This is a genomic window from Stutzerimonas stutzeri KOS6, assembly GCF_000307775.2.
Lineage (GTDB): Bacteria > Pseudomonadota > Gammaproteobacteria > Pseudomonadales > Pseudomonadaceae > Stutzerimonas > Stutzerimonas stutzeri_B.
Window position 1 is genome coordinate 1,400,576 of sequence record NZ_KK020676.1, and the last position, 57,671, is coordinate 1,458,246.

The window sequence follows — 57,671 nt, forward strand, 5'->3', positions numbered from 1 at the left end:
CCCTGAACCATGAGCTGGCCTACCTGCGCGCTGTGTTCAACGAACTCGAGCGGCTTGGGGAGTGGGTGGGTGACAACCGGCTCGCGAAGGCGCGGGCGTTGAAGTTCGACGAGACGGAGATGGCGTACCTGGAGCGCGATCAGATCCAGCCGTTGCTCGCTGCCCTGGACGAGATCTCGCCGAAAGCCGGGCTGGTGGCGCGGATCTGCTTGGCCACTGGCGCCAGGTGGTCAGAGGCGGAAGGGTTGACTGCTCGCCAGGTGCGCGACTGCCGGATCCACTACACCAGGACGAAGTCCTCGAAGAACCGAGCGGTTCCGATCACCGAGGACCTGCAGACGAAGATCAAAGCCGCGCTGCCGTTCGGCGATTGCTACAAGCGATTCGGCGAGGCGGTCGACGCGATAGGCCTTGACCTGCCAGCCGGCCAGCTGACCCACGTGCTGCGCCACACCTTTGCCAGCCATTACATGATGAACGGCGGCGATATCCTCACCCTGCAGCGAGTGCTCGGCCACGCCTCGCTGGCGATGACCATGAAGTACGCCCACTTCAGCCCGGGGCACTTGGCTGAGGTGGTCACACTGAACCCGCTGGCGACGGCAGATGTAAATGGAGTGCTCAATGGCGACAATGATGGAGATAGCAGGCAAGGTTGATTGGACAACTGTCCTCGTCGCCTTAGCTACGGGCTTAAGCGCTGCATACGGCAATGTGTGGTTGTCGATAAAACAGGCGAAACGCGAGCGCACCTCTGTTCGCGCCGCTCTGCTAGCTGAGGTGGGAGCGCTAGTTGAGCTGTGCGATCGTCGTGAATATTTGCCATACATTCGGGAGGTGGCTGAGTACCTCGAGGCGCTCACAGACGAGCAACTTGAGGAATTCGCTGAGGATGCTTTCTTTCTGAAGGTGCCGATTTCTGAACACTACAACAGGGTGTATCAAGAAAACGTCGGGCGTCTCGGTACGTTGTCAGTCGACGAGGCGCGGCAAATCGTGAGGTTCTATCAGCTGGTGGATAGCGTGAGGTCTGACGTCACCGAAAACGGTGTTCTGTACGAAGGTTGCAAACAAGAAATCGTCTGGCGAGAAACAGCCGGGGTACTCGAATCTGCATTAGAAATTGGTCGCCGTTTAACCTCGGAGAGAGTGCCAATGTGGCGCCGATGGATCCAGCGTGGACGTAATGTGGACGCGTCGCTGAATTGAAATGGAATCTTTCAGGGGACTAGAAACGCGAAAGCCCCGCATTGAGGGGCTTTGAAAGGTGGTGCCGGCACCAGGAGTCGAACCCGGGACCTACTGATTACAAGTCGTAGCCTAACGCACCGAGGCCCGCAAATAGTAGGTTAAGTTAGATTCAGATTCAACATATCTAAGTAGCTGAATACATGGAGTTTTCGTTAGATTTGGCTAGAGGGGGGCAGCTGGGCGCTGTACCTCTGCTGTACCTTTCTTTGTGCAGACTATGGCAATCTGAGATCGCCGCTAGTGGTTGATCATGGTGCCAGGCTGCCCTCGCCTGATCGCCAATTATTGTGCACAGCCATGAGATCCCGGCGCGGCCAATCTGCCGCCCCCTCAACCGGCACGCCGACGGCTATTTCACCCATTATAAATATCAAGCCCTGGACTATAGCTCCATGCACTACACACATATTGAGTCTGCCTCAGTTCTCGAGGACCTAACCCACGATTGCTCTGACCATCTAGAGCTGCGACTGAGAAATAAAGGAGCCGGTACGGCATATGCAAATCAGTGTCAGTTCTGCGGCGAGTTCAGGGGCGGAGAAATTAGCAAGGCAAAAGTCAAGATACAACCTCCGCTTAGCGACATATATCTGGAAGATGCATTTTCAAAGAAGAGATCAGAGATTCTGTTGGCCATGGAAACTGTTCGGAGTTTTCCTCTGGAACCAAGAAATATTAAAACTTTCGATCAAAAACTAGCAGAATTGGAAGGCGTCATTGAGAGTTATTGTTCGGATAACGAGATTGATAAGTCGGCATTGCTGCCTATATATCTTGTACGCCAGCGTGAGCGCTATATAAACGAGGGGTACTCATCGAAATGGCAGAGCGAAGGTGAGCTTCACGAATGGTTCATAAAAAACTTTTCGAAGTGGTTTCATATTCATCACGAGGTCAGTGGGACAGGGTTCGTAAATAGAGAGCCAGAGCGCATCAGAATAGATTTTATAATAAAAGCGAAGGATAGCCTCGTTAAACATGGATTCACTGATAAATACATCGGCGTCGAAGTAAAATATTTAAGTCCAATAACGGGGAAAGGATTTCACGGGAAGAGCTCAAGAGGCATTTTTCAAGCCTTAAGCTATTGGTACAGCGGGGCTAGATGGGATTTGGAAAATGAAACAGGGGTTGAGCTTGCCACGGTATTGATCTTTAGCAATTTGTCTTTTCAAGACGAATTGGATTATATATTTGGAAGCTTGGACTGGCATTACCGAAAAATATGGAAGTCATATCTGAGCATTGCGAATCATGCCAATGTCGGTCAGCTTATAGTTAGGACCTGGAATGACGATCTCGCGTATTGGGCTATGGAGTACGATGGTGCTAAATATTACTCAATGAGTCGTGATCGCGGCCTTTCAAAAGGAAACCCTAACGTAATAAGCAAGAGGAGAATAGGAAATAGTCAAAGATAGCAATATCGAAATGCATCTATATCGCCACCCTCAACACAATGATCGGCATTCAGGTGCCCGCAAAAGCACATACATTGATAGATAAATAGAAACATCTAGATCTAGCTGTACCTAGCGAAGGGAGTAGAGGTGCGTCTTCCTAGCTGCGAAAAGCGAGTCTTAATCGCCTTTGTTCTTGATGCCTTGAGCGCTAGTCGTGCTCTTTATCCTGTTGGGGGGAGGATCCCCAACGGCTTGCTTTGCGCTGCGGGAGTTTTTCAAGCTCGCTGCTCCACTGGTCCCGCATGGGATTATTCTCGATTACGCTTCCTAACCGCTGGCCGCAGTGCTTGCAGACTACTGCCTGCATTTTTACTGTCTCAGCGCAGTAAGGGCAGGTTTTCTGCGGATCCGCTGGCAAAGCTGGCATGCAAAGTTGCCTCGGAGCTGCAGACATAGCCGCCGCGAATAGCAGGGCCAGTGGGCCGAAGAGGCACCCGAGCAGGAACCATCCCAGGCCGCTCCGGCGCTTTGCGAGCGCAATGAGTGCGCATAGAGCACCCATCACGATCCAGCAGATGATTATGAAACCCATGTCACGTCCTTATTTGGTTGGGTTAAAGGGCTGCCACGAGACTGGTAGGTCATCGCCACAGTTCAAGCACTCGATGCCTCTATCATCAACGGCGCGCACGAAGGCGTAGGTGATGTCATCCAGACTTGTGAGCAGAAGCTTTTCGCCGCCCTTGTCTTCGGCGCGCCAGGTCTCCTCGCGTGTGATCCGCTGTTGAAGCTGATCTATCTGCACGATGTCCGCCTTACTTCCGTCGATTTTTATAGTGATTAAGGGCCCTAAAAAGCCAGCCTCGGCTGCGTACATGCCGTCATAGCTATTTCCACAACCGGCCAGTGCTATGGCTGCGGCGGCAATAAAGCAGGTGTTCAGATATTTCGGATTCATACATGAGTTCCATATGGGCTACGCACCACATCCTCACTGCTCGGTATGCGTGGCAGAAGCCGAAGCTGGCAGAATATGGACCACGAACTTCGCCAGACCCGCTCGCTCAAGCATCTGAGCCAGCTTGTCGAGGCTTTTGAATATACGGGGGCCCCCACGCTGCCTTTGAAGGGTTGCCAGTTCGTCTTGCAGCTGAAGTTGCAGCAGCCAGCCATCAGCGGCTTTTATGGCCTGCGCTTCCTGGACTATGCCAGCGGCGATATAGCGCCGCAGATCGGCCTCTTTGATTGACACGAGCCACCTGCGCAATTGAAAAGTGTAGGGCCGTGGGAGGAGTGTTTTTACGCTCCTCCTCCCAGCTCGCCCAACGGCAGGGTCCCTCTACATAACCCACTGCGCCGCTGATGCCATTATATTGCTATCTATCGTCTACCCGTCAATAGTTTAATAATGAAAAATCAATAATTGTTTATTGATTAGATCCAAGCTCGAGCGCCAGCCGGTGCCGCTCGTACTTTGGATCAGCAACAGCGTCGGCCCAGCAGCTGTTCTCCAGCTCGGTACGCGCCTGGAGCTCACTTTCGCCCAGGATCTGCAGTAGCGCTGCACGAGTCGGCGCATCGTTAGTCATCAGCGCCATGGCGCGAATTTGGTAGCGTGCAGGCGAGCCGTCCGGGATCAGCGGCGGGCAGACCATCAGCGCCATTTCTAGCCCTAGCAGTCCGAGCCCCATGTTCACGCTAGCCCCCCAGGGCGAGCCTGCCAACGCAGTAGCGGCCTCCGCTTGTGTCTCACCTAGAAATGCGAACAGTGCCTGGCTGGCGGCGCCGTCGCCGGTTAGGAGCGCGACGGCCTGTAGTGGCGCGCGGGCTAGATTCATGTCCATATCGTTTCTCCTATAGCAACGCTGAAAGCAGGGCAGCTGAGAGCCCCATGAAAATGCAGCAGAATTTCTGCATCTGTTCTGCTTGGCCATGTCGATGCAATGCACTCATTGCTGCAGCAGTAGCTATCAGCAGCATCGACAGGTAGGTCAGGTGTGGAGTGAGGAATGCTATTTGGCCAGCGAGGAGTGCGGCGACAGGGATCAGCAGCACTACTGCGAGGAGCCAAGCCAAGCGGATCTTCTCGGCCATCAGGCCCTCCCGCCGTATGGCACGTTCACTTTGGGCAATTGGCTAAGCAGCTCCTCGTACCATTGCTCGTGTCGTTCCTCACTGCGTGCATCGATGCCGCTGCGTCTATTGATCTCGGTGACTAGCAGGTAGGCGCCCACTGAATCGATATCTGGGGTTTTGATCGGGCGCAGCTCGACCGGTATATCGTTGCTGCTCCGATCAAACGAGAGGACTGCGCTGAGCTGCGGATGGAGGTGATGGGGATCGCCGCGCAATAGCCAGCACAGATCCCTGTGCTTGGCCGCGCAGTCCAAGATGTGGCGTAGATTGACTGGGGTATCCCGAATCATAGTGAAATCAGCCGTTAACCAGGCCGGGAAACTGAGCATGACAGGCGACTCCAAAGTTTTGTGGGGTTGCCTATTTTCCCGATCTGCAGATGTGCCAGAAGCCACTCCCCAGGTCCGTCCGGGACTCTGAAATATGGGAGCCTAATCATTCGTCATCCTTTGGCCGACGCTTTTTTTTGCTGCGTGGAGTGCGGCCTAGGGCGAAGCCATCGCTATTGCTTGCGGGCTGACTTGCATCGATATTCGGCTTTCGAGAAGGTATGAGCTGAGCACCGAACCGTGCACTGTATCTAGCCTCGGATCTGCCACTTGGCTGTACGCCATTTGAAGATATTGATTGGGAGAACTGCATTTTCGCCCCAACACTCCCACCGCCACCGCCACCGCCACCGCCACCGCCACCGCCACCGCCACCGCCACCGCCACCGCCACCGCCACCGCCACCGCCACCGCCACCGCCACCGCCACTTTTGGGGCTAGCCGCCGCTTTACTGGCGAGCGCGGCGCCCCTGGCTGTGATCGTTGCTGTGGCTGCAGCTGCCTTAGCGACATCGGCCCCAGTTACAACTTGCTGTCGTGCCGCTCCGCCAAGGCCGCCCAGGCTGACGCCGGTGATCGTTGTGGCTAACCAGGTGCCTGCTGCAAGCAGCAGGCCGAACAACATTTGGATGCTGCCGTATATCAGGTCGAGATCGGTTCCACCGCCCTGCCAGCCGGCTGATAGTGCGGCCTGGGCCAACGCAACCGAACTCATTGCGACTGATGCTGAGACGGCAATTAAATGGCAAAAAATGATCGCGAAGACTGGAAACGCGAGCATCGCGAGCCATTGCGGGATGGTTTGCCAGCCTCTGAGGGGTGACATGGCGATGGCAATGGGACCGATGATCAGCACGAGCCAAAAGACACCCGCCATCGCGGCCACATAGGCGGGTAGCAACGTCTGCAGCTCGATCCACTTCAGATAGTTTTTACCGGCTTGCCAAGTCGATATGGTGCCGGCCACCACGGTGGAAACCGTACCAGCCTGTTTATTCGCACCGCCCGCGTACACAGCTTCCTGAACTTTTTTCCAGCTGCGGCCCGCGGCAAGCGCGCCCACATCGATGTCGGTTCTTTGACCGACGGACGTCCGGCCACCGCTCTCTACCAGGGCCCGGTATGCCTGCTCGGCGGCAAACTGTGCGACGTGGTACGCCTCCACACAGTTTTTTATCGTGAAACCCTGAGACGCTTCTTCACCACCCTGATCCGCCTGCCAGGCCACCGCGTTTTTGACGAGGGCATCGCGAACCTGTGTTGGCGCGTCGCCAATCGTGAGGTAGCTGGGTGTCACATCCGCCTTGCCGGCCTGTATCGCCGACCAATGTTCCTGCGTTGGGAGAACGTACGGGCGGTTAGTCACGAAGATGGTATCGGCTTTTGCAAGCGCGGCCAGGCCCTCGGCGCGGCGTTCTCTGACTGCGCCGGCGTCCAGAATTTCACTGAGCGTATTTGCTGTAACGACCTGCCCTGACCATGACCCGACCGACTTTACTATTTCGCCCACGCCTCGCCCGGCGATTTTCATCTGCGCCCAGACGCCACGTTGCTCGTCGGGGATCCCCAGGCCGGCTCCGCCCAACAGGCCGACGGCGTGATAAGCCTGGACCAGTGTTCTATTGGTGGAGTTTGAAAAAATCGAACTTGGTGGGGAGCACTGCTCGTTGTAATCGCGGATCAGGCGCCCGAGCTCGCTGTTTGCATACTGGCCAGCTGTGCGCTGCACGCTGTAATTCAAAAGGGCATCAGCCGGGATGAAATTCCCATCCACGCTCATGCCTTGCATGGTTTTAGCGATCGCAGAATTCAGCGATTTGTTGATCGTCATGATCACGGTGTACGCAATCTTTTGCGCGTTCGTTGCGTCGACCGTAGCCCCGCTCGTCAGCTGCAGAGGTGTTGGCTGAAGGCCATAGACAAGCGCGAGGAGGATGGCGGGACCGCTGAATGCAGCGCGAAGCGGGCCGTCCGCAGGTAGCCGAATCGCCATGATGATCAGGGATATGAATCCGAGCGTGACTATCCACTCGTTGATCTGCTGGCCAATCATCGACAAAAAAGGCGAGGTGGCAACGATTAGAAAATCGACTACGCCATCGAACAATGCGAAGAGCCAACCGAGCTTTGCAGAGTCCATTACTCGCTTCCTTTCTCGCCCGGCTGGGGCGGCTCGGGCGGCAGGCAATAGATGATCCCAGCCCCTCCCAACACGATACCTGGCCACGCGGCGAAGCCCCCCAGCGCCGGGAATAGGTCTGGGCCGAACGACGCAAGGGTTGCGCCGCAAAGGTATGAAAAGAGGGTGCCGACCAGTCGGGTGACTGTGGTTTCGTTACCATAGATCTTCATATTGTTTACTCGCCGCTTCGTTATGGTTTGGTCGATCCAAGATAGGTACTGGTGATCGCGATTCTCTCGTGGCCAAGCTCGTGCGAAATGAGGAGGCGCGCTTCTCGGTCGTTCAGCGGCGGACTAATTGAGGTCTGTGCGGTAGGAACGGCGACCTGGCCTAGCCAGCCGCGTTCGCGGCCGCCGATTAGCTGCGCATTGATTGAGGCGGTGACGGCAGGGGCTTGCTTACCGGTCAGCTCGAGGTAGCGCTGCTGCGCATACAGGTGGCGTAGGCCGTGCATTTTGCTCAGGCCCGCGGCGGCAATCTGATGCTCGTATCGCTTGAGCTGTTGTTTATATGAGAGATGGGAAGGGATCAGGCTGCCGCCTTTTGTGAATGCATGAACCTCGGTCAGCAGGTCTTCTTGGGACCGTGTCCGGATCGGAACTTCGCGGGGCTTGCCGCCTTTTGTCCAAGAACTTTTTAAAGCGATGTGGCCGCCCTGATCGGCCACTGCTGAGATGAATTTGATCGACTCTTCCCGCCGAAGCCCGAACTCGGCCTGCAAACGCAGGCTAAAGCGGACGTACGGATCGGTGATTGCATTGAGATTTGTTTGAGGGAGCTCGCGGGCGCGGCTCTCTTTGGCGATATATGAACGACGTGCTATGCCCAATTCGTCGTTACTGATTTTAGCAACGCCGCTGCGACCGGCCTTTTCGCAGGACCAGCGCAGGTGGGCCATCCGGTTTTTGATGGTCGCCGGCGATACACCAGTTACCTGCCAGTGCTGAACCAAGGCGCGCAGATGGCGCTGGCCAACGGTGTTGACTCGGAGGTTGCGGTAGCCCAGCTCGCGCAGCTGGCGGGCGCTCAGGCTCAGCGTTGCAGATCGAGCTGCTTGCGTTGCGTACGAGCCATCGCGATTGTGTTTCTGCTGCTGAATAAAATCCCAGCCCAACTTATCCATTTTCTTCGCCGATCCGTAAGTTACAAACGAGGTTCGAAACGCCAAAATTTCGAGGTAAGTGTTTGTTCCTGTCCCTTCGCAAAACTGCGGGGGAGTGAGCTTTCGCTCAGAGCGGAACGGCGTTTCACACAGCCAGCCCAACAGGGCGACGCACGACCTGCCCGGCAGCGGGCGGTGGCGCGACAGCAGGCGCTCAATCAAACGATGAGCAGCAGCTGCTTCAGCGGTGGGCATGCAAGGCATGCCGACTCGTCGAGCGTGGATCGACAAAAAAGCCGACTTTTTAGTCGGCGGGAAACCAGGGCGTCACGCTGCGCCTGGGGCTCAAGAGCCGTGCTTTATTACGAACTGTTCCCATTCAGTTCATGCCGTTTTCGCGGGGCACGACTCGGTTTTTGAGGTCTAGAGCTGGACCTTTACTCATTTGTGAAAACCCCCGGCTCAGCTGAGTGGGCTAAGCCGGGAGGGCGTGTTGCTGAACAGATTGGTTGCCAAATCAACCTGCCTTTGCCGCCGCTGACAAAGCACTAGCTACTGTCAGTGGCGGGCTGGTATGCACCAAGAAATACCTTGGGTGCATACCCCACACCAGCCGATTTCAATCCAGTTTGGAATGCCGAACAGGATGCAAAATCGTTTTTGCTGGTGATGAGGATTCTGTTAAATCACCTGACGGTCACTCAAACTAACAGGCAGAGAAATTCGTGCAACTCAAAAGCATGTCACTTTTTCCGTATTTAAAATCCGCTTAAGATTCAATGCTTTATACCTTCCAAGCCTGCTTTTTCCCAGGCTCGCAAAGCGAGCCTGGTGGGCGCTCTGCGCGCCCATACGCTGTGCGTCACTACCCAGGTGTAGTGACGCACAGCTAAAAGCAAAAGCTGCGTCGGCTGAGGTTAGGTTTTCCCTGCCACACAGCAGCTGACGCAACAGCGTCCTGCTGCGCAGTAGAAGCTACCTAGAAAGGTATTAGAGGGGATTCCCTGCCAGGCGCTGTGATCCCCTGGCGTCGGGGCTTTGAGACTGATTGTCAGAGTTACAATGTCATCACCTAGGGCTATGCCTGTCATCGGTTCGGGCTATATTTGTCAACGGTTCGGGCTATAGCTCGAGGCCGTGAAATCATCATGATTTCACTATGCGACAGATCGATTTGCCATCCGGCCTGACTGGAGCTTTCGTTTGTTTTTTGTGCAAGCTCAGCAAGGGCATCCCGGATCAAGCCTCGGCGCTTTCCTCTCTGCTGCCTGCTTGAACCAGACCAGGTTGGGCCCCAGACTCGTGCGCCGAGAGTTTCTAAATGTGCACCGTTGCCGTTCCCCAGTGACTGCCCTGGACGGATGTTAGATGACAGCCAGCAATGCAATATTTTGCCGACATCTGTTTCAAGCAGGTTTCTTTCCAGAAGAGAGACAGGCACATATTGGGCGCCGAACAGGGCGGCTGTAAGCCGCGGGTTCGCTGCTACATAAATTTGGCGCTCAGTTCGATTTATCGAGACCGAGACGAGGTTACATACACGGTCCCATCCTGTTTCCCTATCGATTTCCCTAATCTGAGTAGCCCGCAACCTGTTGAGGCTCTCCCATGCCCTGTTGGTGCTGCTGCTCGGGTGATAACCGGCATCTACCAATAGGCTTCTCAGGCTGACCGCCTTCGTCGCCACGGGACGGACTTCGTCGAGGTTAAGATCCAGCGAGCGACGTAGCTCCGCACCAATTTGGCCGGCCGGAGAAGCCTCGATGACTCGTTTTTCAATCCCCAACTGGGCGGTCAGCGCTAGCAAAAAACTCTGATCGTCCGCGCCTAATTGCTCGTAACCCTGGAACCCTATTTCCAGCCTGCCAAACCGGCGTGGTGAGACTAGAAGTCGGCCCCGTGACCTACCTTGAGTTGGAACAAACAGGCCGTCAAAAACGTGGCCAGGATCAAGTAGCGCAAAGCTAGTACGCTGCTTGCTCATAAGCCCGCCCCCTTTTCTCTTGCTTATTGGCCGCAGCAAAAAGCTCGACTGGCATCAACACACCCCCTTCGCGCCGCTCATACCAGCGGTCGTGAGGGGTCGATCCATAGTTGTTTTTGCTCACGCCGAACCGCAAAAACATACCGCGCCTGTCACAGATCGGTCCCCGATCAAGGCGATCACTGAGCCGTGCGGCCTCGGCCTCGCTCATCCTGCTCACATACCCACACCATCTCGCATTGTCGATAATCGCAGAGGCGCCTCTGGAGGCTTGCTGCTGATCCAACTGGCCATCACGAGCACTAGCTTTGCTGACGTGATGCAGGAACAGCACGGACGAGCCGGTTGCCACTGCCAATTGCTCAAGTCTGCTGATTAGCCGCGACATATCACTGTTACTGTTTTCATCGAGCTGATGAATTCGACTAAGCGTGTCGAGCACGATCAGGCGCGCCCCGGCGCTTAACGCGACGACACGATCAAGTCCCTCCTTGCTCATAACATCTAGGCGCTGCCCCATGATCGCCTCAAGCCGCAAATTCGCTGCGATGCTTTCGCGAGACTGATTGCAGAGATGCTTTCCAATCGCATGCACGCGCTGAACTAGAGCCGATGCTGGATCTTCGCCGGCGAGATACAGCACTGGCCCGTTGCGATGAGGCTCAAGCTGAACCAGGTCGCCGCCTGCCACGCCGCATGAGATAGCCATCGCTGCCTCAAGCGCCCAGAAGCTTTTCCCTACGCCGCCGGGCGATACCAACGCTCCAACTGTGCCGGCAAGGAAGCCCGGCCAGATTAGATCGAGCGCAGGCGGTTCGTTTGTGAATGCCGAGCGCAGGTCAATCATCGCCGCCACCGAGCACCGCAGCGATCTCCGATGAGCGAAAATAAACTGATCGACCGAGCCTGACCTTTGCTGAGTTAAACGCGTGTGCCTGCTCGTTCGTGCCCGGGTGAGACAGCATGTAGTTGAGGCCGCCCTCGCTCCGATGCAGTAGCTCCGCGAGCTGCCGCCGCGTCATCAATGGGCCGTAACGCTCGATCAACAGCTGTTCGAATTTTTCACTGTGCATGAGGAGATCCTTTTTGGTTCTGGATTTCCTATAACAGTGGGAAGGGAGTGCCCCTTTTTCGGCGTTTTCAACCGAACTAGCAATAATGGATTAAAACAGGCGAGATTCGGCTAGCCTCGTGGACAAAGCCCAACGTTTCTATCAGCCAGCCAATAATTCCAAATAATTCCGCATGCAGAATCGGATTCGGCTAGTTTCGGCCAATCCTGTCCAGCTGCTCGACCAGATCCTCCGCCCTGAGGTGTGTATAGCGCCTGAGCATCTGCATCGATTTATGTCCGCTGATGGCCGAGACTTGCTGATCGGATAGGCCGCCCTCGACCAGCCTGCTGACCGCTTCATGCCGCAGGTCATGGAAGCGCAAATCGGGCATGCCGAGACTCTTCTTCAACAATCCCCAGGTTTTGGTGAAGGCATAGGGACGGCGTTTCTTGTCCTTCCCTGGTTCGCCAAAGAACACTAGGTTGCAGTCTTTGGGGCGGGCGGGGTGGGCGAGAGCTGCCTTGAAAGTCTCGGTGGCCACATTTGTGAGGGGGACGGTTCGGGCGCTGTCGTTCTTGGTATCTGTAAGGCGCACTACGCGCTTTTGCAGGTCGACCTGCTGGCAGCGTAGACCGGTGATCTCTGACGAGCGCATACCCGTTTCGATGGCTATGCGGACGATCCAGCCGAGCATAGGGTTGCTGTGCGCATTCACAGCTAGCACCAGGCGGCGTTCTTCGTCGGCAGAGAGACGGCGATCACGGCCTTGGCCGGGGCTAGGTTTACGAATGTTGAGAACCGGGTTCGCCGGAAGCCCAATCCGCCACTCCTGGATCGCCACGGTAAAGAGGTGACTTAGAAGGGCTAGCTCCAGTCGGACTGTGTTGGGGCTGACTAGAGTTTTACGCCGGCTGCGCTCAGCTAGCCGGGAGTCTCGGTAGTCAGCCAGGATGTCCGCAGACAGAGCGGCCAGCGAGTATTTGCCAAGGCGAGCTATCAGTATCTTTGCGCTACCGGCTTCAGATTTGGCGGTCTTGGGGGCTTTGGTCGGTGAGACCTCCGCTAGGTAGCGGTTGAGAGCCTTCTCAAGCGTCGTGCGCTCCGAGCTGCTGCGTTCGATATAGACACCACGCACCATCTCGTCTTCGGTGCGGCGTGCCCAGTCTTCGGCATCACGCTTGGTTCGAAAGGACTTGGAGCTGGTTGGCCAGCCAGTCTTGCGGATGACTGCTTTCCATGTACCAGAGGGGGTTTTTACGAGGGTCGCCATACGTGCTCCGAGGTGTGCTCGGTACGGGACTGTACCGAAACTGTACCTCGGGAACATCTGATTACGGGGTCACGAAATTCTAACGCCCGTAAAGGCTTGGTTTGTATGGTGCCGGCACCAGGAGTCGAACCCGGGACCTACTGATTACAAGTCAGTTGCTCTACCAGCTGAGCTATACCGGCATTTGAGGGTCGCCATTATATCCATTGCGCGCTGCGAGTAAACCGTTGACTGACGGTGACTTGCAGTTGGTTATTGAGGTCGCTTCACATTTTTCGTGGTGTCACTCGCGCTCGGCGAGCAGCAGCAGGTTTCGCGGGGTCAGTTCGCTGGGGCAGAAGGTGCCAATACGGACACGATAACCCTGTTCTTCCAGCAGCAAAGCCCGGTCGAGTAGCAGCCAGAGTTCAAGCGGGCGACGGAACAGTCCGCGTACCAGCTCCAGGTTGCGCACTTCGGCCAGGTGGTGCCAGCCGCTGCGCTCCAGCGCTTGCCAGTCTTCGTTACCCGGCGCAGGCAGTTGCTTGAGGGCGGCCAGGTCGCGGCAGTAGTCGGCGAAGTCCTTCTTCAGCCAGGCGCTGGGGAGCGAGGGTACCGGAAGGTAGTCGTCCCGCTGGCGCAAGCGGCGCTGCAGCGTATCGAAGCCCAGTCTCCAGGCCATGGACTGGTCGCGATTGCGCCGTTCGCGGGCGCCGGCGGTGACGGTTTCACTCAGCGGCAGGGCGAGGTCGTCCCGCGAGAGCGTCAGCGACGAGGCCCGGGCCGCGCTTGACAGCGGCTTGTAGAGCTCGTCCCGGGTGCGGTTGTAGCAGCAGGGCGCGATGGCGAGCTGGCGACAGCCGTTGGCGATGGCCAGTTGCAGCAAGCGCACATGCAGGTCGCCGCAGGCATGCAGTGCGACCGGCGTGTGCACGGCCTGCAGCTGATCGGCGGCATCGCTGGCCAATACGTCCTGGCAGCGATGGCTCGCCCGGATGCCGAGCCGCTCGCTCAGCCTTGCGCCTGACTCGATCAGCGTTTCGTCCCACTCCAGGCAAGTCAGCGCACTTCTGTCCCTTGCCAGGTGCCGGCCGAGGTGGCCCTTGCCGGCGCACCAGTCGAGCCAGTGCCGAGGGCTTTCGCGGAATCGCAGGCGGGCGCCGAACGCCTGTATCTGCAGCGACTTACGCCCCGGTACGTCGACGCTCTGCCGGTGGTCGGCCAGTGGCTGGTGGCCAGCGGGTAGCTCCTCGATCCGGGCCAGCTGGCTGGCGTGTACCGCCAGTTGCGGGAAGGGGGCGGGCGCGGCGAGGTCGGTCGGTCGGTTATGCGCGGCTTCGGCATCGCCCAACGAGCGAGCGCGGAGCCAGGCGGCGAGTTCCGGGTGGTCGTTTTCCCATGGCAGTGGCCGTATCACGAACGGGCGCGGTCGCCAGAGTGACTGGTGCTCGATAAGAAAGCGATCCAGTGCATGGAAGCGCTCGAGCAGGAGCGGAGATACGGTCATCAGCAAGCCGGGCTCTCGGACGGGCGCCGATTGTAGCGGGATGAGGGGGGCATGAAGCACAACGCCCGTCGAAGGACGGGCGTTGTGCGTGCAGCCAGGTTAGTTGCCGTAGACCTGTTCCGGCAGCCAAGTAATGAGGCCTGGCCACATGTAGGCCACTACCAGCATGCCGATCTGGATCGCGATGAACGGCAGCACGCCCTTGTACATCACGCTGGTCGGCACGCTGCGGGGCGTGACGCCGCGCAGGTAGAACAGCGAGAAGCCGAACGGTGGCGTGAGGAACGAGGTCTGCAGGTTGATGGCGAACATCACGCCGAGCCAGACCGGGTCCAGGCCCATGGCCAGCAGGATCGGGCCGACGATCGGGACCACCACGAAGATGATCTCGATGAAGTCGAGGATGAAGCCCAGCAGGAAGATGACCAGCATCACCACCAGGAACGCGCCGAGCACGCCGCCGGGCAGCGAATGCAAGGCATCCTCGATCAGCACCTCACCGCCAAAGCCGCGGAATACCAGGGAGAACAGCGAAGCACCGATGAGGATCAGGAACACCATCGAGGTGATTTCGGTGGTACCGAACGCCACCTGCCTGAGCTGGCTGAAGTTCAACTGACCCTTGGCGATCGACAGCAGGGTGGCGCCCAATGCGCCGATCGCGGCGGCTTCGGTGGGGGTGGCATAGCCCGCCAGAATCGAGCCGAGCACGGCGGTGATCAGGATAAGCGGCGGCAGCAGGGCACCGAACAGCTTGCCCCATTCGATCGGTCCGAGCTCTTCCTGTGGCAGGGCCGGCAGTTTCTTCGGCTGGAAGATCGCCACTGCGATGAGGTAGAGAATGTACATGCCGACCAGCACCAGGCCCGGTATCAGCGCGCCGACGAACAGGTCGCCGACCGAGACGGTCTTCGGCGAGAAGATGCCCATCTTCAGCTGTGCCTGCTGGAACGCACTGGACATCACGTCGCCGAGCAGTACCAGGATGATCGACGGCGGGATGATCTGTCCGAGGGTGCCGGTGGCCGCCAGGGTGCCGGTGGCGATGGCCGGGTCGTAGCCGCGGCGCAACATGGTTGGCAACGCCAGCAGGCCCATGGTGACCACGGTGGCGCCGACGATGCCGGTGCTGGCGGCGAGCAGGGCGCCGACCACGCAGACCGAGATCGCCAGGCCGCCGCGCATGGTGCCGAACAGTCGTGACATCGATTCCAGCAGGTCTTCGGCGACGCGGGACTTCTCCAGCATCACGCCCATGAAGACGAACAGCGGTACGGCCAGCATCGTCTGGTTGTTCATGATGCCGAAGATGCGGTTGGGCAACGCGTGCAGATAGCCGACATCGAACGAGCCGGTGACCACGCCGATGCTGGCGAACAGCAGTGCCATGCCGCCCAGCGTGAACGCTACCGGGTAGCCCGACATCAGGGCGAAGCAGATGCTGACGAACAGCAGGATAGCCATTACCTCACCCATGGTTCACCTCCTGCTCCAGAGGCAGACGGCCGGTCAGGCGGTAGCCGGCCTTGACCAGGTCCGACAGGCCCTGCAAGGCGAGGCTGCCCACCAGCAACAGAATGATGCTCTTCTGCAAGTAGACGAACTTCAATCCGCCAGATTCGTTGGAGACCTCATGCGTTGCCCAGGAGCTGGTCACGTAATCCCAGCTGTTCCAGCCGAGGAACAGGCATACCGGCAGCAGGAACAGCAGATGGCCGAGGCCGTCGACAGCCACCTGCCGGCGGCCGCTGAACTTCTGGTAGAAGATGTCGACGCGGACATGGCCGTTGCGCTGCAGGGTCCAGGCTGCAGCGCCCATGAAGACCAGTGCGTGGCCGTACATCACAGCTTCCTGCAGGGCGATGGCGCCGATGCCGAAACCGTAGCGCAGTACCACCACGATGGCGGTGCCGATGACGAGAAACAGGGTTATCCAGGCACAAAGCTGGCCGAGGCGCATGTTGAACGCATCGATTAGGCCAGCCACGCGCAGGAGGGGCGGGGGGCTATGGGACATTTTTAGTCCTTCTGGTAGACGCAAGGTTGGCGGGAGAAGGCAATTCTTGCAGTACTGGCGCTTTGCAGCAATCGGCCTACGACTTTTAGCTTATGCGCTAGGCTTGAGGCGCCGGAAGCTCTAATGTTAGTCGAGCGCGGAATGGCGAATGCATTTCCGGCGCAGGTTTCGCCGTAGGAGCCGGTGGTCGGTACGGCCCGGAGGCTTGGACGGTACGAAAGCGCAAGGCGATCCGGCAAAAAAAAGCGTAGCCTTGCCGTTGCGCAATAAGAACAAATAACAAGGAGTAACCTCATGAAACGTCGTGACATTCTCACCGCCGCGGGCGTAGGCCTGGCGGCTACCGCGCTGGCCGGTTGCAATGACAAGAGCGAGAAGCCGGCCGCTGGCGACAGCAAGCAGGCCAGCGAGCAGCAAACGTTCAACTGGAAGATGGTCACGTCCTGGCCGAAGAACTTCCCTGGCGTCGGCGTCGGTGCCGAGCGTTTCGCCAATCTGGTCAACGAGATGAGCGGTGGTCGGCTGACCGTCAAGGTCTACGCCGCCGGTGAGCTGGTTCCGGCTCTGGAAGTGTTTGACGCGGTATCGCGCGGCACGGCGGAGATGGGCCATGGCGCGCCTTACTACTGGAAGGGCAAGGTCCCGGCGGCGCAGTTCTTCTGCGCACTGCCGTTCGGCCCGAACGCCCAGGAAATGAACGCCTGGCTGCATCGCGGCGGCGGCATGCAGCTGTGGGAAGAAGTCTACAAGCCCTACGGTGTGCTGCCGATGGCCTGTGGCGCCACCGGTGTGCAGACCGCCGGCTGGTTCAACAAGGAAATCAACTCCGTCGAGGACTTCCAGGGCCTGAAGATGCGTACCCCGGGTCTGGGCGGCGAAGTGCTGACCAAGATGGGCGGGACCGTGGTGAACATGCCGGCCGGCGAGATCTTCACCGCCCTGCAGACCGGTGCCATCGATGCTACCGAATGGATCGGCCCGTACAACGACCTGGCGCTGGGCCTGCACAAGGCATCCAAGTACTACTACACCCCGGGTTGGCAGGAGCCGAACGTCACCTTCGAGCTGGACGTCAACCTCAAGGCCTGGGAAACCCTGCCGGATGACCTGAAGGCCATCGTTCGTGCCGCTGCCCGTGACGTCAACGGCGACATGCTCGACGACTACAACGCCAAGAACATGGAAGCGCTGGAGCAGTTGCGCGAGCAGGGCGTGGAAGTGCGTCGTCTGCCGGATGAAGTGCTGGCGCGGCTGAAGGAAGTGGCGGCCGAAGTGGTCGACGCCTCGGCCAAGGCCGACCCGGTGGCGGCCAAGGTGTGGGAGCAGCAGAGTGCCTATCTCGAGCGGCTGTACGCATATGCCGAGCTGAACGAGAAGGACATCTACAACATCCGCGGCTGATACCGGTTCGGATGCAGAAACGCCACTCGGGCAACCGAGTGGCGTTTTTTTTGCGCCGCTGAAAGCAGTCGAGGCGGCTCAGCCCTCAAGCATGGCGTTCAGGCTGATGCGTGCGTTGAGCACCTTGGATACCGGACAGCCTTCCTTCGCCTGAGTGGCGATCTGCTGGAACTGCGCCTCGTCCGCTCCCGGAACCCGTGCCTTGAGCGTCAGGTCGATCGCCGTGATGCTGAAGCCTTCGCCGTCCTTGTCGAGGGTCACCTCGGCGCGGGTGTCGATGCGCTCGGCGGTGAGCCCGGCCTGGCCGAGCATCATCGACAGCGCCATCGAGAAGCAGCCGGCGTGGGCCGCGCCAATCAGCTCCTCCGGGTTGGTGCCGGGAACGTCCTCGAAGCGTGTATTGAAGCCGTAGGGATTGTCCTTCAGCGCACCGCTTTCAGTGCTGATGCTGCCCTTGCCATCTTTCAGGCCGCCTTGCCAGACGGCGGAAGCGCTTTTCTTCATGACATTGACCTCGCATAGATGAGTGAATGCTTCGGCGCGCCGCTCAGCGAGACTGTTCGGCCGCCAGGATGGCGCTGGCCAGCTCCATGTCGGTGGCCTGCAACTGCGGCCGTTCGCTGCGCAACTGCTGCAGCATGGCCTCCAGGTATGCGCCGCGAATCTCGCCGTTGCTGGCGACGAAGCTGCCGGCTTCTTCCCGTGCGGGGAGCACCAGCTTGTTGTCCTTGAAGGTGAGGTAGGTGGACGCGGTGGTCGCGCCGGAGGAGAGGATGTCGCGCACTCCATCGGCCATGGCACCGCCCAGTGGCACCAGGACCAGGGTGAGCGTCGCGAAAAGTGACTTGCGCATGAACGGGGACCTCCTTGCTATCTTCCTTTTGAGAGTACGCGGCGCGGACGAGAGTTCCGGTTGCGCTTAGTCGCGAGCGTCGAGCAGGTGGCGGATGCGCGCGGCCAGCCTGTCGATGCTGAAGGGCTTGGCAAGGATGTCCATGCCCGGACCGAGGAAGTCTTTGCGCATCTCGTCGTCCGGTACGTAGCCGGTGATGAACAGAACCTTCAGCGCGGGGCGATGTTGTCGGGCGTCCTCCACGAGCTGCCGGCCGTTGAGGCCCGGCAGGCCAAAATCGCTGACCAGCAGATCGAGGTGCTGGCCACCATGCAGATAGGGCAGGGCGCTAGCCGAGTCGAACGCTTCGAGCACCTGGTAGCCCAGCTCCTGCAGCACTTCCACCACCAGCATGCGCACCGCCGCTTCGTCTTCCACGACCAGCACCGTCTCGCCGTTCAGCGCACAGGGTGTTTCGGCGCTCTGCTCGGGCGGCGCCTGTGCATCGTCCTCGGTTGGATTGCGCGGCAGGTAAAGCATGACGCGGGTGCCTTCGTTCAGCTTGCTGTCGATGCTGACGTGGCCGCCGGTTTGTTTGGCGAAGCCGTAGACCATGGACAGGCCCAGGCCGGTGCCCTGGCCGATGGGCTTGGTGGTGAAGAACGGATCGAAGGCCTTGGCGATGGTCTGTGCCGACATGCCTGCGCCGTTGTCGGCGACGCACAGGACCACGTAGTCGCCCGGCTCGGGCGCGTCCGGATGACGCCGTTCGACACGCAGGTTCTGGGTGGTCACACCGAGCCGGCCACCGTCCGGCATGGCGTCCCGCGCATTGATCACCAGATTGAGCAGGGCGTTTTCCAACTGGTGGCCGTCGGTGTAGGCCAGCCAGGCATCGGGCTGCAGTTCGACCTCCAGCTGGATGTGCTCGCCCATGGTGCGGCGCAGCATATCTTCCATCGATATCACCAGCAGATTCACGTCGATGGGTTTGGGGTCCAGCGACTGGCGGCGGGCGAAAGCCAGCAGGCGATGGGTCAGCGCCGCCGCGCGGTTGGCCGAAGTGGCGGCGGCATCGATATAACGGTCGAGGTCGCCGGTGTTGCCGCTGGCGACCCGGCGCTGGATCAGGTCCAGCGCGCCGAGCACGCCGGTGAGCATGTTGTTGAAATCATGTGCGAGGCCGCCGGTGAGCTGGCCGATGGCCTCCATCTTCTGCGCGTGGCGCAGCGCCTCCTCGGCCCGCTCGCGCTCGGCCATCTCGATGTGCAGCCGGTTGTTGATGGCGGCCAGTTCGCGGGTGCGCTCGGCGACGCGGCGCTCCAGATTGTCGTTGAGTTCGCGCAGGGCTTCCTCGGCGGTGACCTGGGCGGTCACGTCAGTGTTGGTGCCGAACCAGTGGGTAACCTGGCCGAAGTCATCGCGAATCGGCAGGGCGCGGGAGAGGAACCAGCGGTACTTGCCGTCCTTGCCGCGCAGGGGAAAGGTTTCTTCCCAGATCGAGCCGATGGCGAAGGCGCGCTTCATCGAGGCGCTGACCCGGTCATGGTGATCGGGATGGTTAACCGCCCGCCAGCCCAGTGCGCGCATGGCCTCCTGGGTGGTGCCGGTGTAGTCGTACCAGCGCTTGTTGTACCAGTAGATTCGCCCGCCCGGGTCGGCCATCCAGGCGAACTGGCTCATGTTGTCGGCCAATGTACGGAACTGTTCTTCGCTCTCGCGCAGGGCGCGTTCGGCGCGCATGCGCTCATCGGCCGACCAGGCACGGTCGGCGACTTCGCGGATGAACGAGATGTCGTCGTCCAGCCAGGCGCGCGGCTGCTCCTCGAGCACCATCATCACTGCGGCGATGCGGCCTTGCTCGAACAGCGGTACGCAGACGATGCTGCGGATGCGACTCTCGGCGAAATTCTCGGCATGACTGGCGGTGCGGGCGTCGTGCAGCACGTCCTCGATCACCACCAGCTCCTTTTCCTGCAGGTCGTAGAAGAAATCCCCGTAATCGGCGAAATGCACCACCTCGCTGCTGCTGTCTGAGTTGCCGTCGCTCCAGTAGCGCTCGATGGTGGCGCTCTGGCTGGAGGCGTCGATGCTGGCAAACAGCACCCGTGAGATGCCGATGGTGCGCCCGATGACGCTGACTGCGGCATGGGCGATGGTTTCGCTGTCGTGCTGCTCGCGTAGCAGATCCCCCAGTTCGATCAGTGCCGTCTGGCGCTGCTCGGCCTGCTGGCGCTCCCTGATCTGCCGTTCGAGCATCTCGTTCATCTGCAGCATGCGCTCGGCGGCGTTGCGCTCGGCGGTTATGTCCCGCGCGGTGCCGAGGATGCGTACCTCGCCGCGGGCGTCCACCAGCCGGCGTCCGCGGTTGGCCAGCCAGATGAAAGCGTTGATGCGGGTGTCGAAGATCCGGTAGTCGAGCTGGAACTCGCCATCACCCTTGCCAGCCAGCGTATCGCCGAGCGCCTTGATCAGCTGGCCGCGATCATCCGGATGCACCCGCGCCAGGATTTCATGCACGCCCAGCCCTGGCTCATCCGGGGTCAAGCCGGCCATCGCCTTGAGTTGGGTGTCCCAGTGCAACGAATGTTGGTTGTCGCGGTATTCCCAGACGCCGATCGAGGCGATTTCGTTGGCCAGGCTGATGCGCTGTTCGGCTTCGCGCAGTGCCTTGTTGGCGCATGCCCGTTCGGCGGCGCCGCGGATTCGCCCCAGCACTTCGCGGGTGAGGCCGATGTCGTCCTGGCTCCAGGGTCGCGGTTGGCTGCGAACGAACAGCAGCACCGTCGGCTGGGTGCCGGGCTCGATGCAGGGCAACTCCGACAGCAGCAATGAGTGGCAGGCGAGGTTCTGACGCAGAGTCTCGCTGCGGGTGTCGTCCGCAGCGAGCACGAGGGTGCTGCCGCGGGCCAGGCGCTCGGCCAGGCCAGCCCCAACCGCCGCCAGTGCATGCTGGCCGAGCCGGCTCGGCGCGCCTGCAGCCAGCCATTGCTGCTGGACGACCAGCGTCTCGCCCTCCAGCCAGCCCCAGGCGATGCAGTCGCATTGCGTCAGCCGTGCCAGGCGCTCGTCGAGTACACAGCGGATGTCCACATGCTCGCTGTCGGCTTGCAGGCAGTCGCTCAGTTCCAGCAGGAAAGCCTGCAACGCCTGGTGCTGGGTGCGCTCGCTGATATCGCTGAAGGTGCAGATGGCGCCCTGCAGCTCGCCATCGCGATAGATCGGTACCACGTGGTATTCCACGGGCAGGCTGCTGCCGTCGACGCGATAGAACAGCTCGTGCTCGACATGCCGTGGCTCGCCGGTAGTGGCGGTGTGCTGGATTGGGCAATCCTGCACGCGATAGGGGCTGCCGTCGGGGTGGCTGTGGTGGATCAATTGATGCAGCTGCCGGCCCAGCACCTCGTCGCGGCTGCCGAAGCCGAGCAGGTTGAGGAAGGCGTCGTTGCACAGGGTGATCGCACCGCTGCGGTCGATGGAGTAGAAGCCTTCGGTGGCCGAATCCAGCAGCAGCCGGGTAAAGGCCTCGCTTTCCAGGCGCTGCTCACTGTCGATGATCTCCAGTTCGTGGCGCAGTCGGCGCAATTCCAGCAGTGCCATGGTTTGGCGTGCCAATGCCTGCAAATGGCTGCGCTGGCGTGTGCTCAGCTCGCGTGGCTGGCAGTCGTAGACGCACAGCGTGCCCAGCGGCAGGCCGTCAGCGTCACGCAGGATCGCCGCGGCACAGAAGCTGGCGCGCCGCCCATCGGCAAGGCAAGGCAGTTCCAGCGGCGCAACAAGCGCATCGGCACGCTGCTCGACCAGCGCCCCCGCCTGCTGGATGGCCCAGGCGGAAAAGGAGCGGGCGCGTTCCAGCGGCTGGTGGTCGAGGGCGAACGCAGCCTTGCAATGCTGCTGTCGTTCAGTGATGAAGTGAATGGCTGCGGCTGGGCAGGCGCACAGCTCCGCCGCGATGACGGCCAGTTCGTCGAAGTCCGCGTCGGGCGGGCTGTCGAGCGCGGGATAGCGAGCCAGTGCGATCAGCCGCTCAGCTTCGTTCCAGGTCGCTGTGGGGGCGCTGTATTCGGCGTTCAAAATGTCCTGCTCGGCTGTCCATGGCGTTGAGTAATTCAGGCGAATCCATAGTGAAACACTCGGCTGCGGGGCGGTTGCCGCGTGGTCAGCAAAAGACTACGCCGAGCCTGCTTGGTTCAGGCTGCGCACGGCAAAATCCCCGACGAACGGAGCGGTATTGGCGGCCCTCGGGGTTGCCACCGCTCACCGGGAACGACTGGCGTTCAATGCCTGGAGCAGTGCCGCATCGCGCTTGTAGATGTCCGGGCGATAGCGTGGGCGACCATTGGCGTCGGTGTCCGCCGTCCAGTAGGCGATCAGGATCGGTGTCGGGCGGGCGAGGCGGTATTCGTGGGACCTGCCGGATCGCAGCAGTGTGGCGACCGTTTCCCGTTCGCTGCCGTCGAGCAGCAGGTCGACCAGCTGCAGTGCCGACTCGACGCGCACACAGCCGGAACTGAAGGCTCGCGCAGTGCGGTTGAACAGCGATTGGCTGGGCGTATCGTGCAGGTAGACCGAGTACGGGTTGGCGAAGCGTATCGCCACTTGCCCGAGCGGGTTGGCCGGCCCGGCGTCCTGGCGCAGCAGGATGCCGCGGGGGTTGCCCCAGTCGATCTGCAACGGGTCCAGGCTGTTGCCCTGGGCATCGAGTACGCGCATCTGGTTGCGGGCCAGGTAGTCCGGGTCCTGGCGGATCAGCGGCAGCTTGTCCTGCTTGAGGATGGTCGGCGGCACCGTCCAGGTGGGATTCAGCGTGAGGCGGGTGATCTGCGATTTCAGCGGCGGCGTCTGGCGTTCCTGGCGGCCGACCTGGGTGCGCGTCTGCCAGAACGGGCAGCTGTCGCGGAAGTAGATCAGACGGGCACCGGCGATATCGACCAGCAGCGACTGCGCTTCGAGGTCGCGGCTGATCCAACGCAGTCGCTCGAGGTTGATGCGCAGTTGATCGAGCCGGCTGGCCGGGCTGACGTTCAGTGCGGCCAGGGTGCCGGCGCCGACCACGCTGTCCTGCTCCAGGCCATGCTGCAGCTGAAAGTCCTTCACCGCTTCGACCAGTTCATCGTCGTAGCGCTGGTCCATGGCCGGCGCGCTGCTGGCAGCGCCCAGCAGCTCGCGCAGCAGCGGCACGCGCGCATCGCTGCTGCCGGGACGCAAGGTCGGCCCGGTCGGTATCGGGCGCCAGGCCGGCAACGGGCGCTGGCGCAGATCGGCGTAGGCCGCCCGCAGGTCGCGATAGAGCGCGTGGCGTGGGCGCGCCCGGTCGAACGCCTGCGGCAGATCGACCAGGCCCTGCACGGCGATCTGCAGCAGGTCGCGATCGTCGCGTGCCGGGGCGTCCGGGCTGCGCCAGATGGGCTCGATGTCGGCCTGTCGCAAGCGCCCGTGAGACAGGTGCTGCAGTGCTTCGAGGTAGGCGTGGCTGGCGAAGATGTCACTGCACTCGCGATACCACGGTGCGGGCGTGCTCCGCTGCATCTGTTGGCGGATGCGCTCGGGCTGGTACTGCGCCGGGTCCAGGCCGTCGTCGGCCAGCAGGGCGAGCTGTTGCAGCAATTCGTCCAGCATGGGGTAGGACGTCCAGACCAAATGCCAGTGCGCGGCCTGGTAGAACGCCTTCAAGCGTTGCAGCGCCTCGGCGGGCAGGTCAGCCGGGAGCGCCGGGCAGCTTTGTGGCAGCGCTTCAAGTGCATTTGCGATCGGCATTGATGAGGGCGCTGGCGGCGCGGCGAAGGCTGCCCAGGGCATGAGACAGAGCCAGAGGAGCAGACGAGATGCACGTTTTTTGACCAATGTTCCGCTCCAGTCCGTTGCGGTGGCTGCTAGACTGCGGCTCTCAGGGCAGCGGCCTCGGCGGCTGTCGATCTAGCGTTCGGACATAAAAACATATCGTGCCGGGTCTCGGGAGGTTGTTCGTCCTGCCCGGCTTCGTGCGCTGCGGCCAGACAGACATCGCCAGGCCGTGGCCAATCGGATTGCCAGCTCATGACATCCACGTTTCGTGCCTGCCTGATGGCCGGCCTGTTCGCCCTCGCCGCGCCGGTCTGGGCGGCCGATGCAGCCTATCAGGCGATGGTCGAGCGCCTGGGTCGCCTGGCACCCAGGCTCGACCGGCAGGTCCTGACCCACGCCGTCGCAGCCATGCAGTGCGCGGTGAACAATGGCGCCAGTGCTGCCCAGCGTCTGGCGGTGATCGACTTTTCGTTGCCCTCCAGCGAGCGCAGGCTGTGGATCTTCGATCTGCAGCAGGAGCGCTTGCTGCTCGAGGATCTGGTCGCCCATGGGCAGAAATCCGGCGACAACCACGCCACCCGTTTCTCCAACCTGGTCGGCAGCCATCAGTCCAGCATCGGCCTGTTCCGTACCGCAGAAAGCTACAGCGGCAAGCATGGCTATTCGCTGCGCATGGATGGGCTGGAGCCGGGCATCAATGACCGCGCCCGTGAGCGCGCCATCGTCATTCATCCGGCGGCGTACGTGGATCCGTCCTGGATCGCCACCCAGGGTCGCATCGGGCGCAGCCAGGGGTGTCCGGCGGTTCGGCCGGAGGTGGCGCGGATGGTGGTCGACAGCCTCAAGGGTGGCCAGTTCATGTTCTCCTGGTACCCCGACCAGCAGTGGCTGCGGTCCTCGGCCTACCTCAACTGCAAGCCGAACCAGGTGGCGGGCATTCTCGCGGCCGGGCGGGGTTGATTTGCGGCTAGAAAATGCAGCTACAAGGCTCAAGCCTCAAGCCTCAAGCCTCAAGCTGCAAGAAAAAGCGCCGACGGGCTTCAAAAAAGCTGGACAGGCCTCACTGATTCGCTTGCTGTCGTAGGCTGGGTCACGCTTCACCGACCCGGCGGGCGGAGTCATGGTGGATGTAAAAAACGACATCCACGCTACGCCAGCTTGCAGGCTGTCCTACCTTTGCTCGCTCTGCGGCGTCACCCGCAGTACTTCCTCGAGCGTGGTCAGCCCGGCGGCGATCTTCTGTGCGCCGGACAGGCGCAGGCTGCGCATGCCGTCCTTGAAGGCCTGCCGGCGCAGGGCGACGATGTCGGTGTCGGCGGTGATCAGCGGCTTGATCGCATCATTGAGCAGCATGATTTCGTAGACGCCCGCGCGCCCGCGATATCCCGTGTCGCGGCATTCCAGGCAGCCCACCGCCTGCTGCGCAGTACTCGGCAGCGGTGCGTTCCAGGGGCGGGTCAGCGCCGTCCAGTCGTCGCCGTCCAGTTGCACCGGTGCCTTGCAGTGCGGGCAGAGCGTGCGCACCAGGCGTTGGGCCATGACGCCCAGCAGCGTGGCCTTGAGCAGGTAATGCGGTACGCCGAGCTCCAGCAGGCGGGTGATGGCCGAGGGCGCGTCGTTGGTGTGCAGGGTGGAGAGCACCAGGTGCCCGGTGAGCGCTGCCTGGATCGCCATCTCGGCGGTTTCCAGGTCGCGGATCTCGCCGATCATGATGATGTCCGGGTCCTGGCGCATCAGCGCACGCACGCCGCTGGCGAAGGTCAGGTCGATGTTGTGCTGCACCTGCATCTGGTTGAAGGCGCCTTCGATCATCTCGATCGGGTCCTCGATGGTGCAGACGTTCACTTCCGGTGTGGCCAGTTGCTTGAGCGTGGTGTAGAGCGTGGTGGTCTTGCCCGAGCCGGTCGGCCCGGTGACCAAAATGATGCCGTTGGGCTGGCCGGTCATGCTCTGCCAGCGGCGCAGGTCGTCGGCGGTGAAGCCCAGCTGGTCGAAGCCCTTGAGCAGCACGTCAGGATCGAAGATGCGCATCACCATCTTTTCGCCGAAGGCAGTCGGCAGCGTCGACAGGCGTAGCTCCACCTCGCCGCCATCCGGCGTCTTGGTCTTGACCCGGCCGTCCTGCGGCTTGCGCTTCTCGGCGACGTTCATCCGGCCGAGGGATTTCAGCCGGCTGACCACCGCCATCGTCACCTGTGGCGGAAACTGGTAGACGTTGTGCAGCACGCCATCGATGCGAAAGCGCACCGAGCCCTGCTCGCGGCGCGGCTCGATATGGATATCGCTGGCGCGCTGCTGGAAGGCGTACTGGAACAGCCAGTCGACGATGTTGACGATGTGCGAGTCGTTGGCGTCCGGCTCCTGGTCGCTGGCGCCGAGGTTGAGCAGTTGCTCGAAGTTGCCGACGCCGCTGATCTTCTGCTCGCTGCCACTGGCGCCGCTGACCGACCTGGCCAGTCGGTAGAACTCCACGGTGAAGCGCTGGATGTCCGAGGGATTGGCCACCACGCGCTTGATCGGGCGCTTGAGTACGTGGGTCAGGTTGGCTTCCCAGCCGTGCACGAAGGGCTGGCTGCTGGCGATGGTGACCGCGCTGCTGTCCACCGCCACGGCGAGGATGCCGTGGCGCTGGGCGAAGGCGTAGGACATCAGCGGAGTGATCGCGGCGACGTCGATCTTCAGCGGGTCGATGCGCAGGTACGGCTGGCCGGCCCGTTCCGCCAGCCAGACGGTGAGCGTTTCGAGGTCGAGCTTCCTGCCGGGACGCTGCAGGTCATCGAGCTGCTGGGCGGCGAGGAACTCCAGCGGATGCTGCTGGTTGGCCACCGCGCTGCGGCGAACCGCCAGGCATTGCTCGGCACTGTCCTGGGCGATCCGCTCCTGGGCAACCAGCTCGCGCAACAGATCGTCGAGGCTGAGAACGCGATCAGGCTGGACGGCAAAGCTGGACATGGCGACTCCTCAAGGCGAGGCGGCCAGGAACGTCGGCCGCCAGGCAGCAAGAATGCCGCAAATGTCCGACCGGCAACAGGAAGCGGTCGAGAACCTGAGCAGTCGGGTGCCGCTATCGCAGGATCACCGGGGCGGTATCGGCTGGCAGGCCCGGCTGGGTTACGGCGCGGGCTGCCTCGTCCGCTGGCAGGCCATGGCCGAGCTGCTGCTGCAGCTGACGCGCCACATCGGCGCCCAGCGAGAGGGACACGTCGCGGATGACGCGGCCTCGGTTGGCGGTGACTTGCCCATCGGCGGCGCTGACCAGCTTCACATCCTGGCCTTCGCCCAGCGCCGAGAACGCCGAGATGACCTCCAGGGTGCGGGTGTCGATCAGGCTGAACTCGGCGACCAGCGTCAGCCCGAAGATCTTCGAGTAGTTGTCCGAATGCTGCAGCGAACCGAGCTCCTGGCGGAAGTCCAGGTCGGACAGGGTGCCGAACAATACATAGTCGGCGCCTTTGAAGTCGCCGTTGCGAATGCGTCCGATGATGTCGTGCAGCCCCTCGTTGGCCTTGCCGTAGGGTTTGCCCTGGATCAGCTGGAACTGGCCGGACTTGAGCATCTCGCCCTTGATGTCTGCGCTGAATTTCTTCAGCTCGCCGCGCTCGAGGTAGCTGTAGGTGGCCTCCAGCTCGCGATAGTTGCTGTTTGCCGATGCGGAGAAACCATTGACCTGGGCTTGCTCGGAAGCACTGACCAGATGGATGTATTCGCGCACGCGCTCTTCGTAAGCGAGGTCGGTTACCGCGACCTTGGGCGCGGCGTGGCTGGCGAAGGCCAGGCCGCAGAGTAGCAGGGAGGCTAGCAGGCGCATTTCAACGCTCCGTGGTCTTGCGAATTTCCTTTTCGTCCATCCACTCGGCCAGGCCGCTCTCGACGTCGACGAGCTGCAGGCTGAACTTGTAGAAGACGTCCTTGTAGTCGCTGCTGCGCTTGACGATCGAGCTGATGCTGCCTTCCAGGCGGTACTTGGCGGCGATCATGTTGCCGGTCTTGCTTATCGTGGACTGCTTGTACAGACCGCTCTGGTTCTGCTGCTTGAGCTGATCGACCTGGCTGTCCATGTCGATGTTATCGCTGGCGAAGCGCGCGGTGCCGGTTTTCATCAGCTGGGTCTTGATCGAGGTGGTGATCTCGCGGGTGTCGATGTACTCGCTGGTCTTGTTCTTCACATCGTAGATCTGGATCACCGGCCGGCCCTGCAGTACGCCGGACTGCGCCAGCGAGCGGGTCATCGATTCGGCGATGTTCTGCAGGTCCGATGAGCCGAACTCATTGGTGATCAGCTCGACGGCCTTGCTGTCGCCATAGCTGATATTGCCGCCGCCCAGTACGGGTGACGAGGTGGAGGCGCAGCCGCTGACCAGCGCAGCGAGGGAGACAATGGCGAAGGTACGGACGAAAGACATGGCAAGGCCCTAGCGGAAAATATGGACGGAGTTTTCGGGGGTCTGGACTTCCAGGCGAAAGTCGGTGGCTTGTGGTACCGGCGCGATGGCCGGCAGATAGACGGTCTGCGTTCCGTAGAGCGTCAGGCTCTTCCAGCTTTCCTCGGCGGCGACCGGGAAGCCGTCGTCGCCGAGCCAGGCGAAGCGGTAATACATCGACTTGTTACGCGCACTGCTGTTCTTGAGCTCGGCCTTGACGGTGAGAAAGCCGTTTTCCCGGGCGACGCGCATGGCGCCGAGCTGGATGTGCTCCATGCTGCCGAGGGAAGCCACCTTGCTCGCCGCGCTGCCTGGCGCAGGCGGCTGGGGCGTGGCACAGCCGCCTGCAAGCAGGCTCAGGCCGAGAACGAGGGGAAGGAAACGGGACATCGGGACCTCCTGGGTCACTGGGCCTGGGCGATACGGGTGAGCGGGTCTGGAAGCCGGACAGCGGTGCCGGCGGTGAACACCTGGCTACCGACTATCCGCAGCGGAATGACCTGGTAGGGCCGGTCCAGCTGCAGCGTGGCGACGGCGCCGGTGGGCAACGTCAGGTTGTGCTCGCCACGCTTGAGGCGTGCGCGCGCCACCAGGGTCTGGTTGGGCAGGGTCCGCCAGGTACGCTCGTCGGCCCCTTCGGTGATGGCCGACATCAGCCCGACTGCCAGTCCTGCCAGCGGGCCTACGTTGTCGTTCAACTGCTTCTGCATCACGCTGCGGCTGATCGCCCGCACGCTGGTGCGCAGGATGATCCCGGGCATGTCGTCACGCAACGCGCGCCGCGACATGGCGTCGGTGTCGTTGAGTTGCGCAAGGGTGAGACGCTGTTCATCGAGCAGCAGCGCCTGCTCCGCAGGCTGCGCTTCGCTCCTGATTACCGGGAAGGAGAACGGTGTCACGATGATCCCGGTCGAGGTGGGGATCGGCAGCGGAATGAGCACTGAGTCGCGGGCCGGGGCCAGTCCGCTCTGCACCACGATCAGCACTTCGCTTTCATCGGCGGCCGGCGCTGGCGCATCCAGGCGAAGCAGCGCATCTTCGAGCAGCGGCTCGCCCGGCCTCAGTTCGATGGCCTTGCGGTAGCCCGGCGCGGCGAGTCCTCTTTCGCCCAGCGCTTCGTAGACGAAGCCAGCGAGGTAGTGGCTGAAGGCGCTCTGATAGCTGTTCTTCAGGTTCAGGACTTCCGGCGCGTCGAGGACTTCCACAGGATAGCCCTGCAGGTCCTTGAGCTGCGCGGTGATGCCTTTCTCCTCGGCTTCCTGTTCACGCTCGAGGTATTCGCGATCGCGCAGTTCGCTGATGAAGGCTTCACGTTCGTGGGTCTTCTTGATGTCCATGCGCGCCTGCTCGAAATCGTTGCGAGCCAGGCGATTGAGCGCCAGCTGCGTGGTGAGCATGACCTTTTCGTAGTCGTAGCCTTCGTAGCGGCGCACCCTGTCGTTGACCAGCAGGCTGCCGAACTGGGCGAGGTATTTCGCGGGGTCGAGCCTGATCGATTCTTCCCAGGCGCTGATCGCCTGATCCGCCTCGCTCCAGGCCGCCTCGCTGCCGACCAGGTCACCCTTGGCGCGCAGCAGCTCGCCTTTTTCCAGGTAGTACAGCAGGTCCTTCTGCTCGCGGCTGTTGTGTTTCTCCAGCAGCGTCAGCGCGGCGTCGGGCTCGCCGGCCAGGATGTGCTGGTTGATGGCAGTCAGTTCGCCTTCGTAGCTGCGGAATGTTTCACAGCCGCTCAGAAACAGTGCCAGTCCCAATGTGAGGACGGCGTTGGCATATCGAGTCACTGGTAAGGAGTCCATCCGTGGCTGTAGCGGGCTGGCCTGGTTCCGCTGGCGCTGGCGATTCGCGTCGTATCAGGATCGCGCCGCGCGAAGCCTGCCAGCGCGGCGATCAAGGGGGCGCGATGTTAATACGATATTGAATGATGGCCAACAGCCATGTTTGTGCCCGGCGCAGCCTGTCTGCCGTGATCGCTCACGCAGTGGCTGGGGCCCGCCTTCCGTGGCGGGGCCCGATCAGTGGCGCAGCAGTTGCTTCCAGCCCTTGAGCGTCCAGACCCGCTGCGTCTGCTGAACGCGAAACTCGCGTGCTTCCTCGTCGAGGGGCTGGCGGGCCAGTTCATACAGCTTGGCCAGCTCGCCATACAGGCGATCGACTTCCGCCAGCTCCAGCACGCCGCGGGCCAGGTGCAGCCAGACCAGCAGGCGCTCCATGCGCGGGCTCTGCTCGGCGAGGTCCTCGGGCTGTTGCAGGTAACGCGGCAATTGCAAGGCCTTGGCTTCCTCGGCCAACAGGTGCAGCAGCCACTTGCCCAGTTCGGCGGCACCCTGGCGATCACCGCGGGCGTTGCGGCCGGCGGTCCAGCTGCGTTGCAGCAGCCACAGCGAGGCCTTCAGCGACAGCAGGCCCCAGCGGGTCTGCTCCAGCTCGGCGGCGAACTGTGCCGGTGCGGCCTTGCGCACGTCTTCATCGTTCTGGCCGGCTTCGACACGCGGGCGCCAGTCCTGGATCAGGCCATCGAGCAGCTCGCGCAGTTCGCGGCTGCAGGCGCGCGGGGCAGCCTGGCCGAGGCTGCCGAGCAGGGCGCGCAGTTCGATCAGCTGGTGCAGCCAGTCGCCCAGCAGTTTCCAGCGGCCATTGAAGCGGTACTGCTCGGCCAGGCGCTGGCTGTTGCCGAGCAACTGCCAGCCAAGGGCAACCACCGCGTCATCCAGCGGCATCGTGGCATCGAGCTCCGGCGCCGGTAGCTGCAGGTTGTAGCCATCGGCGTCATGCAGGCGGTAGCCACGCTCAGCCTTGCTGATATCGCAGGGCATCAGCGGCAGGTCGGCAGCCAGCTCGGCGGCCAGTTCCAGCAGTGCATCGGGATCGCCCTGGCGCAGTTCCAGTTCGAGTTCGCAGATTTCCTCGGACTGCTTGCCGGCTTTGACCTGGCCCAGATCGAGCGCAGCCTCTATGACGACCTTGGCCTTGCCGCGGCCCCAGGCGATTTCGGCCTTCTCGCGCACGAAGTCGGTGGTGAAGATCGGCTTGAGGCTTTTCTTGTCCAGCCCGGCAAGGCTTGCCGGCCAGCAGTCGTCGTCAAGCTTCTTGGTGTCGAGCTTGGCCTTGTCCAGATACCAGTCCCATTCGTTGCGCTCGGACAGGCCTGCGACACTTTGACCGCGGCTCTTCAGGGTCTGGATGAACTGCTCGCCATCGCGGCGCAGGCGCAGGGCGACGCGGGCCTGGGCGAGTGCGCGGTCGGCGGTGTCGTAATACTGGTTGAACAGCTCATGGCGCGACCAGCCACTCTTGTTGCGCTTTTTCAGCAGCGGATGTTCGCGCAGGGCGAGCAGGGTTTCGCGGCTGGCGCGTAGCTTGATTTCGGTTTCTTTCTGCATGGTGCCGACTGGGTGCCTATGATGTGTGAATGTTGCAGCCTGATGACGCACGGTAGCAGGCGTGATGGCCTGTCCGTATACTTGCCGCCTCTTTCAAGCCGGGGCCATACCCTATGCCAGTCAATCCTTTCGTCAGCTTGTTCGGACGCTCGCCAATCGGCCCGATGCAACAGCATATGGCCAAGTCGCACGAATGTGCAGCGAACCTGGTGCCGCTGTTCCAGGCGGTCATGGCCGAAGACTGGGAGAAGGTCGAGCAGATTCAGCAGCAGATGTCGCAGCTGGAAAACGAGGCTGACAAGCTGAAGAAGAGCGTTCGCCAGCACCTGCCCAAGAGCCTGTTCCTGCCGGTGCCGCGTTCCGATCTGCTTGACCTGCTGAGTGTACAGGACAAGATCGCCAACCGCGCCAAGGACATCGCCGGCCTGATGCTGGGCCGTTGCATGACCATCCCGCAGGCGCTGCAGCCGCAGATGCTGGCCTACGTGCAGCGCAGCGTCGATGCCAGTGCCCAGGCGCTGAAGGCGCTCAAGGAACTGGATTCGCTGCTGGAAACCGGTTTTAGCGGCCGCGAAGCCACGCTCGTCGAGAAAATGGTCGAGGAGCTCGAGGAAATCGAGCGGGAAACCGACCGTATGCAGATCACGGTACGCCGTGCACTTTTTCACCTGGAAAAGGACCTGCCAGCAGTCGACGTGATCTTCCTCTACAAGATCATCGAATGGATCGGTGATGTAGCCGACCGCGCCGAGCGCGTCGGCAACCGTCTGGAACAACTGCTGGCGCGCTGAGGCGCCAGCGTCCTTTCTGGGTTCAACAGGTAGTTTTCCTTATGTCTCTTATTGCGGATTACGGCTTCGTACTCCTGATTCTCGCCTGCGCATTCGGTTTCTTCATGGCCTGGGGCGTCGGCGCCAACGACGTGGCCAATGCCATGGGCACTTCGGTGGGTTCCCGCGCGCTGACCATCAAGCAGGCGATCATCGTGGCGATGATCTTCGAGTTCTGCGGTGCCTACCTGGCTGGCGGTGAGGTTACCGAGACGATCAAGAACGGCATTGTCGATGCTGAAGTCATCTCTCCCGATCTGATGGTGCTGGGCATGATGTCGGCGCTGCTGGCGGCCGGCACCTGGCTGCTGATCGCGACGATGAAGGGCTGGCCGGTTTCCACGACGCATTCGATCATCGGCGCCGTCATCGGCTTCGCCGCGGTCGGTGTATCGACCGACGCGGTGCACTGGGAGGCCATCGGGCCGATCGTCGCTAGCTGGGTGGTCACGCCGATGCTTTCGGGCATCGTCGCCTTCGGCCTGTTCATGAGCGTGCAGAAGCTGATCATCAACACCGATCATCCGTTCGAGAACGCCAAGCGCTTCGTCCCGCTGTACATGTTCCTCACCGGCTTCATGGTCGCGCTGATGACGGTCACCAAGGGCCTCAAGCATGTCGGCCTGACCCTCAGCAGCGGCCAGGGCATCCTGCTGGCGTTCGGCATCGGCCTGCTGGTGATGCTCGCGGGGATCGCGCTGCTCTCGCGGATCAAGGTCGACGTCGAAGCCGACAAGACCTTCCACTTCGCCAGTGTAGAAAAGGTCTTTGCCGTGCTGATGATTTTCACCGCCTGCGCCATGGCCTTCGCGCACGGTGCCAATGACGTCGCCAATGCCGTTGGTCCGCTGGCCGCCATCGTTGGTGTGATCGAGTCCGGCGGTGCGGCCGACATCGCCGCCAAGTCCGCCGTGCCGGGCTGGGTGCTGCTGCTCGGTGCGGTCGGTATCGTCATCGGCCTGGCGACTTATGGCTACAAGGTGATCGCCACCATCGGCAAGGAGATCACCGAGCTGACCCCGAGCCGCGGCTTTGCTGCCGAGCTGGCTACCGCGACCACCGTGGTGGGGGCTTCGGCCATCGGCCTGCCGGTCTCCACGACTCACACGCTGGTTGGGGCGGTGCTCGGCATTGGTATCGCGCGCGGCATCGGCGCGCTGAACCTGGGCGTGGTCGGTTCGATCTTCATGTCCTGGCTGATCACCCTGCCGGCTGGTGCCTTCCTCGCGATCGTCTTCTTCAGCGTGCTCAAGTTCATCTTCACCTGAGTCCAGCGGATACGGTCGACGCCCCGCCTCGGCGGGGCGTTTTCGTTTGCGGGTCCCGTCGTGGTGCGTTTCGTGCTTCACTGGCAGCCCTGTCCGCTCGCATCACGGAGGTAGCCGGTGCCCATTCCCTCGCTCAAGGAGCAGTTTGCCGCGCTCGTCGCAGCGCCCTCCGTCAGTTGCACGCAGCCCGGCTGGGATCAGAGTAACCGCCCGGTGATCGAGTTGCTGGCCGCCTGGCTCGGTGAGCTGGGTTTTGCCTGCGAGACGCCGGAGGTCGCCCCCGGCAAGTTCAATCTGCTCGCCAGCTATGGCAGCGGACCGGGTGGCCTGGTGCTGGCCGGGCACAGCGATACCGTGCCGTTCGATGCCGCGTTGTGGCAGTCCGACCCGCTGAAGCTGCGCGAGGCCGATGATCGCTGGTACGGCCTGGGCAGCTGCGACATGAAGGGCTTCTTCGCGCTGGTCATCGAGGCGCTGCGCCCGCTGCTGGAGCAGCCGTTCCGCCGCCCGCTGCTGATCCTTGCCACCTGCGACGAGGAAAGCTCGATGTCCGGTGCCCGCGCGCTGGCCGCTGCCGGACAGCCGCTCGGGCGCGCCGCGGTGATCGGCGAGCCCACCGGCCTGCGCCCGGTGCGCCTGCACAAGGGCATCATGATGGAACGCATTGATATCCTCGGGCAGAGCGGTCACTCGTCGAACCCCGCCTATGGCCATAGCGCGCTGGAAGCCATGCACGGCGTGATCGGCGAGATGATGACGCTGCGCCGCCAGTGGCAGGGCGAATACGACAACCCGCTGTTCGACGTGCCCAAGCCGACCCTCAACTTCGGCTGCATCCACGGGGGCGACAACCCCAATCGCATCTGCGGCCAGTGCGCGCTGGAGTTCGACCTGCGCCCGCTACCGGGCATGGACCCGCAACAGCTGCGTTCGATCATCCGCCAGCGCCTGCAGCCGCTGGCCGAACAGCACCAGGTGAAGATCGACCTGGCCCCGCTGTTCCCGGCCGTGCCGCCCTTCGAGCAGCCTGCCGAGAGCGAGCTGGTGCGCCTGGCCGAGCGCCTGACCGGCCACCGTGCCGAGGCGGTGGCGTTTGCCACCGAAGCGCCTTATCTTCAGCAGCTTGGCTGCGAGACGCTGGTGCTGGGCCCGGGCGATATCGCCTGCGCGCACCAGCCCGACGAATACCTGCAGCTCGAGCGTATCGAGCCGACCGTGCAGCTGCTGCGCCGGCTGATCGAGCACTACTGCCTGCAGCCGCAGGCCTGAGCCGCCCATCCCAGACGAACAGAACCGCCACGAAGGCTTTTACATGCACGACTATGTCACCTGGCTCCGCGACTCCTCGCCTTATATCAACTCGCACCGTGACCGCACCTTCGTCGTCATGCTGCCGGGCGACGGCCTGGAGCATGCCAACTTCGCCAACATCGTTCACGACCTGGTACTGCTGCACAGTCTCGGCGTGCGCCTGGTGCTGGTCTTCGGCTCGCGTCCGCAGATCGAGGCGCGCCTGGCGGCGCGCGGCATCGAGCCGCGATTCCACCGTGACCTGCGCATCACCGACGGGCCGACCATGGAGTGCGTGATCGACGCCGTGGGCCAGCTGCGCATCGCGCTGGAGGCGCGCCTGTCGATGGACATGGCGGCTTCGCCCATGCAGGGCGCGCGGCTGCGCGTAGCCAGCGGCAACTTCGTCACGGCGCGGCCGATCGGCGTGCTCGATGGCGTCGACTATCACCACACCGGCGAAGTGCGGCGCATCGACCGCAAGGGCATTGGCCGCTTGCTCGACGAGCGCACCATCGTGCTGCTTTCGCCGCTGGGCTATTCGCCGACCGGGGAGATCTTCAACCTTGCCTGCGAGGACGTCGCCACCCGTGCGGCGGTCGACCTCAAGGCAGACAAGCTGGTGCTCTACGGTGCCGAAACCGGCTTGCTCGACGAAAGCGGCAAGCTGGTGCGCGAGTTGCGCCCGCAGCAGATTCCGGCCTACGTCGAGCGCCTTGGCAGCCGCTACCAGGCCGAGCTGCTGGATGCCGCGGCGCAGGCCTGCCGTGGCGGCGTGCGGCGCAGCCATGTGGTCAGCTATGTCGACGACGGCGCCCTGCTCAACGAGCTGTTCACCCGCGATGGCGCCGGCACGCTGGTGACCCAGGAGCAGTTCGAACAGCTGCGCGAGGCGACCATCGAGGATGTCGGCGGGCTGATCGACCTGATCACCCCGCTGGAGGAACAGGGCATCCTGGTGCGGCGTTCACGCGAGGTGCTGGAGCGCGAGGTCGAGCAGTTCAGCATCGTCGAACGCGACGGGCTGATCATCGCCTGCGCGGCGCTCTATCCGATCGCCGACTCGGATGCCGGCGAGCTGGCCTGCCTGGCGGTCAATCCGGAGTACCGCCACGGCGGGCGCGGCGATGAACTGCTCGAGCGCATCGAAGAGCGTGCGCGTGCGCAGGGCCTGAAGAAGCTGATCGTGCTCACCACCCGCACCGCCCACTGGTTCCAGGAGCGCGGCTTCGAGCCGATCGGTGTCGAGCGCCTGCCGGCGGCGCGAGCCTCGCTGTACAACTTCCAGCGCAATTCGAAGATCTTCGAAAAACCGCTCTGAGGCATGCCGGCGGGCGTTGCGCCCGCCGGCGCTGCACTCAGAGGCTCAGGCTGCGCTGGTACTCGGCGACGAAACTGTCGAAATCCAGCTCGTCGGCCGCTTCCATTGCGGCTTGGCGCTCCAGCGACTGATGCGCGGCCGATTCGAACTGATCCAGCTCGCTCGCACTCGGTGCCCGGCTGCGGAAGTAGTCGGCGTGGGCCAGGGTCTGGCGCATGGCGAACTGGCTGAAGCTCTCGCCATTGCGGCGCAGTTCGTCGAGCACGCGCGCCGAGGGCGTGAGGCTGCTGTCGGCGACCTTGGCGCGCTGGTCCGCGAGCGCATCGGCATGCCGCGTATCGCCATGGCTGCGGTCGAGGAGCGCGGCGACCTGGCCGATCCCGTCGAGCAGTTGGTCAGCCCATTCACGCAGCAGTACCTGGGTGCCACAGCGCTGCAACTGGAGTCCGGGGCGCCGGCCCTCCTTGACCACCTTGAGGAAGTTGTCGGTGGCCGCACCGCACTCGCTGTCCGCGAGGCAGGGGCTTTCGTCCAGCACGCAGAACAGCAGGAAGGCATCGAGGAAGCGCGCCTCGCTGGCGTCGATGCCCAGCGGCAGGAATGGGTTGATGTCCAGGCAGCGCACTTCGATGTACTGGATGCCACGGGCGCGCAGCGCCTGCAGTGGTCGTTCGCCGGTCGCGGTGACGCGCTTCGGGCGGATGTTGGAGTAGTACTCGTTTTCGATCTGCAGGACGTTGGTGTTGAGCTGCTGCCAGTTGCCCGCGGCATCCTTGGTACCCAGCGCCTCGTACGGTGCGTAGGGCGTGGAGACGGCGCGGAAGAGGCTCTCGGTGTAGCTCGACAGGTCGTCGTAGCAGGGTGTGAGGCCGGCCTGGGCGTTGTTCTGGTAGCCCAGGTCGCTCATGCGCAGGCTGGTGGCGTACGGCAGGTAGAGCGTGTCGGCGTCTAGCGTTTCGAGCTGGTGCTGGCGACCGCGCAGGAAGCCGGCGTCCAGTGCCGGCGAGGCGCCGAACAGGTACATCAGCAGCCAGCTGTAACGGCGGAAGTTGCGGATCAGGCCGATGTAGCGTGTCGAACGATAGTCGCGCTCGGAGCGGTCATCGCCGTCGTCGGCCTGCAGCACCGGCCACAGCGCTTCGGGCAGCGAGAAGTTGTAGTGGATGCCGGCGATGCATTGCATGGTCTTGCCGTAGCGCAGCGCCAGGCCCTGGCGGTAGACGTGCTTGAGCCGGCCGATGTTGGAGCGGCCGTATTCGGCGATCGGGATGTCCGCCTCGCCCGGCAGTGGGCAGGGCATCGACGGGCTCCAGAGGAACTCGTCGCCGAGCTTGGCATAGGTGAAGCGATGGATGGCTTCGAGTTCGGCCAGGGTATTGTCCGGATCGCTATCGGTGCCGGTGATGAACTCCAGCAGCGCCTCGGAGTAGTCGGTGGTGATCTGCGGATGGGTCAGCGCCGAACCCAGTGCGCTCGGGTGCGGCGTCATGGCCAGCTGGCCGCGTGCATCGACGCGCAGGCACTCGCGTTCGATCCCGTGCAGGCATTGGCTGAGCAGCGGCAGATGGGAGGGCTCGGCCAGCAATGCCAGGCGGTGGGAGAGGGGTGCGCTCAACTTTGTGGATTCCTTCACGCGACGGTCGGCCCAATATGGGGATGGAAACGCTGCTTCACAAGAGGCAGCGTTGCTTCGACCGTTGTCGACGCCTGCCGACTCCGCGGGCGGCGCGTGGCCTGTGCCAAACAGGCCACTAAAGGCAGGCGAAGGTCGCCTGGGCCTTGGCGATCAGTTTTTCGCCCTGGTGCACCTCGGCTTCGAGCACCTGGGTGCGTCGGCCGCCGTGCACCACCCAGGCCCGGCAGCGCAGCTCGCCATCGGTGACCGGGCGGATGTAGTTGACCTTGCACTCCAGGGTCACGCTGTTCGGCGAGCCGTCGCCGAGGCTGTGGCTGGCCTGGCCCATGGCGGTGTCGATCAGCGAAAACAGTGCGCCGCCATGCAGCTTGCCATGCAGATTGCGCAGGCCGTCGTGCATGGTCAGGCCGAGCACGGCCTCGCCCTGACCGACCTGATGAATCTCCAGACCTAGCAGGCGACCGAAGGCGCTGGAATTGCCTACAGCCTCGACTTCGATGCTCATGCTCATTTCCTCAGTTGTTTGGCGTTGGCGAATAGCGCGGCCATGGCCGCATTGGCTGGTGCCGGCTTGTCTTCACGGGCATGGCGCTCGCTGCGCGGGGCGTTGCCGCGTGGCTTGCCGCCACCTCGCGGACCATCGGTCTTCTCGCCTGGCGTGTCGCTCATGCGCATGGACAGGCCGACGCGGTTGCGCGGGATGTCCACTTCCATGACCTTGACCTTGACGATGTCGCCGGCCTTGACTACCTCGTAAGGGTCCTTGACGAACTTCTCCGACAACGCACTGATGTGCACCAGGCCGTCCTGGTGCACGCCGATGTCGACGAAGGCGCCGAAGTTGGTGACGTTGGTCACCACGCCTTCGAGCACCATGCCGGGGTCGAGGTCGCTGAGCTTCTCGACGCCATCCTGGAATTCGGCGGTCTTGAACTCCGGGCGCGGGTCGCGGCCGGGCTTGTCCAGTTCGCCGAGGATGTCGGTGACCGTCGGCAGGCCGAAAGTGTCGTCGGTGAACTGCTTGGGATCCAGGCGCTTGAGGAACGCCGAGTCGCCGATCAGCGAGCGGATGTCACGGCCGGTATCGGCGGCGATGCGCTTGACCAGCGGATAGGTTTCCGGGTGCACCGCCGAGGCGTCCAGCGGGTTGTCGCCGTTCATCACGCGAAGGAATCCGGCGGCCTGTTCGAAGGTCTTGTCGCCCAGGCGCGGCACCTTCTTCAGTTCGCTACGGGACTTGAACGCGCCGTTGGCATCGCGGAACTGCACGATGTTGTTGGCCAGCGTCGCGTTGAGGCCGGAAATGCGTGCCAGCAGAGCGGCGGAAGCGGTATTCACGTCGACGCCGACGGCGTTCACGCAATCCTCGACCACCGCGTCCAGCGAGCGCGCCAGCTTGAGCTGGGACACGTCGTGCTGGTACTGGCCGACACCGATGGATTTGGGGTCGATCTTCACCAGCTCGGCCAGCGGGTCCTGCAGGCGGCGGGCGATGGACACGGCACCGCGCAGGGACACGTCCAGATCGGGGAATTCCCTGGCCGCCAGTTCCGAGGCCGAATACACCGAGGCGCCGGCTTCGCTGACCATGATCTTGGTGAGCTTGAGACCGGGCACTTTCTTGATCAGCTCGCCGGCCAGCTTGTCCGACTCGCGGCTGGCGGTGCCGTTGCCGATGGCGATCAGGTCGACCGCGTGCTTGGCGCACAGCTTGGCGAGGATCGCCAGGGTGCCGTCCCAGTCGTTGCGCGGTGCGTGCGGATAGACGGTGGCGGTTTCCAGCAGCTTGCCGGTGGCGTCGACCACGGCGACCTTGCAGCCGGTGCGCAGGCCGGGGTCCAGCGCCAGCGTCGCGCGCGGGCCGGCCGGCGCGGCGAGCAACAGGTCGTGCAGGTTGCGGGCGAACACGGAGATGGCTTCGTCCTCGGCCTTGTCGCGCAGCTCGCCGAGCAGGTCGGTTTCCAGGTGGGTGTAGAGCTTGACCTTCCAGGTCCAGCGCACCACCTCGCCCAGCCACTTGTCCGCCGCTCGGCCACGGTTGGCGATGCCGAAGCGCTCGCCGATCATGCCTTCGCCGGGGTGCATGCTGCCCGGCGTCTCGTCGCCGATCTTGAGGCTGACACTGAGGATGCCTTCGTTGCGCCCGCGGAAGATCGCCAGTGCACGGTGCGAGGGAGTGTTCTTCAGCACTTCGTCGTGCTCGAAGTAATCGCTGAACTTGGCGCCTTCGGTTTCCTTGCCCGGCACCACGCGGGCGCTGAGGGTGGCGTTGTGCTTGAGGAACTCGCGCAGCTTGGCCAGCAGGTCGGCGTCCTCGGCGAAGCGCTCCATGAGGATGTACTTGGCGCCTTCGAGCACCGCCTTGGCGTCGGCGAAGCCCTTTTCGGCGTCGATGAAGCGCTCGGCTTCCTGCTCCGGCGTGAGCTCGGGATTGCTGAACAGCGCATCGGCCAGCTCGCCGAGGCCGGCCTCCAGGGCGATCTGGCCCTTGGTGCGGCGCTTCTGCTTGTACGGCAGGTAGAGGTCTTCGAGGCGGGTCTTGGTGTCGGCCAGATCGATTTCGCGCTTGAGCTCGGGCGTCAGCTTGCCCTGTTCCTCGATGCTGGCGAGGATCGAGACGCGGCGTTCGTCCAGCTCGCGCAGGTAGCGCAGGCGCTCTTCCAGGTTGCGCAGCTGGGTATCGTCGAGGCTGCCGGTGACTTCCTTGCGGTAACGGGCGATGAAGGGCACGGTGGAGCCTTCGTCGAGCAGCGCCACGGCGGCGGCGACCTGTTGCGGGCGCACGCCCAGCTCGTTGGCGATACGGGAATTGATGCTTTCCATGTGTTGTCCTGCGGGCGGAATGGCGGCCGGCCGGCCGGAAAAGGGCGGCAGTATACCTGCCGCCGCCGCATGACGGTCCTGCGAATGATCGGCTCGCTGCGGCTCAGCGGAATTCGGCGTACGGCGACAGGGGTTCGACCGGCCAGGACAGATCGCCACGCCAGGGCGCGAAGCTGTAGCGAAGGAATATCAATGCGTTGCTCGGTGCGTAGTCCTCGCTGTAGACCCAGTTCAGCGCGCCACCGAGCACCAGGTGATCGCTCAGGCGCCGTTCGAACAGGCCCTGAAACCGGTAGCTGACGCCACGGCTGCTCGATCCGGCTATCTCTTCGGCGGCGGCCTGGGGCGTGATCACGTCGGCGAACCTGGCGTTCAGCGCGTCGAGCGGGTAACGCCGGCTGTCGGCACTGCTCGATGCCGACCAGCCGACACCGCCCTCGAGCAGGACGGACCAGTCGGCATTGCGCCAGGCGTAGCTCACCGGCACGCCGATGGAGTTGTACTGCCGCGGGCTCCAATAGCCACCCTGGCCCAGGGTATGGCCGCTGAGATCGCGCTCGTAGCCGAAATGGATGAAGGTCAGGCCGGTCCGCAGGCGCTCGTCGACGCGGTCGAGCCACTTGTAGTAGTAGCCGGCCATGGCGGTCAGCCGGCGATTGTCCGCGACCTTCTCGCCCCTGAGCCAGTGCTGGCCCAGGTTGGCCCAGACCCCATGGGCGCCGCCCTGGTCCCAGCTCAGGCCGAGGCTGACTCCGTTGGCGGTGACGGCGCCCCAGCGGGTTCCGGTGCCGGGGTCGAGGCTGCCGCCGTAGGACAGCAGCGAATTGCTCATCGGACGCCGGGAGGCGGTGAGCGACCAGCCCAGCGGCCCGAGGTCGCCATTGCCGGTCACGCCCGCGAAGACATTGTCGATCTCGAAACCCTGGCTGAAGCCAGCGTCGAGCTCCAGCCGCTCGCTCTGCAGGCCCCCGGCGAACATCAAGGCGCTGGCCTGCTGCGGCTTGCCTGCGCAGCCGCCGACCTCGCGGCAGCTGCCGAAGTCGGGGCCGCGGCCGGTCCCCTCATCGGCTTCGAGCGAGCCGGCGTCGAGGTCGATGCGCTCGGCGCGCAGGAAGCGGCTCCGGCCATCGCCCGGCCAGTCCAGGTGCAGCAGGGTGGTATCGGCCTGCAGTTCCGAGATGCCCGGCGTGCCGTCATCATTGCGCCAGCCCAGATGGTGCTGCAGCGTCAGGGTCGGGTTCTGCGCCTGATAGAGATCGGCCAGGTCGCTGCGCAGGCCGCGCGCGAGCCAGTCGTCGTCCGGGTTGGCACGAGTGGCCTCGGTCATGGCTGGGATGTCGGCCTCGGCGGCGAGCAGGCCGGCGTCGACCATGGCCTGACGGTAAAGGGCGAGGGCCTGCCGGGGGTCGGTGGTGCTCAACAGGCGCGCGGTATCGCGACGCAGCAACGGATCGGCGGCCGGCTGCTGCCGTTCGAGTGCCGTCAGTTGTGCGCGCGCGCTCTACCTCGCCGACGGCGGCCCAGCTGTTGGCCAGCCGGCGCCGGCTGTTGAGGTCCTCGGAGGCCAGTTGCGGAGCGTCGTGCTCCAGCGCGGCACGGGCGTCCGCCAGGCGACCGGCAGCCACCAGCACTTCGATTCGGGCCAGGCGCGCCCCGGCATGCTCGGCATCGAGCGCCAGCGCTTGTTGCAGGTAGTCGAGCGCCTTGCCGGTTTCGCCGCGCGCGTCGGCCCAGTCGGCCAGCATCACCAGGTCCTCCGGCGGGCCGTCATTGGCACGCACTGCCTGTTCGACCAGCTCGATGGCGGCAGGCTCGCGGCCGGATCCGCGCAGCTTGTCGGCGCGGACCAGCAACTGGCGGCGCTGCACGCGGGTGGCCAGGGCCTGCATGTCGTCGGTCCATTGCCTTTGCGGAACCGCATGCAGCGTCGCCAGCGCCGCGCCATCGCGTTGCGCACCGGCCAGATAGAGGGCGTGGGCGTAGCGCGCGGCCGGGTCGCCGGCCTGGTGCCGAAGCAGGTCGGCGAAGACCGCATCGGCCTGGCGTGCCTGTCCAAGCTCCTGCAGCACGCCGGCCAACTGGTAGGCGAGCCAGGGACCGTCCGGGGCGATTGTGCGGGCCTGCCTCAGGGCCTGGCTGGCGGCTGTCCGGTCCTGTGCCTGCAGGGCACGATCGGCGCTGCGCTGGTAGCGCTCGAGCAACAGGTCGTTGCGCAGGGGCGCGAAGGTCCGGCGCTGGGCCGGCGCAAGCGATTCGATGAAAGCCAGTGCGCGCTCGCTGGACTGGCTCCGGTAGAGTCCGACTAGCCCGCGAATGGCGCTGGCGTTGTCAGCCTCGAGCGCGAGGACTTGCCGATAGCCCCGTTCGGCATCCTCGGCCCGGCCCTGACTCTCGGCAACGCGGGCCAGGCCGAGGCGGGCGAACAGGCTGTCCGGTTGCTGGCGCAGGGCGGTGCTGTAGAGCGCTGCCGCCCTTGCCTGATGGCCTTGCTCGAGCGCCATGTCGGCCTGCTCCAGCGTCAGCCAGTGGCGTGTCGCCGCGATCAGGTCGTTCCACTGGGTGAGGTTGTCGATGTCATCCTCATGGGTCCTGGCGCGTTCGAAGTAGCGAATCGCCTGGGGCCGGTGGCCGGGGCGCATCAGTGCCCGGCCCAGCCCGCCGAGGAAGGTCGGTTCCTCGGGATAGCGCTCGAGGGCCTGGCGCAACAGCACCTCGGCCGCTTCGTCCTTGCCGCGCGAAACCAGCTCCAGGCCCTGCTGGCCGGCCCGCCAGAAGGGGTCCGCGCTGAGCCTGCGGGTCCGCTCGAGATGCTGGCGAGCGTCTTCGGCGAAGCGCCCGCTGGCATAGCGCTCGACAAAGCTCTGCCAGCCGGCCAGCGTTTTGGCACCGATCGGCTGGGAGACGAGGTATTCGAACTCGCGCTGAGCGGCGGCATCCGTCGCGATAGGGTTGCGACCGAGCTCGGCCAGCAGCCTCAGGGCCGCTTCATCCTGTCCGGCATCGAACAGCAGGTTGGCGAGCAGCTGGCGTGCCGGTGCGTTGCCCGGGTATTGCCGGTCCAGCATGCGCAGGGCGCTGATGGCCTGCTCCCGCTGAGCCGGACGGGCGCTTCGCAGCCGCCAGTACTCGACGGCCAGGTCCAGCGTCGGCGGTGCATCGCCGAAGATCGCCGTCAGGCCGGCGAGGGCGTCATCGGGGCGGCCGGCCAGCGCGGCCAGGCGTGCCTGCTGCAGGCGCTGCTGGGTCTGCTCGCTGGCCAGCGCCGATAGTTGGCGTGCACGGTGTTTGACGTCGCGACTGGCCTCCCCAGCCGATTGCAGCCGATCATGCAGGGCGCGGACCCGGGCGTAGTCGCGCTGGCGTAGCGCCAGGCGCATCTCGGTCAACTGCACCTGTGGGTGCCCGGGCGCGATCAGACGCAGGCGATTCAGCGCATCGCCGATCAGATCGTCACGGTTGAGCGCTTCCCCGGCCCGTGCCTGGGCGAGCAACCAGGCCAGTTGCTGCGAACGGTCGCGAGGACCTTCGGCCTGCGCCGAGCAGGCCAAGGCGAGCAGTAGCAGCGTCGGCAGCAGCCTGTTCATCGAGACTGGCTTCACTGGTCATCCGCGAGACGGCGGGCGGCCGCCCAACGCAGGGCGCGCCAGAGGACGATGGCCAGCAGCACGATGCTCAGCGTTGCCATGAAGGCCAGCAGTACCGGGTGTTCGGACAGGTGGAACCAGAGCAACAGCCACCAGGGCAGCTCGCCGACATAGTAGGGTTCGCCGACGGAATGGCTGCTCACGCCGCTGTCGCGGATCAGCGCTACGGAGCCGGCGAAGGCCTGCTGTTTGCCGACGTCACCGAGCGCTTCACGCAGCAGGTGGTAGTCGTCATCCGAGGTCGCCAGCAGTGCGACCACGCTGCGCTGTTCGTGGAAGGGCGACTGCAGGCCGAGCACGGCCGCCAGTGGCGCGCTGGCCTGCATCGCCAGAGTCGTTGTGCCGCCGCTGCTGTCGCCGGGGCGTGCAGCCTTTTGCATGAGCCAGCTGCGTTGGGCTTCGAGCATCGCGGGAAGTTGTTTCGCGGTGCGCAGCGCATCGGGCAGCTTGCCGATCAACAGCAGGTCGGCGTCCGCCGTTCGGGCTTCGTTCCAGTCATCGCTCAGGCGAACGCCCAGGGCGGGATAGCCGACATGGGAACCGATCAGGCTCAGCGTGTCGAGCAGGGTGCCGGCCTCTGATGCGGTGGGCTTTTCGGGCACCACTACGAGGGTTTCGGAGAGGTCGGCCATGCGGCTGAATGGAAAGCCGCTGCGCACGAAGGCCTTGAGATCCGGCATGGCCATGTAGTGGTGGTAACCGGAAAGGTCGATGGTCGAGCTCTCGTCGATCGCCGCCTGGATGTTGGTCGGCAGGTAGGTCTGGCAGTGGTCGCGCTGGGCGTTGCCCAGCTTGCTGGCGAAGTTGAATTCGAAACGGACCTTGTTGCGCATGCCCATCTTCAGTGCCGGCACCAGCAGGTCCTCGCTTTCGGCCGAGGCATCCGGGGCGAGCACCGACAGGCGCAGGTTCTCCACGCTGCTGCGGCTGTCATTGGGCTTCAGGGCGATGCTGCTGATGTACTGGTCGTTGACCGTGACGTTCAGTCTCGATTCGTCGAGCGTCGCCGGCGGTGTGTAGCGGTAGCGCGTGGTCAGCGGGATGCCCTGGTTGCGCCAGACGAACAGATCCGGCGGCAGGTTGATGTCCAGCGAGATCGGGTAGGGCTGCAGGCCGCTCACCTGGAGCTGCTGCGGATAGGCGATCAGTTCGGAGAACGTTACCGGTCGATCGGTGCGAATCCAGTTTGGTGCATCGTAGGGCTGGCGCGGTGCGGCCTCGACCTGTTCGATGGCCACCCGGCTGCCGCGCAGCTGTCCCTGATCGAGCGCCAGCGCGGTCGCGGCCTGGACCAGGTCGGCCTCGTTCCGCCCGAGGACCAGCAGCAGCTTGCTGTAGCGGTCGGCAGGATGGTCGATCAGCTCGACGACCGGACCCTCCACCGGCGGGTGGTCGCGTAGCAGCGGCGGACGATGGTCATTGGTGGCGAACACGACAGCCGGCTGCGGGTACCAGGGCATCTGTGGCAGTTCACCGTAGTGCACCGGAAAACTGGCACCGCGCCAGGCGGCGCGGGTGCCGAAATAGGAGGCCAGGATGCCGGCCGCACGCAGCATTTGCGGTGCCGGCGCATCGGCGAAGAGGATCGGCAGGCGCAGCGGGGTGCTGTCGCGCTGGTCGAAGAACGGCAGGGGGAACCAGGCCAGGTCGCTGGCGATGTCCAGCGCCTGCTCGTGCAGCACGACGCGGCTCTGGCGGCCGAGGTTGAGCCAGAGGCCGCTATGCGCCGGGTCCTCGCAGATATCGGTGTAGTGACCGACGAACTCGACCCTGATGCGGTTGAAATCGCCGAGCAGGTACGGGTCCAGGACGATGTCCTGGCGAACCCGCTGGCCGAGCTGGTCCTGAGTGATGGGCAGGGTGCGCATCAGTTCGTCGTTCAGGTAGATGCGCAGATGCGAGAGCACTGGCAGCAGCGCAGGCGAGGGCGTGTAGTCGAGCATCAGGCGCGCATCGGTGGCGATCCGGTCGCGGCGCAGCTGGAATTCCACCTGTTCGGCGTTGCGAATGCCCAGTAGCAGTTGATCCTGCGGCCGACCCAGCTCGGTGAAGCTGCGGCTGGTCTGCCACGAGGGAGGCAGGTCGGCTTCCGGCAGCTCCGCTCCCGCTTCTTCGGGGGCAGACAGGGCCTGGCAAGTGGCGAGGATCATAAAGCACAGCACCAGCAGGGATAGTCGACGTTTCATGTTCGGTGTTCCAGTGGGCGAGCGATCGGCGTGCGTGGGCAGAAGCTGAGCAGCCACGCCGCCAGACGAAAGAGCGGACGCAGGGGTTTGCCGAACCCGGCGGGAAGATATTCGAGCAGGCGGTAATAACCGCGGCCACCCAGGCGCAGCACTTCGATGAAGCTGTGCAGCGGTCGGTCGGCTTCGAACTGATCGTGACGATTGAGCCAGACATCCTCTCGCGCGAAGGTGCACTGCACGAAGTCGATCTGCTGGCTCAGGTCCAGTTCATCGAGGCGAAGGCCGAGGTGCGTGCCGGCCAGGCGCGTCACCTGCGCGGGAAAGGCGAACTCGCGCTCGCCCCGGCGCAGTAGCAGCTGCACCCTATCGTCCGGCGCAACCGGCAGCGGCATCGACAGTTCGAGGCCGGCGCCGCTGTCGGAGAAGTCGCCCAGCGTGCAGGGGTGTACGTGGCCGCTGGGGAGGCGGAGCGAGGCCGGAAGCTTGGCCAGGACCCGGTGCGAGCGGCGCACCTGACGGACCTCCGCAGCCACCGCGACCGCGGTGCCGATGATCAGCAGGTTGTAGAGGACCCAGATCGTGCTGACCAGTACCGTGGCGATCTCTGCCGTGGGACCGTAGATGATTCGCCAGGCGGCGAAACCCAGCCCGAGCGCATTGAGAAGCGCCAGCAGCAGATAGGGACGGGCGATATGCCAGTCGAACTGGTTTTCGTCCATCAGGCTGCCCTTGGCGGTGACGTTGAACTTGCCCTTGCCGGGGTTGAACAGCGCTACCGTGGTCGGGCGGGCGATGTACCAGGCCAGGACCGTCTCGTAGACCTCGCCCCAGAACGAGTGCCGATGCTTGCCCTGCAGGCGGGCGTTGGTCAGGCTGGCGTGGATCATGTGCGGCAGCACGTAGAGGACGATCAGCAGCGCTGGCGCGTAGATGATGTAGGCATGCAGCAGGAGGAAGGCCAGCGGCGCGGTCAGGTAGATCAGCCGGGGCAGGCCGACGAGGAAATGCAGCATCGCGTTGGCGTAGCACAGGCGCTGGAATATCGTCAGTCCCTTGCCCAGCAGCGGGTTGTCGGTGCGGAAGATCTGCGCCATGCCGCGCGCCCAGCGGATGCGCTGGCCGATATGTGCGGACAGGCTTTCGGTGGCCAGGCCGGCGGCCTGCGGCGTGCGCAGGTAGGCCGAGTTCCAGCCGGCACGGTGCAGGCGCAGCGCGGTGTGCGCGTCCTCGGTGACGGTTTCCACCGCGAAGCCGCCGATGCTTTCGATTGCCGAGCGACGCAGCACCGCGCACGAGCCGCAGAAGAATGCCGCATTCCACATATCGTTGCCGTTCTGTACCAGGCCGTAGAACAGCTCCCCTTCGTTGGGCTTGTGGCGGAACGAGCCGAGGTTGCGCTCGAACGGGTCCGGCGAGAAGAAGTGGTGCGGGGTCTGCACGAGCGCCATCTTCGCATCACGCACGAACCAGCCGGCGGTGACCTGGAGAAAGGAGCGGACCGGGACGTGATCGCAATCGAAAATGGCGATCAGCTCGCCGGAGGTCACGCCGAGCGCATGATTGAGGTTGCCGGCCTTGGCATGGCGGTTGTCCGGGCGGGTGATGTAGCCGATGCCCACCTCTTCGGCAAACTGCCTGAATTGTTCGCGGCGGCCGTCGTCGCACAGGTGGATGCGCAACCGGTCTGCCGGCCAGTCCAGTCCCAGGGCGGCGAGCACGGTGGTGCGCACCACCGAGAGGTCCTCGTTGTAGGTCGGGATCAGCAGGTCGACGCTCGGCCATTGCTGCGGTGAGTCGGGCAGCGGCGCCGGCTGGCGGTCCAACGGCCAGCAGGTCTGCACGTAGCCGAGGATCAGGACCAGCCAGGAGTAGCTCTCGGCCAGCAGCAGGATCAGCCCGCAGGCGAGGTCGAACGACGAATCCCACTTCAGCGTGGCGCTGTAGCGCCACCAGATGTAGCGGCAGGAGATGATCGTCGACAGCACGATCAGCATGAGTACGGCAAAACGTCCCGGCATGCGCCTGACGAGCAGGGCCAGCCCCCACAGCAGGAGCACGAAGACCAGCTGCGCGCCGTAGCTGAACGGCTCGGTCACGCACAGCAGCGCGAGCAGCATGGCCACGATCGCCACGACGGCCTGAAGCGCAAACCTGAGTGGCGCTGACAGCGCGTCGAGCAGGCGGTCGATCCGCTCGCCCGAGCGTGCCAGCATGCTCACCGGTCCTGACGACAGGGACCCGGCCAGCCGGCGACGGCGGCGTAGTGTCTCTCGCAGGGAGGCCGCCCAGCGCAACCGGCGGGGCGCCGGGTTGTTGTTCACTGCCGCACGCGGACGGGACGGGCGTACCAGCAGTAGCCAGACGGTCTGCAGCATGACGCGCAACGGGTCGCCGAAGGACGGCTGCTTGCCCGACAGGTGCGGATACAGCCTCTGCCGGTCGGCAAGCACGGCCTGCCAGGCCGGGCTTTCCAGGCGCAGCAACAGGGCAGCGAGCAGATAGCCGAGCGTCCACTGAGCCGCTGCCAGGCGCCCCGCACCGCGGCTGAAACGAAGATGGCGGTAGTAGCCCGGGATGCTAGGCATGCGCGCGGCCCGCCTTGCGTGCCAGGCACCATAGCGCCAGGTTGCGCAGGTCGCCCGCCGCCTGGCTGTGCGGAGCGTAGAGCCCCACCGGCAGTTTGTGCGCCAGGGCTTCGCCGACGGCTTCGTCCTCGTGGATGATCTGCAGCGGTCGATTCTCACTGTAGGTCGTGCGCCACAGCAGCAAGAGGTCGCGCTGCAGCTGGCTGGCCGGATTGAAGCGGTTGACCAGCAGCAGGTCTGCCTGTGTCGCGAGGTGTCTGTGCAGCAGGGTATGGCAACCGGGCGCAGGCGTGGCTATGTCGATCAGCAGGTCGGTGCCGTCACCGATCGGCACTGAGTACGGACTGCCGCTGCGCGGCGGCAGGTCGAACAGTACCCAGTCGTGGAACGGCCGCAGTTGCGCGCAACGCGCTTGCCAATAGCTTGGCTGCAGCTCCAGCAACTGGTCGATCCGGCGCGTTTCGGCCGGCGAGAGGCGGCCGTAGGGCAGTATGTGCAGGCCCGGGCGCACCTGCAGGGCGTCGTTCCACGCCGTACCGTCGAGCTGCGCCCGAGCCCAGCCCGCCGCGTTGGCCAGATCGTCGCCGAAATGCACGCGAGCAAGGTCGCCCGCACTGTGGTCGATCAGCAACACCCTTTCGCCCTTTTCGTGCAGGGCCTGGGCGAGACCGCACAACACTGCAGTCGCGCCGGTGCCGCCACACAATCCACGCAGTGCAAGCCGGTTCATGCCCGCTGCTCCTCGGCGGCCGCCGCCACGTGGTCGGCCACCGATGCGCGCAGCGCGCTATCCAGCGCGCGGGTGCTTTCCGTCTCGGCCAGCAGCGGCCAGCGGCGTACTGCCTGCTCCAGGGCGTTCGAGGCCGAGATATCCAGGTAGCGCAGCTGTGGCATGCGCAGATGCTGGCGAAGGACCGATACGTCGTCGAGCGGAGGCTGGGGCATGGGCTTACTCGAAACGCTTCGGATAGGGCAGCCACACGGCCTGGCCGTTGACGCGCACGTAGGGCTTGCCCTCGTATTCGATGACCTGTGCGCCGGCGGTTTCGGAGACCGGTTCGGTCGCCGGCAGGCCGGCAACCAGCGTCGCCAGGTCCGCTGCGCTGGGTGCGCTCTGTGCTGCGTACAGGCGCGATACCAGCTCAGACAGGGCCAGGAAGCTCGATGGCTGCGCGACATGCAGCGGCCCGTCGCCGGCCTGCAGATCCATGCCGATCAGCTTCAGGCCGACTGGGACCTGGGTGATCGAGGCACGAGGAATCTCGCGCATTCCGGCGATCTGCATCCTGTCGCCATGCAGCGCGGCGCCGTGCTCCGGGACGATGAGCAGCGCGACGCGCCGACCGCTGCGCTCCAGTTCGTCGATGAAGCTGTCCAGATCGCCCAGCAGGCGCTGGGCCCGCAGCTTGTAGTCCGCCGACTGGGCCTGACCGTCAGGCCCGAGTATGCGGTTGCCGTCGTGCAGGCTGATGCTGTTGTAGAACAGCCCCACGTGCGATTCGGTTAGCGACTGGCGGTGCTTCCACCAGCCTCGCAGCACGTCGAGGTCACGGCTGATGGGGGAGCCGTCGAAGCCGGCCATGGCGCGTGGGAAACGCTGGCTCGGCAGCGCCGGTTGCGGCAGGCCCTGGGCGGTCACATCGTCGCTGAAGCCGTCGAAGCGCCCGTTGTGGTTGAACAGGGTTTCGGCGTGAAAGCCGAGGTTCGCCAGGTTCTGGAACAGCAGGCACTGCTCGGGCGCCGGCTGGTAGAGCGCCTGGTGGCGCGGCTGGCCGCAGCTGGCGCGTAGCAGGCGGATCGCTGCCGGCCCGCTGTAGGAGGTGGCCGAGTTGAAGCGATCGAAGAGCACGTCCATTCGCTCGAACAGTGCATTTTCCTTAAGTCCGACGGCATCGAGGTCTTCCCAGGCGAGCGAGCAGACATTGACCACCAGGACGTCGAATGCGGCGGTCTGCTCGTTTCGCGGAGGGAACAGCGTCTGGCGGCTGGCTTCGCTGTCGAAAAAGCGCTGCAGCCAGTTGTCCAGCGTGGTGGTGTCGGCCACCGTGCGCTCCGTCGGCACACTGGATGCGACGGCGGTGGCCACCTGTGGTGCGCTCGGGACGAGCGCCGGTACGGCGGTGGGCAGCCAAAGCCAAAGCAGCCCGAGCAGGGTGAAACTGGTCATCCGTAACCACTGGAACAGATAGCTGTAACCGATTAACAGCAGGACCAGAACGGCGATGGCCTGCCAGTCCAGAAAACGCCCGGCCAATTCCAGCAGGTACGCCGGAGTGAAGTCCAGCACGCCCGGCTGCGCCAGCAGGCGCTGGAACGGAGGCAGCCAGGTTTCCTGATACAGCAGCGCGGCTCCGGCCGGAATGGCGATTATCTGCCGGGTGCCGCGTAACAGCATGCCGGGCAAGGGGATGCTGAGCAACGCAGCCAGCACTATGTTGGGCAGCGGCTGGATATCCACCAGGCCGAGTGCGAACAGTACGAACTTGCCGATGAAATACAGGTTCCAGTGGCCCAGGCCGGGCCAGCGGCTTGCATGGCCGGTATGCAGGGAAGGTGGCTGCGGGACAGTCATGAGCGCTCTTCCCGCGTGCGCTCCGAGCGGTAGCGAACGCCCGTGCGGCGAAGATGACGGGGCGGCAGCAACCGGTCGAGCCGTGCGAGCAACGGCTGCCAGCAGCTTGCGAGCAGCCATCCGAGGAGTGCACCCACGCCGATGAAGAGCAGGGCCAGTTCGAGCAACGAGCCGCTGGTCACGAGTGGGATTCCTTGCTCAGTTCGAGGCGCACGGCCCTGGGCGCGAGCATCTTGACTGCCGGAGGCTCGGGTTCGGATGACTTCGCCATCGAGGGGCTGAACTGTTCCTCGAGAAATAGCGGACTGCCAAGCGCGTCCAGGCCGGCGAGTCGCTCGAAACTGACAAACAGCTCCTGCCAGCTCAGCGGGAAAATATTCTCCAGCGCAGCTTCCACGGTTTCGCTGCGGCATGCGAACAGGAACAGGTAGAGTCCGCCCGCGGTGAGGCAGGCAATGTCTCCCTGACGGCGGAAGCGCGATTCGGCGATCAGGCTTTCAGCACCGAGACCGGGCAGTGGCCGCATGTGCAGCAGGCTGTGCTCCAGTTCTCCGAAATCCTTGGCCGCCCACATGTGTCGCACCGCGTCGGCGAAGGCACGAGGCGTCAGCCGGCCGCGTAGTGGCAAAGGCTTCGAGCGGTCGAGACTGTCCGTGATATCGGCCGGGCTCTGGCGCTGCCAGACATGGCCCTGGATGCCGTCGATGAGCGTGAACATGCGCGACGGCGGCGTACCGAACGGCACCACCAGCGAAGCACCGGCGGCGATCAGCAGCTGGTCGTCACGGTAGCGAAGGCAGGGTGTCGTTTCTCGTACGATCAGTTTCAGCTTGCTGCCGCTGGCGCGGCGCAGGCTATCCAGCGCCACGGCCAGTTCGTCGACTTCTCCGCTGCGGCCTATGCCGAGGACGATCGTGGCGTGGCGGGCCGTTGCGGCACGATGCAGCAACTGGTGCCTGTCGGGATACACGTACCAATTGAGCGGATCTGCCATGCTGCCTTCCAGCGCGCTTCGCTCGGCGTGGACCTCGTTACGGTCCGGCGCCGCCTCGTCTTCCGACGCTGCCTTCGCCAGCAGCTGGAGAGTCTGGAAGCCATTTTCCTGCTCGACGAGGAGGATCTCGCGCGCGCCCTCTGAGCGTGGCCGGCTGTGCCAGTAGTGGACGGTGAGCCGGGGCGCACCCTGTTCCCGGTGGAGCTGGGCAAATCCCGAAAGGCCGGGAATTCGACCGGACAGCTGCCCGGCTAGGCCGGCCGGGTCACCTTCGGATACGATCAGCAGCGTCGCGCTCCGGCGCGTCAGCCAGGCCTGGAGCATTTCTGCCCACTGTGCCAGTGCGCTAGTGGAGAAGACCTCGCTGGGCAGGGCGATGATGATCAGGCGATGCTCCACGCGAGTGGCGCGGTCGAGTTCCGATGGCAGCAACCGCCGCATTGCGCTCATGCGCTTGCTGGATATGGTCAGGAGGACCAGCTCCCGGGGGCCCTGTTCAGGCTGGAGATCGCGCAGCAGCTCCAGCTGGCAGTTGGCCGAGCTGACCAGGATCGCGCGCTCTCGGGGCGCGCCGATCAGTGCCTGGCGCAGCATGCGGACGGCGTCATGCGGCTGTGTGGCCTGCAGCCACTGGATGGTGCCGATCGCGTAGGTCAGCGTGCCCAGCAGAAGGTCTTCGGTACCCAATGATGCCGGACGCATTTCGGAAACACGATGACTCAAGGGGACACCTGCGGTTGGACGTCTGATGTGGGGACAGCTGGCTATCGGCCAGGTAACTGTCCGGCTTTATAGCGCTGGCACTGCAGCTCGTCGGATGCGATGCAAATAATGTCAAAATAATATCAACGGTGCCTGATCATGCCAATAATGCGTTCCGCCCTGCCGAACAGTTGAGCCGAAGAAACCGATGAATAGTGAACCCGTCGACGACATTGCGGATGCAACCGGGCTGAAGTCCGGATCCGGTCCGGCACGCTTGCTCAAGGCGCTGGGCTACTCCGTGTCCGGTTTCGCAGCGGCCTGGCGCCACGAGGCGGCGTTCCGGCAGTTGGCATCACTGGGCGCCGTCCTCTTCGTTGCAGCGTTTTTCGTGACCGACGTGCCGCTGGAGCGAGCCATCCTGATCGCCCCGATCCTTCTGTCGCTTGCGATTGAGCTGATCAATTCGGCAATCGAGGCCACCGTCGACCGGATTTCGCTGGAGCTTCATCCGCTTTCGAAACGGGCGAAGGACCTGGGTAGTGCTGCGCAACTCATGGCGTTGCTGAGCATTGCGCTCGTATGGCTGCTGGTACTGTGCGGCTGACGCCGCGCAACCGCGCCGCACGGCGAAAAATCTGCTAACAATGGCTGTCGGTAGGGCCGGCCAACACTGCGCAATAATGCGCCGTCGACCATCTGGGAGTTTTCATGAGCAGCACTGCGCAAGCCAACGAAGGCGAAAAGATCCTCATCGTCGATGACGATGCCCGTCTGCGGCGTCTGCTCGAGCGCTTTCTCGACGAGCAGGGCTATCGCGTCCGTACCGTGGAAAACACCGAGCAGATGGACCGCCTGCTCGGTCGCGAGCTGTTCCAGCTGGTGGTGCTCGACCTGATGATGCCGGGCGAGGACGGCCTGTCGGCCTGCCGTCGGCTGCGCGAGGGCGACAATCAGATTCCGATCATCATGCTCACCGCCAAGGGTGACGAGGCCAGCCGCATCCAGGGCCTGGAGCAGGGTGCCGACGATTATCTGGCCAAGCCCTTCAACCCCCGTGAGCTGCTGGCTCGCATCCGCGCGGTGCTGCGCCGGCAGGCGCCGCAGGTGCCGGGTGCGCCGGGCAGCGAGGACGAGACGGTCACCTTCGGCGAGTACGAACTGTCGCTGGCCACCCGTGAGCTGAAGAAGGGCAACGAGGTGCACATGCTCACTACCGGTGAATTCGCCGTGCTCAAGGCGCTGGTGCAGCATGCCCGCGAACCGCTGACCCGCGACAAGCTGATGAACCTCGCCCGCGGTCGCGAATGGGATGCGCTGGAGCGCTCCATCGACGTGCAGATCTCCCGGCTGCGCCGGCTGATCGAGCCAGACCCGTCCAAGCCACGCTACATCCAGACTGTGTGGGGTGTGGGCTACGTGTTCGTGCCCGATGGCAACAAATGAAGCGGCAAGCCGTAGGTTGGGTGGAGTCGCGTAGCGGCGAAGCCCAGCGTAGTGGCTTGCGGCGGTCGCCAATTCCTGCCAAGTCGGGCCATCCGGTCATGTTGGGCTTCGTTGAGCTCAACCCAACCTGCGAACGTCTATGAAAACCCCGCTGTGGTTCCCGCAGAGTTTCTTCGCCCGCACCCTGTGGATGGTGCTGATCGTGGTGCTGTTTTCCAAGGTGCTCACTCTGGTCTACCTGATGACCAACGAGGATGTGCTGGTGGATCGGCAGTACAGCCACGGTGCGGCGCTGACCCTGCGAGCGTACTGGGCCGCCGACCTCGAGGATCGCGAGCGCATCGGCCGCGCAGCCGGCCTGCAACTGGTGGCAGAACAGAACGTTCCGCGCAGCGAATACCACTGGCCCTACACCGAGATCTTCCAGCGGCAGATGCGTGATGAGCTGGGCGACGACACCGAGGTACGGGTACGTATCCAGCCGTCCACGGCCATCTGGGTGCGCGCACCCAGCCTCGGGTCGGGTTGGGTGCAGGTTCCGCTGTACGCCTATCCGCTGCGCGGCCAGCGCATCTGGAGCGTGCTTGGCTGGTTCCTCGGTATCGGCCTGCTATCAACGGGGGCGGCCTGGATCTTCGTCAGCCAGCTCAACCTGCCGCTCAAGCGGCTGGTCTACGCTGCGCGGCAGATCGGCAAGGGCCGCCGCGTACGCCTGCCGATCAGCGACACGCCGAGCGAAATGACCGAGGTCTACCGTGCCTTCAACCAGATGGCCGAGGATGTCGAGCAGGCCGGCCGCGAACGCGAGCTGATGCTCGCCGGCGTCTCCCATGATCTGCGCACCCCGCTGACGCGCCTGCGGCTTTCGCTTGAGCTGATGGCCAGCGACGACGAGCTGACCGAAGACATGATCCGTGACGTCGAGGACATGAATGCCATCCTCGACCAGTTTCTCGCCTTCGTGCGTGACGGCAGCGACGAGCCGGTGGAAACCACCGACCTCGGTGAACTGATCCGTGAAGTGGTGGCGCCCTACAACCAGCAACGGGAGATCGTCCGCCTGTGCGTCGAGACGATGCCGCCGTTCGCCCTGCGCCGGGTGTCGATCAAGCGGCTGCTGGTCAACCTCATCGAGAACGCGTTGCGCTACGGCGGTGACGGGGTAGAGGTGGCGGCCTACGTGTCGGGGGACCAGCATGCCCCCTACGTGGTGCTCAGCGTGCTCGACCGTGGCCCTGGCGTCGATCCCGGTGAGCTGGAAGGTATCTTCAATCCCTTCATTCGCGGCGATCGCGCCCGCGGTGGCCAGGGCGCCGGGCTCGGGCTGGCGATCGTCAAGCGCATTGCCGCGCAGCATGGCGGTATCGTCGAGCTGCGCAATCGCGAAGGTGGCGGGCTGGAGGCCCGCGTCAGCCTGCCGCTCGGATTGCTGCTGCCGCGTGATGCGATAAAGCACTGAAGCAGCGGCCAACTGCAAGTCTCAAACGGCAATAAAGAGCAGGCGAGTGAGTGCCCTGCCATTGCGCTTTTACTTGCCGCTGCTTTTCAGCCTTTTCCCTTGGTCCGGGTCAGGTGCGGCCCGCCGTTCTTTTCCAGGTACTGGATGATCAGGCCGGCGACGTCCTTGCCGGTGGTTTCCTCGATGCCGGCCAGGCCGGGCGAGGAGTTCACCTCCATCACCAGCGGGCCGTGGTTGGAACGCAGGATGTCGACACCGGCGACGTTCAGGCCCATCACCTTGGCCGCACGGATGGCGGTCATGCGCTCTTCCGGGGTGATCTTGATCAGGCTGGCCGAGCCGCCGCGATGCAGGTTGGAGCGGAACTCGCCGGGCTTGGCCTGGCGCTTCATCGCCGCGATGACCTTGTCACCCACCACGAAGCAGCGGATATCGGCACCGCCGGCTTCCTTGATGTACTCCTGCACCATGATGTCCTGCTTGAGGCCCATGAAGGCCTCGATCACCGACTCGGCGGCCTTCTCGGTTTCGCAGAGCACCACGCCGATGCCCTGGGTGCCTTCCAGGACCTTGATCACCAGCGGGGCGCCATTGACCATCTGGATCAGGTCGGGAATGTCGTCCGGCGAGTGGGCGAAGCCGGTCACCGGCAGGCCGACGCCGCGCCGTGACAGCAGTTGCAGCGCACGCAGCTTGTCGCGGGAGCGGGCGATGGCCACCGACTCGTTGAGCGGAAACACCCCTTGCATCTCGAACTGGCGCAGCACCGCGCAGCCATAGAAAGTCACCGAGGCGCCGATGCGCGGGATCACCGCATCGAAGCCTTCCAGCGGTTTGCCGCGGTAGTGGATCTGTGGCTTGTGGCTGGCAATGTTCATGTAC

The 57,671-nt window shown here is 63.6% G+C and carries 50 protein-coding genes and 1 tRNA gene (1 of these 51 cut by a window edge); 13 read left to right on the plus strand and 38 right to left on the minus strand.

Going from position 1 to position 57,671, the window contains the following annotated elements; all coding sequences use genetic code 11:
• The 3 genes from B597_RS34505 to B597_RS47005 all read left to right on the plus strand — a co-directional run.
• Positions 1-659 (plus strand): phage integrase (locus tag B597_RS34505; protein ID WP_082321513.1); only part of this gene is annotated, 659 nt, incomplete at its 5' end.
• The gene (locus tag B597_RS34510; protein WP_003296808.1) at positions 625-1,209 is read left to right on the plus strand and encodes a hypothetical protein; all 585 of its coding nucleotides are present in this window, start codon (positions 625-627) and stop codon (positions 1,207-1,209) included. The genes B597_RS34505 and B597_RS34510, both read left to right, overlap by 35 nt.
• A gap of 434 nt (positions 1,210-1,643) precedes the next feature.
• Positions 1,644-2,672 carry a hypothetical protein gene (locus B597_RS47005; RefSeq protein WP_152028164.1) on the plus strand — a complete coding sequence of 343 codons (1,029 nt, stop codon included), beginning with the start codon at positions 1,644-1,646 and terminating at the stop codon, positions 2,670-2,672.
• Positions 2,673-2,862: 190 nt separating this feature from the next.
• On the opposite strand, the gene B597_RS47975 is transcribed toward B597_RS47005, so the two are convergent.
• Both B597_RS47975 and B597_RS34515 read right to left on the minus strand, forming a co-directional pair.
• On the minus strand, positions 2,863-3,246 hold the full coding sequence (locus tag B597_RS47975; RefSeq protein WP_003297388.1) for a zinc ribbon domain-containing protein: 384 nt from the start codon (positions 3,244-3,246) through the stop codon (positions 2,863-2,865).
• Positions 3,247-3,255: 9 nt separating this feature from the next.
• Complete coding sequence (locus B597_RS34515) at positions 3,256-3,612, minus strand: hypothetical protein (RefSeq protein WP_003296810.1); 357 nt, start codon at positions 3,610-3,612, stop codon at positions 3,256-3,258.
• A 75-nt stretch (positions 3,613-3,687) separates the two neighbouring features.
• On the opposite strand from B597_RS34515, the gene B597_RS34520 reads away from it, so the two are divergent.
• On the plus strand, positions 3,688-3,903 hold the full coding sequence (locus B597_RS34520; RefSeq protein WP_003297389.1) for a hypothetical protein: 216 nt from the start codon (positions 3,688-3,690) through the stop codon (positions 3,901-3,903).
• 178 nt (positions 3,904-4,081) lie between these two features.
• Here the strand turns inward: B597_RS34520 and B597_RS34525 are convergent, their stop codons facing one another.
• From B597_RS34525 to B597_RS34585, 13 genes are all read right to left on the minus strand, one after another.
• Positions 4,082-4,498 (minus strand): hypothetical protein, encoded by a 417-nt coding sequence (locus B597_RS34525; RefSeq protein ID WP_003297390.1) that lies wholly within the window; start codon positions 4,496-4,498, stop codon positions 4,082-4,084.
• Positions 4,499-4,508: 10 nt separating this feature from the next.
• A complete protein-coding gene (locus B597_RS34530; RefSeq protein WP_003297391.1) occupies positions 4,509-4,748 on the minus strand; it encodes a hypothetical protein in 240 nt (79 codons plus the stop codon).
• Positions 4,748-5,119, minus strand: a complete 372-nt coding sequence (locus B597_RS34535; protein ID WP_003296813.1) for a hypothetical protein — start codon at positions 5,117-5,119, stop codon at positions 4,748-4,750. The genes B597_RS34530 and B597_RS34535 overlap by 1 nt, the downstream gene beginning before the upstream one ends.
• Positions 5,120-5,225: 106 nt before the next feature.
• Complete coding sequence (locus tag B597_RS47630; protein WP_024161985.1) at positions 5,226-7,259, minus strand: hypothetical protein; 2,034 nt, start codon at positions 7,257-7,259, stop codon at positions 5,226-5,228.
• Between the two features lie 232 nt (positions 7,260-7,491).
• Positions 7,492-8,424, minus strand: a complete 933-nt coding sequence (locus B597_RS34550; protein WP_003296818.1) for a phage integrase N-terminal domain-containing protein — start codon at positions 8,422-8,424, stop codon at positions 7,492-7,494.
• A gap of 1,066 nt (positions 8,425-9,490) precedes the next feature.
• Positions 9,491-10,387, minus strand: coding sequence for a replication protein C, IncQ-type (gene repC / locus B597_RS46420; RefSeq protein WP_082321517.1), 897 nt, complete (start codon positions 10,385-10,387; stop codon positions 9,491-9,493).
• The gene (locus B597_RS34555; protein ID WP_031323436.1) at positions 10,368-11,234 is read right to left on the minus strand and encodes a helicase RepA family protein; all 867 of its coding nucleotides are present in this window, start codon (positions 11,232-11,234) and stop codon (positions 10,368-10,370) included. Before B597_RS34555 ends, repC begins: the two co-directional genes overlap by 20 nt.
• Complete coding sequence (locus tag B597_RS34560) at positions 11,227-11,460, minus strand: hypothetical protein (RefSeq protein WP_003296821.1); 234 nt, start codon at positions 11,458-11,460, stop codon at positions 11,227-11,229. The genes B597_RS34555 and B597_RS34560 overlap by 8 nt, the downstream gene beginning before the upstream one ends.
• A 190-nt stretch (positions 11,461-11,650) precedes the next feature.
• On the minus strand, positions 11,651-12,712 hold the full coding sequence (locus B597_RS34565; protein ID WP_003296823.1) for a tyrosine-type recombinase/integrase: 1,062 nt from the start codon (positions 12,710-12,712) through the stop codon (positions 11,651-11,653).
• Between the two features lie 106 nt (positions 12,713-12,818).
• Positions 12,819-12,894: transfer RNA gene (locus B597_RS34570), tRNA-Thr, on the minus strand.
• Positions 12,895-12,995: 101 nt separating this feature from the next.
• Complete coding sequence (locus tag B597_RS34575; protein WP_024161987.1) at positions 12,996-14,198, minus strand: methyltransferase; 1,203 nt, start codon at positions 14,196-14,198, stop codon at positions 12,996-12,998.
• 99 nt (positions 14,199-14,297) lie between these two features.
• Complete coding sequence (locus B597_RS34580) at positions 14,298-15,674, minus strand: TRAP transporter large permease (protein WP_003296825.1); 1,377 nt, start codon at positions 15,672-15,674, stop codon at positions 14,298-14,300.
• Positions 15,667-16,215, minus strand: coding sequence for a TRAP transporter small permease subunit (locus B597_RS34585; protein ID WP_003297396.1), 549 nt, complete (start codon positions 16,213-16,215; stop codon positions 15,667-15,669). Before B597_RS34585 ends, B597_RS34580 begins: the two co-directional genes overlap by 8 nt.
• A gap of 294 nt (positions 16,216-16,509) precedes the next feature.
• Between B597_RS34585 and B597_RS34590 the strand changes: the two genes are divergently transcribed.
• On the plus strand, positions 16,510-17,616 hold the full coding sequence (locus tag B597_RS34590) for a TRAP transporter substrate-binding protein (protein ID WP_003296829.1): 1,107 nt from the start codon (positions 16,510-16,512) through the stop codon (positions 17,614-17,616).
• Positions 17,617-17,694: 78 nt separating this feature from the next.
• Here B597_RS34590 and B597_RS34595 read toward each other — a convergent pair whose 3' ends face one another.
• From B597_RS34595 to B597_RS34610, 4 genes are all read right to left on the minus strand, one after another.
• Positions 17,695-18,120, minus strand: a complete 426-nt coding sequence (locus B597_RS34595; RefSeq protein WP_003296831.1) for an OsmC family protein — start codon at positions 18,118-18,120, stop codon at positions 17,695-17,697.
• A 43-nt stretch (positions 18,121-18,163) separates the two neighbouring features.
• Positions 18,164-18,469, minus strand: a complete 306-nt coding sequence (locus tag B597_RS34600) for a DUF2388 domain-containing protein (RefSeq protein WP_003296832.1) — start codon at positions 18,467-18,469, stop codon at positions 18,164-18,166.
• Between the two features lie 66 nt (positions 18,470-18,535).
• Positions 18,536-22,048 (minus strand): PAS domain S-box protein, encoded by a 3,513-nt coding sequence (locus B597_RS34605; RefSeq protein WP_003296833.1) that lies wholly within the window; start codon positions 22,046-22,048, stop codon positions 18,536-18,538.
• A gap of 657 nt (positions 22,049-22,705) precedes the next feature.
• On the minus strand, positions 22,706-24,247 hold the full coding sequence (locus tag B597_RS34610) for a L,D-transpeptidase family protein (RefSeq protein ID WP_082321519.1): 1,542 nt from the start codon (positions 24,245-24,247) through the stop codon (positions 22,706-22,708).
• Between the two features lie 237 nt (positions 24,248-24,484).
• Between B597_RS34610 and B597_RS34615 the strand changes: the two genes are divergently transcribed.
• Complete coding sequence (locus tag B597_RS34615; protein ID WP_003296835.1) at positions 24,485-25,192, plus strand: murein L,D-transpeptidase catalytic domain family protein; 708 nt, start codon at positions 24,485-24,487, stop codon at positions 25,190-25,192.
• Between the two features lie 210 nt (positions 25,193-25,402).
• Here B597_RS34615 and B597_RS34620 read toward each other — a convergent pair whose 3' ends face one another.
• From B597_RS34620 to B597_RS34645, 6 genes are all read right to left on the minus strand, one after another.
• Complete coding sequence (locus B597_RS34620; RefSeq protein WP_003297397.1) at positions 25,403-27,184, minus strand: type IV pilus assembly ATPase TfpB; 1,782 nt, start codon at positions 27,182-27,184, stop codon at positions 25,403-25,405.
• Positions 27,185-27,296: 112 nt separating this feature from the next.
• A complete protein-coding gene (locus B597_RS34625; protein WP_003296836.1) occupies positions 27,297-28,040 on the minus strand; it encodes a hypothetical protein in 744 nt (247 codons plus the stop codon).
• Position 28,041: 1 nt separating this feature from the next.
• Entirely contained in the window at positions 28,042-28,635 is a 594-nt protein-coding gene (gene lpoB, locus B597_RS34630) for a penicillin-binding protein activator LpoB (protein WP_003296838.1), read from the minus strand.
• A 9-nt stretch (positions 28,636-28,644) separates the two neighbouring features.
• Positions 28,645-29,043 carry a YcfL family putative periplasmic lipoprotein gene (locus B597_RS34635; protein WP_003296840.1) on the minus strand — a complete coding sequence of 133 codons (399 nt, stop codon included), beginning with the start codon at positions 29,041-29,043 and terminating at the stop codon, positions 28,645-28,647.
• A gap of 14 nt (positions 29,044-29,057) precedes the next feature.
• The gene (locus B597_RS34640) at positions 29,058-30,449 is read right to left on the minus strand and encodes a COG3014 family protein (protein WP_031323440.1); all 1,392 of its coding nucleotides are present in this window, start codon (positions 30,447-30,449) and stop codon (positions 29,058-29,060) included.
• Positions 30,450-30,665: 216 nt separating this feature from the next.
• A complete protein-coding gene (locus B597_RS34645) occupies positions 30,666-32,033 on the minus strand; it encodes a CYTH domain-containing protein (RefSeq protein WP_003297398.1) in 1,368 nt (455 codons plus the stop codon).
• A gap of 113 nt (positions 32,034-32,146) precedes the next feature.
• On the opposite strand from B597_RS34645, the gene B597_RS34650 reads away from it, so the two are divergent.
• The 4 genes from B597_RS34650 (at position 32,147) to argA (ending at position 36,742) form a co-directional block, all read left to right on the plus strand.
• Positions 32,147-32,824: a TIGR00153 family protein gene (locus B597_RS34650; RefSeq protein ID WP_003296843.1), complete on the plus strand. Its 678-nt coding sequence runs from the start codon at positions 32,147-32,149 to the stop codon at positions 32,822-32,824.
• A 41-nt stretch (positions 32,825-32,865) separates the two neighbouring features.
• On the plus strand, positions 32,866-34,131 hold the full coding sequence (locus B597_RS34655) for an inorganic phosphate transporter (protein WP_003296844.1): 1,266 nt from the start codon (positions 32,866-32,868) through the stop codon (positions 34,129-34,131).
• Between the two features lie 117 nt (positions 34,132-34,248).
• On the plus strand, positions 34,249-35,400 hold the full coding sequence (gene argE / locus B597_RS34660; protein WP_024161990.1) for an acetylornithine deacetylase: 1,152 nt from the start codon (positions 34,249-34,251) through the stop codon (positions 35,398-35,400).
• Between the two features lie 43 nt (positions 35,401-35,443).
• A complete protein-coding gene (argA, locus tag B597_RS34665; RefSeq protein ID WP_024161991.1) occupies positions 35,444-36,742 on the plus strand; it encodes an amino-acid N-acetyltransferase in 1,299 nt (432 codons plus the stop codon).
• Positions 36,743-36,779: 37 nt separating this feature from the next.
• Here the strand turns inward: argA and gshA are convergent, their stop codons facing one another.
• From gshA to B597_RS34715, 12 genes are all read right to left on the minus strand, one after another.
• The gene (gshA, locus tag B597_RS34670) at positions 36,780-38,357 is read right to left on the minus strand and encodes a glutamate--cysteine ligase (protein ID WP_024161992.1); all 1,578 of its coding nucleotides are present in this window, start codon (positions 38,355-38,357) and stop codon (positions 36,780-36,782) included.
• Between the two features lie 136 nt (positions 38,358-38,493).
• Positions 38,494-38,883: a PaaI family thioesterase gene (locus B597_RS0223360; RefSeq protein WP_024161993.1), complete on the minus strand. Its 390-nt coding sequence runs from the start codon at positions 38,881-38,883 to the stop codon at positions 38,494-38,496.
• Between the two features lie 2 nt (positions 38,884-38,885).
• Positions 38,886-41,201: a Tex family protein gene (locus B597_RS34675; protein WP_024161994.1), complete on the minus strand. Its 2,316-nt coding sequence runs from the start codon at positions 41,199-41,201 to the stop codon at positions 38,886-38,888.
• Positions 41,202-41,304: 103 nt separating this feature from the next.
• A complete protein-coding gene (locus B597_RS47635) occupies positions 41,305-42,477 on the minus strand; it encodes a cellulose synthase subunit BcsC-related outer membrane protein (protein WP_226924988.1) in 1,173 nt (390 codons plus the stop codon).
• Positions 42,398-44,785 (minus strand): tetratricopeptide repeat protein, encoded by a 2,388-nt coding sequence (locus B597_RS34680; protein WP_226924968.1) that lies wholly within the window; start codon positions 44,783-44,785, stop codon positions 42,398-42,400. Before B597_RS34680 ends, B597_RS47635 begins: the two co-directional genes overlap by 80 nt.
• An 11-nt stretch (positions 44,786-44,796) precedes the next feature.
• Positions 44,797-47,031 carry a cellulose biosynthesis cyclic di-GMP-binding regulatory protein BcsB gene (gene bcsB / locus B597_RS34685; RefSeq protein ID WP_024161995.1) on the minus strand — a complete coding sequence of 745 codons (2,235 nt, stop codon included), beginning with the start codon at positions 47,029-47,031 and terminating at the stop codon, positions 44,797-44,799.
• Positions 47,028-49,616, minus strand: coding sequence for a UDP-forming cellulose synthase catalytic subunit (bcsA, locus tag B597_RS34690; protein WP_024161996.1), 2,589 nt, complete (start codon positions 49,614-49,616; stop codon positions 47,028-47,030). The genes bcsB and bcsA overlap by 4 nt, the downstream gene beginning before the upstream one ends.
• Positions 49,609-50,346 (minus strand): cellulose biosynthesis protein BcsQ, encoded by a 738-nt coding sequence (gene bcsQ, locus B597_RS34695; RefSeq protein ID WP_024161997.1) that lies wholly within the window; start codon positions 50,344-50,346, stop codon positions 49,609-49,611. Before bcsQ ends, bcsA begins: the two co-directional genes overlap by 8 nt.
• Positions 50,343-50,561: a cellulose biosynthesis protein BcsR gene (bcsR, locus tag B597_RS34700; protein WP_024161998.1), complete on the minus strand. Its 219-nt coding sequence runs from the start codon at positions 50,559-50,561 to the stop codon at positions 50,343-50,345. Before bcsR ends, bcsQ begins: the two co-directional genes overlap by 4 nt.
• A gap of 4 nt (positions 50,562-50,565) precedes the next feature.
• Entirely contained in the window at positions 50,566-52,188 is a 1,623-nt protein-coding gene (bcsG, locus tag B597_RS34705) for a cellulose biosynthesis protein BcsG (protein ID WP_024161999.1), read from the minus strand.
• Complete coding sequence (locus B597_RS34710; RefSeq protein ID WP_024162000.1) at positions 52,185-52,370, minus strand: hypothetical protein; 186 nt, start codon at positions 52,368-52,370, stop codon at positions 52,185-52,187. The genes bcsG and B597_RS34710 overlap by 4 nt, the downstream gene beginning before the upstream one ends.
• Positions 52,367-53,905, minus strand: coding sequence for a BcsE family c-di-GMP-binding protein (locus tag B597_RS34715; RefSeq protein ID WP_152028165.1), 1,539 nt, complete (start codon positions 53,903-53,905; stop codon positions 52,367-52,369). Before B597_RS34715 ends, B597_RS34710 begins: the two co-directional genes overlap by 4 nt.
• A 187-nt stretch (positions 53,906-54,092) precedes the next feature.
• On the opposite strand from B597_RS34715, the gene B597_RS34720 reads away from it, so the two are divergent.
• From B597_RS34720 to B597_RS34730, 3 genes are all read left to right on the plus strand, one after another.
• A complete protein-coding gene (locus B597_RS34720; protein ID WP_024162002.1) occupies positions 54,093-54,491 on the plus strand; it encodes a diacylglycerol kinase in 399 nt (132 codons plus the stop codon).
• Positions 54,492-54,595: 104 nt separating this feature from the next.
• Entirely contained in the window at positions 54,596-55,330 is a 735-nt protein-coding gene (ompR, locus tag B597_RS34725; RefSeq protein ID WP_024162003.1) for an osmolarity response regulator transcription factor OmpR, read from the plus strand.
• 139 nt (positions 55,331-55,469) lie between these two features.
• Positions 55,470-56,789: an ATP-binding protein gene (locus B597_RS34730; RefSeq protein ID WP_024162004.1), complete on the plus strand. Its 1,320-nt coding sequence runs from the start codon at positions 55,470-55,472 to the stop codon at positions 56,787-56,789.
• A gap of 86 nt (positions 56,790-56,875) precedes the next feature.
• Here B597_RS34730 and rimK read toward each other — a convergent pair whose 3' ends face one another.
• On the minus strand, positions 56,876-57,671 hold the 3' portion of the coding sequence (rimK, locus tag B597_RS34735) for a 30S ribosomal protein S6--L-glutamate ligase (protein WP_003281074.1). The gene runs 110 nt beyond the window's last position; only the last 796 of its 906 coding nucleotides appear in the window; its start codon lies off the right edge, out of view — the gene reads right to left on this strand; its stop codon occupies positions 56,876-56,878.

Coding starts and splice junctions, on each gene's coding strand:
- B597_RS34510 (WP_003296808.1), top strand. CDS start 625: ATGGCGACAATGATGGAGATAGCAGGCAAGGTTGATTGGACAACTGTC.
- B597_RS47005 (WP_152028164.1), top strand. CDS start 1,644: ATGCACTACACACATATTGAGTCTGCCTCAGTTCTCGAGGACCTAACC.
- B597_RS47975 (WP_003297388.1), bottom strand. CDS start 3,246: ATGGGTTTCATAATCATCTGCTGGATCGTGATGGGTGCTCTATGCGCA.
- B597_RS34515 (WP_003296810.1), bottom strand. CDS start 3,612: ATGAATCCGAAATATCTGAACACCTGCTTTATTGCCGCCGCAGCCATA.
- B597_RS34520 (WP_003297389.1), top strand. CDS start 3,688: ATGGACCACGAACTTCGCCAGACCCGCTCGCTCAAGCATCTGAGCCAG.
- B597_RS34525 (WP_003297390.1), bottom strand. CDS start 4,498: ATGGACATGAATCTAGCCCGCGCGCCACTACAGGCCGTCGCGCTCCTA.
- B597_RS34530 (WP_003297391.1), bottom strand. CDS start 4,748: ATGGCCGAGAAGATCCGCTTGGCTTGGCTCCTCGCAGTAGTGCTGCTG.
- B597_RS34535 (WP_003296813.1), bottom strand. CDS start 5,119: ATGCTCAGTTTCCCGGCCTGGTTAACGGCTGATTTCACTATGATTCGG.
- B597_RS47630 (WP_024161985.1), bottom strand. CDS start 7,259: ATGGACTCTGCAAAGCTCGGTTGGCTCTTCGCATTGTTCGATGGCGTA.
- B597_RS34550 (WP_003296818.1), bottom strand. CDS start 8,424: ATGGATAAGTTGGGCTGGGATTTTATTCAGCAGCAGAAACACAATCGC.
- repC (WP_082321517.1), bottom strand. CDS start 10,387: ATGAGCAAGCAGCGTACTAGCTTTGCGCTACTTGATCCTGGCCACGTT.
- B597_RS34555 (WP_031323436.1), bottom strand. CDS start 11,234: ATGATTGACCTGCGCTCGGCATTCACAAACGAACCGCCTGCGCTCGAT.
- B597_RS34560 (WP_003296821.1), bottom strand. CDS start 11,460: ATGCACAGTGAAAAATTCGAACAGCTGTTGATCGAGCGTTACGGCCCA.
- B597_RS34565 (WP_003296823.1), bottom strand. CDS start 12,712: ATGGCGACCCTCGTAAAAACCCCCTCTGGTACATGGAAAGCAGTCATC.
- B597_RS34575 (WP_024161987.1), bottom strand. CDS start 14,198: ATGACCGTATCTCCGCTCCTGCTCGAGCGCTTCCATGCACTGGATCGC.
- B597_RS34580 (WP_003296825.1), bottom strand. CDS start 15,674: ATGGGTGAGGTAATGGCTATCCTGCTGTTCGTCAGCATCTGCTTCGCC.
- B597_RS34585 (WP_003297396.1), bottom strand. CDS start 16,215: ATGTCCCATAGCCCCCCGCCCCTCCTGCGCGTGGCTGGCCTAATCGAT.
- B597_RS34590 (WP_003296829.1), top strand. CDS start 16,510: ATGAAACGTCGTGACATTCTCACCGCCGCGGGCGTAGGCCTGGCGGCT.
- B597_RS34595 (WP_003296831.1), bottom strand. CDS start 18,120: ATGAAGAAAAGCGCTTCCGCCGTCTGGCAAGGCGGCCTGAAAGATGGC.
- B597_RS34600 (WP_003296832.1), bottom strand. CDS start 18,469: ATGCGCAAGTCACTTTTCGCGACGCTCACCCTGGTCCTGGTGCCACTG.
- B597_RS34605 (WP_003296833.1), bottom strand. CDS start 22,048: ATGGCACTGCTGGAATTGCGCCGACTGCGCCACGAACTGGAGATCATC.
- B597_RS34610 (WP_082321519.1), bottom strand. CDS start 24,247: ATGCCCTGGGCAGCCTTCGCCGCGCCGCCAGCGCCCTCATCAATGCCG.
- B597_RS34615 (WP_003296835.1), top strand. CDS start 24,485: ATGACATCCACGTTTCGTGCCTGCCTGATGGCCGGCCTGTTCGCCCTC.
- B597_RS34620 (WP_003297397.1), bottom strand. CDS start 27,184: ATGTCCAGCTTTGCCGTCCAGCCTGATCGCGTTCTCAGCCTCGACGAT.
- B597_RS34625 (WP_003296836.1), bottom strand. CDS start 28,040: ATGCGCCTGCTAGCCTCCCTGCTACTCTGCGGCCTGGCCTTCGCCAGC.
- lpoB (WP_003296838.1), bottom strand. CDS start 28,635: ATGTCTTTCGTCCGTACCTTCGCCATTGTCTCCCTCGCTGCGCTGGTC.
- B597_RS34635 (WP_003296840.1), bottom strand. CDS start 29,043: ATGTCCCGTTTCCTTCCCCTCGTTCTCGGCCTGAGCCTGCTTGCAGGC.
- B597_RS34640 (WP_031323440.1), bottom strand. CDS start 30,449: ATGGACTCCTTACCAGTGACTCGATATGCCAACGCCGTCCTCACATTG.
- B597_RS34645 (WP_003297398.1), bottom strand. CDS start 32,033: ATGCAGAAAGAAACCGAAATCAAGCTACGCGCCAGCCGCGAAACCCTG.
- B597_RS34650 (WP_003296843.1), top strand. CDS start 32,147: ATGCCAGTCAATCCTTTCGTCAGCTTGTTCGGACGCTCGCCAATCGGC.
- B597_RS34655 (WP_003296844.1), top strand. CDS start 32,866: ATGTCTCTTATTGCGGATTACGGCTTCGTACTCCTGATTCTCGCCTGC.
- argA (WP_024161991.1), top strand. CDS start 35,444: ATGCACGACTATGTCACCTGGCTCCGCGACTCCTCGCCTTATATCAAC.
- B597_RS0223360 (WP_024161993.1), bottom strand. CDS start 38,883: ATGAGCATCGAAGTCGAGGCTGTAGGCAATTCCAGCGCCTTCGGTCGC.
- B597_RS34675 (WP_024161994.1), bottom strand. CDS start 41,201: ATGGAAAGCATCAATTCCCGTATCGCCAACGAGCTGGGCGTGCGCCCG.
- B597_RS34680 (WP_226924968.1), bottom strand. CDS start 44,785: ATGAACAGGCTGCTGCCGACGCTGCTACTGCTCGCCTTGGCCTGCTCG.
- bcsB (WP_024161995.1), bottom strand. CDS start 47,031: ATGAAACGTCGACTATCCCTGCTGGTGCTGTGCTTTATGATCCTCGCC.
- bcsA (WP_024161996.1), bottom strand. CDS start 49,616: ATGCCTAGCATCCCGGGCTACTACCGCCATCTTCGTTTCAGCCGCGGT.
- bcsQ (WP_024161997.1), bottom strand. CDS start 50,346: ATGAACCGGCTTGCACTGCGTGGATTGTGTGGCGGCACCGGCGCGACT.
- bcsR (WP_024161998.1), bottom strand. CDS start 50,561: ATGCCCCAGCCTCCGCTCGACGACGTATCGGTCCTTCGCCAGCATCTG.
- bcsG (WP_024161999.1), bottom strand. CDS start 52,188: ATGACTGTCCCGCAGCCACCTTCCCTGCATACCGGCCATGCAAGCCGC.
- B597_RS34720 (WP_024162002.1), top strand. CDS start 54,093: ATGAATAGTGAACCCGTCGACGACATTGCGGATGCAACCGGGCTGAAG.
- ompR (WP_024162003.1), top strand. CDS start 54,596: ATGAGCAGCACTGCGCAAGCCAACGAAGGCGAAAAGATCCTCATCGTC.
- B597_RS34730 (WP_024162004.1), top strand. CDS start 55,470: ATGAAAACCCCGCTGTGGTTCCCGCAGAGTTTCTTCGCCCGCACCCTG.